Consider the following 52,670-nt stretch of genomic DNA (forward strand, 5'->3'; position numbering starts at 1 on the left):
AGATGGTGGCTCTCGTTCCGTGAACATGGCTCTATTTTCCCGTGAAGGTGGCTCTATTTTTCCGATAAAGTGGCTCTTTCACGCCGAAATACTCACGTAGTGGCGCGCGGCCTGTTCCAGCGCTTCGTAGCTACGCTGGTCATCGCTGCGGAACTGTGTGATCGCTCGCATCACGGACAGATAGTCACAGTCGGCCCCATGGATCATCAGGCAGTACGAACTGTTAGCATATTCAAGAACCACCTGATCTTTTAATCGGGCGAAAACAGAACGGATCTTATGTATGGACGCTTGTAAGATGGCGATGGCCTTTTTTATTTCGTATCCCGGCCAAAGATGTTCGATGATCGTATTTTTATGAACACGGGTTCCCTGGTGCATCAAGAGGTAGGCGAAAACTTCCTCCGCTTTCATCCGTTCCCACTTGACGGGGATATCGTCGATCCATGCGGCAAAGTGGCCAAAGCACTGAATCCGCAGCGTCGTTGCCGGTTTGACCAGTTTGGCACAAACCGATTGCAGCTTTGTGAGCATTTTGCCAAAGCGTTCCGGGTTGATCGGCTTGAGCAAGTAATCGACGGCATTTAAGTCGAAGGCGCGCACGGCGTATTGGCTGTAGGCAGTGATAAAGACCAGATGAATTAACGGATTGGCTTCGAGCAGTTTTTCCGCTAACGTCATGCCATCCATCGCAGGCATCTCTACGTCGATAAAAGCTACATGCGGCGCCGTTGCAGCGATTTCATGGAAGGCCTCAAGAGGATTTTCATACTCCTTAACGACTTGAATCCAGCCGGTTTGGGCCAAGCGTTCACGGATATATTCCAATGTAAACCATTCATCATCAACAACGATCGCTCGAATCATGCGGACTTACCTCCATAGGGTTGTTGATCGCGTAGTAGGGCAATTGCCCAATCCTATTTTACGTTACGGTTTGGGGGGGCCGAGCATCAAGACTGGTAAATTCCTTTCTATTCCAACAACTGCTGCAAGGCAATGATCACTTGCTCGTGACTTTGTTGAAGCTGGGCAAACAAACGGTCCGTATCATCAAGACGATTCGTTCGGCCTGCATATTCCAACTGGTGGCAATATTTAGAAAAGTTGATGGCACCAATACCGGCGCTGCAGGATTTTAAGGCATGGCTTGATTGTTCGATCATTTGGGGATTATTTTGTTGTACGGCATCACCCAGTTTTTTCATTAAGCTCCTTGATTCCTGGATGTACGATGTGATCAACGTACCTAGGAACAGGGGATCATCGTCGCCGGCTAAGTCCGCAAGTTCGGCAAGGACACTTGTGGTGAGAATGGTCGCATCCATGCTGGCCGGATCCGTACTACCCAGAGGGGCGGAGCCGGTGACAGCGGTCGGATCTTTTACCAACCAGCGCTGAAGCACGGTAATTAACTCTCCTCGGTGTAAGGGCTTGCTGAGATAATCATCCATACCGGCTTCCAGACAGCGTTCGCGGTCGCCCTGCATGGCCAAGGCCGTCATGGCGATGATCGGTACACGCTGGCCCAAGCCGATTTCGGCATCGCGAATAATCTGCGTGGTTTGAAAACCATCGAGTTCGGGCATCTGACAATCCATAAAAATCAGATCGTACGCAAAATCCCAGCGGGCTTCGACGGCTTCGAGACCGTTATCGACTGTATGAACAGTAAGACCAATCTTTTGCAGAAGCACTTGTGCTAATTTTTGGTTTACCACATTATCCTCGACAAGTAACACTGTGCCGGTAAAGTGTTCTGGGGGAGGGGGAAGTGGAGCGGCAGCGATAACCTTTGGTTCCGTTGGCGTGGCAGGCTCGTGACGTGCAGGTGCGACGATGGAAAAGGGAAGGGAGAACCAGAAGGTCGAGCCCTTGCCAATCTCACTGGTAACGCCAATATCCCCACCCATGAGGTGGACCAGTTTTTTCGAAATGGCCAACCCCAGTCCGGTTCCGCCGAACAAGCGGGAGGTGGAGGTATCAGCTTGAATAAAGGGTGTAAAGAGGTGCTTGAGCAAATCGCTTGGAATCCCAATGCCCGTATCGATTACAGCAAAATTAATCCAAAGGATATGGTCTCGGCGAGACTTGAAATCGGCACGAATCGTAACCTGACCGGTAGAGGTAAATTTAATCGCGTTGCCGACGAGGTTAAATAAGATTTGTCGCAACCGTGTGGGATCGCCTTGCAGGACTTGATCAATCTCCGGCGAGATTGCCACCGACAAGGTGAGCCCTTTTTGGGTAGCTGTACTGGTAAGCAAGTTCGCTACACCGTTAACGACCGAATGGAGGTTAAAATGGATCTGTTCTAACTCCAGTTTTCCCGATTCCACTTTCGAGAAGTCTAAAATATCATTAATGACATTGAGTAACACGTTGGCAGATTCATGAATCAAAGCAGCATATTCTTGCTGCTCCGGCGTTAACTTGGTTTCCAGCATTAGACTATTCATGCCGATAATGCCGTTCATCGGTGTACGAATCTCGTGGCTCATGACGGCGAGAAAATCACTTTTCGCGCGGTTGGCTGCTTCGGCTTTATGCACAGCATGCTTTTTCTTGGTCATATCACTGATTAAAATCACTTTCCCGACCTGGCGCCCGTGATTGATAACTGGTGACAAGCGAGTAGACAGCACATAGGTTTTGGATTCCTGCGTAACTGCAATTTCCTGCTCCATTATGGACAAGTTGATCTGTTCGACCAGCGCAGGGTAATCGGCGAGAACGGTAGTTACGTTCTCGCCGATGGCGGACGAATGCATGCAGGGCAGAAACGAAGCGGCCATCGGGTTATAGTTAACAATTCCATCCCTATCATCAAGAATGATGACGCCATCGCGGATATTTTCAAAAATGTTTTCATGGGCCACGGCGAAATTAAAAAAGCCGCCATGGAAAAGAGCTGCCAATTGCATCATCCCGGTCAAACAAAAGAGGATCGGCGCAAGGTCAAGGCCCATCGGACTGTTGCCGGTGATATAGATCACATCACCGAACAAGGGCAGAAGCACACTGGCGATCAGGTAGGCAATGCGGCGGCGGTAGTGGGGGGCAACTTGATTGCGCAAGCGGATCAGCAAGACGATACCGGTAAAGAAGCATAAATAGATATAGCCGATATTGATCCAAAACCAAGGACCTGGCAAGGTCATTACCACGGGGGGAAAGTGTTCAATGCCGGCAGGAAGGGTTGTATAGTATAAATGGTGCCATTCGTTCGTATAGAAAACCAAATAGGTGAGCAAAGGCATGATAAACAGACCCAGCAACGTTTTCCGATTAAGAAACTGCTTGGCCTGACAATAGTACAAGACCATGATCAACCAAAATGCAGAAATCACCGGTATGGCCGCATATTCAATACGCAGCCAAAAAAGCGCTTCTTCGATGGAAGAACTGGTTAATTCGAAAGCATAACCAAAAGCGTAAAGACCGGTCGCGATATTTAAACCGACATATGCTTTGATGCAAGGATTATTTTGCATATATACATACGCACAAACCGCCAATAAAAAGGCGCTTGCACTGGATAAAAGCGCAATATTTTTAAACATGATTACCGTTGGAATATCCACGCAAACACCGCCTCAAATCGTGGAAGAATCCTGTTGGAGAAAAATAGGACAAAGGAATATATCAATAATTCGATTTAAGAGAAGACTTTCCTGTTGATTTTATGGAGCCCAATAAAAAAAGGCTTGCATGACTGCAAACCTTTTGTATCCTGTATTGACGGCTATAAGGTGAACGTAGTCTGTGCTTCGTCTGGTGATCAGGGATCTTCGGCGCTCTGCGCCGTAAAGGTCAAGCCGAAGGCTTTGGCCCCTTTGACGACGTAGCGCTTGTCCCGCATCACCATATCGGTCTTCATGTTGGCAAAGTCAAAGCTGTCCGACAGCAAGCTTAGGCCGCGGTAGATCTCTTTGTATTCGCTTTCAGTCAAGTCCGGATTGGTGGCTTTGGTGACGATTTTAATGCCGGCTTCGTAGGTTTCATCCATGACGCCGATGAGGGAGACGTTGCGCAAGAAGCCGTTGGTCTTATTAACGGCGGCAATCAATTCCAGTTTCTCACCCAGCGGGTATTTGATCACGTTTTGGACAGCGCCGTCTTCCACGACCATGTTGTCGATACGGAGCTTGTATTGCTCTTTTTCACTGATGGCGTTGAAACGGCTCTTAAATTCATCAGGGGTGATCCCGAGATTCGGCACAGGTTTACTGGCGGCAGGTGGAGCGGTAGGTGCCGGTGATGTAGTGGTAGACGGTGTGTTGCAACCAACAAGCATAACACAAAGGGCCATCGCCGTCGTCACGGTCAAGAGACGCAAGGCTTTGTGGAGGGCCATAGAAGTTCCCCTTTCATTGATGAAAATATGAAGCATACCTTGCTATATTACCATGATCAAGGAGAAATCGAAAGATGCCGAGGCAAGCGCCGCTTCCCCGGCCAATAGGCCGGTGCAACTGATAAAAAAGCATAGGCATGAGGGGGAAACGGCTTCGTTAGGGACGAAACCGTTCAAAAAAGCCGCGCCGGCGATGAGACGATCGCCAAGGTGCGGCTCTTTTTTGTTTGTGGCAGGCGCAATCTGCCGGTCAACCACATAATATGCAAGACCAGTGAGGTGCGAAAGAGGTGAGACGGTGATGGGTGATTCGCTGATTTTGACGCTGGGGTTACTGGCTGTGCTGGCGCTGGTATCGCTGGCCACATGGACGGTACGGCTTTATGGCCCGGTACTTGCCCGGTATCTGCATATTCATGCGTCCATTGCCGAGCGACAGCAGATCTACTGGTGGGCCAAGGCGGCTGTTGTTTATGGCCGCCGGCACTGGGCGGACTGCTCTGCGGAAGAACAACGGCAACGCATGGGCTTGTGGTTGGCGGAACGACTGGCGGATCAAGGTATCGTCGAGGGCGACGAAGCGCGTCAAGGCATGTTGGCACTGGCGCTGGAACAAGCGGAGCACCAACAGTCCCTGCGCATGGCGGGAATCGGCCGGAAAAAGCTTAACGGGGATTGAGATGAGCCGGTATCATATCGATAATCAGTTCTACCAGACGGTTGGCTTTGTGTACTTGATGAAAAACATCTTTGGTGATTAAATCGCCTTTGGAGATCAGGATGCGCCCTTGCTCATCAAGTAGATCGGCGCCGGCGCGGTTGCCTAAGATGTAGCGCATCTGCTGCTCGGCCAAGGATGACGGAAGTGGTTCTTCTGGGGCTGGTTCCGGTGCAGGCTCCGGTTCCGGGGCGAGGAAACGCGAGGGAAGCAATTCAAAGGTGGACGGTTCGGCGGCAGCGACCGGTGGCGATGGGGGAAACTCCAACAAGGAAATGGGCTCATCGTCCTTAGGTAATAAGGAAGCGGGCTCATCGTTCACGGGTAGCAGGGAAGTGGGTACATCGTCCACGGGCGATAAGGAAGTTGGCTCATCGTCCACGGCTAATAAGGCATCCAGATTAAGACGCATGCCAACCAGCGGTTCTGATGCTGATGGTCCTTTTACCGGAGAAGCATCGGCTTCAGGTTCTGGTGCCGTGGTTTTGTCAGGGAGCGCAGGGGCGGTTGCCGAAACTTCCTCGGTCCATCGCGAAAAGGGTGCTGGCAAAAAGGAATCATCCGTTACCCAATCGATCAGGGGAATTCGTTCCTTTTCGGAAAGCCAATCAAGCTCAGGAACAAGGCTAGTTTTCGGTTCCGGCTCAAGCTCGGGAACAAGGTTGGTTTTCGGTTCCGGCTCAAGCTCAGGAACAAGGCTAGTTTTCAGTTCCGGCTCAAGCTCGGGAACAAGGTTGGTTTTCGGTTCCGGCTCAAGCTCGGGAACAAGGTTGGTTTCCGGCTCCGGCTCAAGCTCGGGAACAAGGTTGATTTCCGGTTCCGGCTCAAGCTCGGGAACAAGGTTGGTTTCCGGCTCTGGCTTAAGCTCGGGAACGAGGTCGGTTCCCGGCGTCCAATCCAGCATAGGAACCGGCTTGGTTTCCGGTGTCCAGTCGAGCATGGGCAGCGAGCGTGGTTCCGGTGCAAGTTCAATGACAGGGACTGCGGTCACGCTGGGCTTGGACAAGGCCGGTGAAGGTACCGGTTTGGGCTTCGGCTCTAGCGGCAGGGCCAGCGCTTCTTGAAGTACCTGCGCAAAAGCCAGGGACCATTCAGCGGTTTCTTTTTCAATGGCTGCAGCTTCGGCTTCCAGTTCTCGGACGCGCTTTTGGGCGGCTTCCCGCCATGTACGTGCCGCCGCTTCGGCCGCCTGTTCCAGTTCCTGGGCGGTGTGTTTCGCAATCGACTGTGCTTCGTTCAGTAAGCCCAGCGATCCGTAGGGTGTACTTGAAACAGATCGGAGCTCAGCCAGCGTCCTTTGAAGTTCCTGCAGTTCTGCTTGCAGATCGGCCCATTCGTCTTGCGCCTCCTGCCACTGATCGAGGCAATCGGCCGTGACGCGCTCAATCAGATCATGAACTTCAGGTTTTTGCCAACCAAACAATTGAGAGCGCAAAGGGGATCACCTGCTTTACTTAATTTCAAAACCAGAAGCGAACCGGCCGAAGTCAACATCATCGTCCAGAAAGCCGGCGCCGACGCGGCGTGAGCGTGCCCCCCGTTTACCCGATACATTTTCGATGCGCGGGATAACGTCATCGCGTGATTCCAACAATTCGGGCTTTGCCGTGGTGGTGATTTTCACAGGCAACACTTGTTGATAATGACGAATTAAACTTTGAAAATCGCGAACAAACTGTTCGTGCTGTTTTTTCAGACGGTTTAATTCGGCCCGTTTTTGATCGACCAAAGCCTGTGCTTCCGCAATCAGCCGATCGGCTTCTTGCTTCGCTTGTGCTTCCATGGCCCGTTTTTTCTCTTGGGCTTGGATCAGAATCAAAGCGATTTGCGATTCCCGATGCTGCAGATCCTGTTGCTGTTGCTGCAATGCGTCAATTTCTTTAGTCAAGCGCTCACGTTGCAACAATCCTTCGTCAATCATGGCATGCTGCGCTTTTAACTTGCTGGCATATTCATTTTGAATACGCTCGACTTCCGTCATCACATCGTCGGGCCGAAAGCCCAAAAGCGTCTTGCGCAAATTCCATTGCTTGGTTGCGTCACCCATGAATTCATCCTCCTTGACGGTAGCACTGACCAAAATTCAGAGAAACGGCTACAGAATTCGACATGAAATACGATCTAAGTACTTCGCGAAGGTGACGCATAAATCCTGTTACACAAACATTTTATTCATATACATAGCATTCCAATTTAAATAATGCCAAGTATAAATCATGCCAAGATGAATCCGGAAGAATCGCTGATTACTGATCAGCAGGGGAAAAAAGTGCCAGGACTTCGCCCACCTTATGGCGGTTCTGACCGTCACGGCTGATAAAACGCTGTACATGGATCGTTTCGATCTGGGCACCGGCATAGAGCTGGCGGGCCAGGGGCGTATCATGGTTCGAAAGCAACACGGGAATTCCTCGGGCGGCCAGGCGACGGGCCAGGTGAGCCAAACGTTCCTGTTCGGCCAGGGAAAAGCCATCGGTTGCATAGCCGGTAAAATTGGATGTCGAAGAGAGCGGCAGGTACGGCGGATCCATATAACAGACATCGCCCGGCTCGACGATGGCTTCGATATCTTCAAAATCAAGGACGCGAAAGTCGGCCTGGGCAAAGCGCTCCACAAAGGTATGTAACTCTTTGGCCGGAAAATAGGGACGGCTATAGCGGCCAAAGGGGACGTTGAACTTTCCCTTGCGATTAAAACGGACAAGGCCGTTGTAGCCATGGCGATTCAAATAGATTAAAAGCAGCGCTCTTTCATAGGCATCGGTCGATTGATTGAAGCGATCGCGCAGTTCATAGTAACGGGCGGCATCGTTATTGGCAGGACCAAAAAGCGCCTGTGCATCGCCGATCACTTGATCGGGCTGGCGGATCAGCGTCCGGTACAAGCCGATCAAGACCGGGTTGATATCGCCGATCACATGGCGATCAAAAGGCGCGTTGAGCGATACGGCGCAAGAGCCGGCAAAAGGCTCAATCAGCCGGCGTCCCAGCGGTAACTTGGTCAAAATCGGTAGCAAAATATGATATTTATTTCCTGGCCATTTCATAAAGGGTCGTAGCAATTCGCCCATAAGCGCATCTCCTTATGCATCGCGGCTAAGGGCATTGTAACAATGGCAGGTGCGTTGTTCAACCGTAAGGGATGGGTTTTTTCGACGCCTTAGACGCAGCGCACAGAGAGGTAGCGCAGTTGACCACAGCGCGGGGATGGCAGAGGCAAGAGGAAATTATACACCTTGGCGCTTGAAGGGATTTTTCGCAAAACGTACAATGAAGGGAATAAAAAGCCTGCTCAAACGCAGCTAAAACAGGGCGGAACGTGAAGACAGGCTCCGGCAATGCGTGAAGTGCGGGCCAACAGGGCTCGATGTTGCAGGAATGAAATGAGGAACCTCATGAGAAGTACAGAAACGATGAAAAGAACGGAAACGATCCATCCATCACCGCCGCCGTTGATGTTAGAAAAACTCGTCGCCCCGGAAGCGCCGCTGGCCGAGACGCTGACCTCGCGTCAACTTGTGCCGGACAGTGACCCGGACGGTGCCTATTTTCGCGCCTTGGAGCAAGCGGGGATGCACTTGAATCGTCATCAAATCGCTGCTGTTCGCCACGGTAAAGGACCGCTCTTGCTCCTGGCCGGTGCCGGAACAGGCAAAACCACCACCGTAGTGGCCCGCGTCGGCTATTTGCTTTGGCAAGGTGTGCCGGCGAAACGCATTCTCTTACTTACCTTTACCCGCAAGGCGGCCGAAGAAATGCAAAGCCGCATCGCCCGCATTCCCGGCATTGCGCCGGCGTTGGCGCGGGGCGTTGTGGCCGGCACCTATCACTCGATTTTCCTGCGCCTCCTGCAGTCACGGGGCTATAACCAGCGCATTTTGAGCAGTGACGCTTTTCGCGAAACGATCATCAAGCGTATCCTCCGCCAGATGAAGCTGCAAGACAGTTACCCGGCTGAAACGCTGCTGGCTTTGTTTGGCTACTACAAAAACAATTTGATGACCTATCAGGATTATGGCGGTCAGGGTCAGGAAGAACTGGATCAAGAGATCCGCACGATCTGGATGGCCTATGAACAGTTCAAGACGGAAAATCACTACATTGACTTTGACGACATGATGATCGAGATGCGTCAACTGCTGTTGCGCGATGCCGCATTACTGCAAACGTTGCGGGATCGCTTTGATTTTATCTTTGTGGACGAGTACCAGGACACGACGCCGACGCAAGACAGCATCGTCAAGATGATCGCGACGCCCAAGAACAACCTTTGTGTGGTCGGTGATGATCAGCAGTCGATCTACGGTTTTCGCGGTGCCGCTGCCAGCATCATTCAGGACTTTGCCAAGGAGTTTCCCCGGGCGGCGCTCATCCCCTTGACGATCAATTATCGCTCGACGAGTCAGATCGTGGGGCTGACGGATAAGGTGATTTTGCACAATCGTAGCCGCATTGCCAAAGTCATGGAAGCGACTGTGCAGGGCAAACGGCCACCGTTGTTTTTGCGCCCCCGCGACAGCGAAGATGAAGCGGAGCAGTTGATCGCGATCATGGCGCGCGGCGTTCGTGAGCTTAATTACCGCTGGGCGCATTTTGTGATTCTCTATCGCACCACGGCCTACTGCCGGGCCATGCTGGAAAAGCTGACGGAGCGTCATATTCCCTTCGTCTATCATGGCGGCCAAGAAAGTTTCTATGAACAGCGTACGGTCAAGCCGGTGCTCGATTACCTGCGGTTGGCCCTGCGTTCTGATGATTTGGCAGCGGTGGAAGGCATTTTGCCTTCGTTATACTTGAACCGGGAAGATACGATGCGCTATCTGGAGGCGCAGATGGCCGCTTGTCCTGCCATGGCGCCGCTGGGATTGCTGCTGACACTGCCGGGGCTCAAGGAGTTTCAAGTCAAGCAGATCAAGGAGCGCATTGACCTGATCGGCCGGTTGGCGGCATTGACGCCGAGGGCGGCCATTCGCTTGGTGCGCCAGCAGTATGATAAGTATATGGAAGCGGATCAACGAAGTACCTTGACGGTGCACCGGGAAGCGATCCGGGAAGCCTTGGACGAGCTGGAAACAGCGGCGCAAAAGCATCGCACTGTGGCGGCTTTTTTGGCTTTTGTCGAACAGATGATTGCTGAGAGCAAGGGGCGGGAGCGGCAGGCGGAAGACGGTGATGCCGTGCAGCTTATGTCGATCCACAAAGCCAAGGGGCTGGAGTTTCACACGGTTTTTGTGATCGGTCTCATCGAAGGGGTGATCCCGCACAGTGCGGCTCTCGGCGCTGATCAGTGCAGCGACCGGATCAGCAAGACAGCGGGCAAAAGCAAGGTGCGCGAAGCGATCGAAGAAGAGTGCCGCATCTGCTATGTGGCGCTGACGCGGGCAAAGCGGCAATTGTTTATCAGTGCGCCAGAAATGTATCGGGGTAAGGATACGAAGGTGTCGCGGTTTGTCGAGGATATGATCAAGCGGGGCGGGAAGAAGGGGAGGCGATACTAGTAACTCCTTTTGGTGAATGATTAGCGTCCGTCTAGGAACGTAATGAAAACAAGTAGGGGATCATTTGAACTAATTTTTGAAGATCGCGTTTGGAGGGGGGGAGCCTGCATGAAGAAGATAACTTCAGTGATCATTGCATTTGCCTTACTGTTCTTATCCGGTGCAGCCTATTCCGCTGAGGGTTATACGTATACGGCGGAAGCACAGAAGCTTAATGACTTGGGCTTGTATAAAGGCATCAGCACAACGACGTTTGACCCGGATCTAGGCACTGTGCTTAATCGGGAAACCGGTGTGGTTATGCTTTTACGAATATTTGGTTTGGAAGCTGACGCGCAAGCGATTACCGATGCTGATGTGACACTTGCAAAATTTGTGGATGCTGCAACGATCTCCAGTTGGGCCAAAAATTCGGTTGCCTATGCCGTTAAAAATGGGCTAGTTCAGGGATATCCGGACGGAACTTTTGGACCGAAAGTCGCCTTGAATGGAAAAGCCTACTGCACACTTATTTTGAGGCAGTTGGGATACACTCCCGATTACAGCAATGCACCGGCGGAACTGGCTGAGAAGGGAGGCCTTACTCCTGCGGAGGCGACGAAGTTTGCCGATAACGAGTTAATTAAGGATAACTTAGTGGGGATTTCGTTTGGCGCGTTAAGTGCAGCCGATAAAGATGGTAAAACGGTAATTGAAAACCTGGTTGCGAAAAAAGTGATTGATGAAGCTGCAGCAGTAGATGCTGGCCTTTTTGTACCGGCGTCTCCGAGTACAACGAATCCACTACCCGTTTCCGGTAGAGTTTCATCCGGTAGAAGCGGTAGTAGCCATCATCATGACGATAATGACGACAATCGCGAGCAGTCAAGTGTTGGAACATTCCAATTTGCTCCGAGCACGGTGACTGCTTCGGAAACGGATGGAACAGCAACGATTATCATAATCAGAACTGGCGGAAGCTCCGGAGCAGCCACGCTGAACTATTCTGTTACCGGCACTGCTACCGAATCTTTGGATTACATGGTTACTCCCACGATTGTGGGTACGGATGGTACGATTCGCTTTGCTGACGGAGAAACAAGCAAAACGATACAAATAACCTTGTTGGATGATGGCACAGTTGAGGGCGATGAAACCGTTATCGTAACCTTGACGCATACAACAGCAGGTATTTTAGGTACGGATAAAACGGCAGTGCTGACCATCATGAGTGAAGATAAGCCGATTGTTCCGTTAGAAAGCCCGAAAAATCTATGCGTTGATGGAACCACAGTCTATTGGGACGCGGTAGAGCATGCGGAAAGCTATACCGTCGATGTCGTCAATGCGGTATACGCCGTAGTAAAAGACAATGTGGCGGTCGTTGATCCCTCCATCGACATAGCGGCGGATCTCATCGCACCTTTACCTGACGGTAAGTACACGGTGAAAGTCACGGCGATTGGGGATGGGATCACCTATAGCAACTCAGATGAATCAATGGCTTCTTCGCCAGTGACCATTGATACTACACCACCGATATTGAGTGAAACAGGAGCAAGTAACGTAACCGATACTTCGGCTACATTAAACTTCACTTCTGATGAAGCGGGCATCTATTACTACCTGCTTTATGCAGTGGAAGATGGACCGCCGGATACGGCCACAATTAAAGCGCAAGGAACATCAGGCATTGCGGAAGCGTCAGCAAACATAGCTAACATAAGTGATCTAACCGTAGGAACTAACTACATGGCATATGTGATTGTAGAGGATTCGGCCACAAATCTATCCAAGGTATCACCGATAGGATTCTCAACAACTACAGCCGCGGCAGAAGCGGCGGTATCAGCATATGAAATGGCACCGATCCGTACGTTGGTAGGAGTGGAAGACGCTGAAAAATTGAAAGCGGCAGCGGTTAGTGCAGCAGAAGTAGTGGGCGATAGTCAGGTCAAAGCAGCGTTTGAGGTGAGAATCGCCGATCAAGCAACATTGATCTCGAATGCAAGAAGTCGGATTGAAGGGGAGTTTGAACGGCTGGGAAATATTGCATCCCGAATGAATCTTTTGGCACTTAATGCAGCTATCGAAGCAGCCAGAGCCGGAGAACAGGGAAAGGGATTTGCGGTTATCGCCAATGAAATAAGAACACTTGCTGGAGAGACAACTCAAATATTAGAAGAAGCTAAAACAACCGGAATAGAAACGGAAAAGAATGAACTCGAAAAAATTGCAGAGCAGTTGAATCTTTTGGCACTTAAGGCAGCAGAAGAAGCAGACAGGGTCGGAGAACAGGGAAGGGGATTTGCGGTTGTCGCCAGTGAATTTAGAAAACTTGCTGAAGATATGACAGGCGAATTATCTAAAGCTGAGCTTGTTAAGTAGCCTACTCCATTCCGAAGAGGGTGGATTATCAGGATATATGGACGTTGCTGGGGATGCTGAAGTGATAAGGGAATGGTGGGGACGTAAAAAGACCAGGGCAAAATTGCTCTGGTCTTTGATTATTCGGTGAATATACGTAATGACTCTGCTTCAACAGCAGCAGATTAACCGGAAGTATAAAAAATTTCGTGTAAAGAAGCTTTTTATCGCGCACGCCGAAGTTCCTTGAGTTGGGCTTCCGTATCAACTGAGCGAAAGGCAAGCTCACCGACCACACGCTCTATTTGTTGTATGGGTTGAACTAAGCCGTCCATGCGTTGGTCCAAGCCATCCATACGGTTTTCCAGTTTATTCATTCGTTGATCTAATCCGTCCATGCGTTGGTCCAAGCTATCCATGCGGTTTTCCAGTTTATCCATTCGTTGATCTAATCCGTCAAACTTTTGACGCATTTCCTCTCTTGTTTCCTCGAGAAGAGAATTTGTATTGCCGACAATGCGAATTAGGTCACCCATCATTGTTTCTAAGCGATTGAGACGGTCACTCAATATAGGCACCTCCTGCATAAGGTTGTGAATTCACACTATGGGTTGCAAGCATCAATAGACTATACTTATTATAAACTTATGGTGTGTAAATTTCAATAAAAATTAAACATATTATGGGATTTGGGGATCGTCTTCAAATTGAAATCGGCTAACAATCATCTCATTGAGTTGACGGTTGGAATTGACGATTTTCAAATTAGCTTTGATGTAGTCAAAAGAAAAATCATTGAGCAATGGAATCAAAGCAGAGTTGATAAAAGAAGAAGTAACTGCACTAATTCCTGAAAATGATAGAACGACTTGAAAGCCTGCTTGAAAAGCCGAGTGGATTTGTTTATAGATGATATCCCCGTCCTGGTTCGAATAGCATTGATCAACATGATCCAGAACATTGATTGTTACCAATTCAAATCTACCCCCTCATCAAAAATATAATCTAATTTATCGGTTTTTAGTCGGATATCAAGCAGTGTACCTGGGTAATAGCCATGGTTCTCTTGTGCAAATAGCTATAGACCATGGGTTTGGGTGCGTAAGGGTCTACGCTACGCATCCCCGCACTCCGTGGAGAAAATAGCACAAGCAGGATGAAAGAGGGAATCTTGCCGATTTTGTCGAATAGAAAAACCAAAAAATCAAAACAAACGCGACAGGAGCAATAACCATGCTAACAGGCGAAGTACGCAACAAAATCGATAAAATCTGGTCCGACCTCTGGGCCGGTGGCATCACCAATCCCATCACCGTCATCGAACAGCTTACCTATCTCATGTTCATCCGCTCCCTCGATGAAAAAGACCTGGAAACGGAGCGCTTTGAAGCGGTAAGCGGCGAAACGTTGCCGAAAATCTTCCCGACCGATGATGCCGGTCAAGCCATGCGCTGGAGCAAGTTCAAAACCAAAGACGCCCGCGACATTTTTGCCATTGTCAGCGACAAAGTCTTTCCCTTCATCAAAACGATGAACGGCGAAAATACATCGGCCTTCACCCGCTACATGCAAGATGCGCTGTTTTTGATTCCTACACCGCAAGTTTTGCAAAAGATCATCACCGGCTTAGATGAGCTTTATGAACACGATATTCACGATCTGGACATGCAAGGCGACCTCTACGAGTACATGCTCGGCAAACTGGCCACGGCCGGACAAAACGGTCAGTTCCGCACGCCCAAACATATCCGCGATATGATGGTGCGCCTGCTAGCGCCGACGCCGGACGATCGGATCTGCGACCCCGCTTGCGGTACAGCGGGCTTTCTCGTTTCGTCTGCCGAGTATATCCGTGACAACTATGAGCCCACCATGACCGCCGAGCAGTGGGACCATTTTGCCGGAGAGATGTTCACCGGTTTTGACATGGATCGGACTATGCTGCGCCTGTCCACGATGAACTTGATGCTCCACTCGATTACCCATCCCCATATCGACTATGTAGACAGCGTGTCCAAACAAAACAGCATCACCGCGGCTTACGATCTGATCCTGGCGAACCCGCCTTTTACCGGCACCGTCGATGCCGAAAGCATTCACGATAACTTGAAGGCCGTCACCGATACCAAAAAAACGGAGCTACTGTTTGTGGCGCTTTTCTTGCGCATGCTGCGTAAGGGCGGGCGCTGCGCTTGCATTGTGCCCGATGGAGTACTGTTTGGCTCGACAAAGGCGCATAAAGCACTGCGCAAGGAACTCGTCGAAAATCACCAGTTGCAAGCGGTGATCTCCATGCCCAGCGGCGTTTTTAAGCCATATGCTGGTGTGAGCACAGCTGTGCTGGTCTTTGCCAAAACCGGGGCTGGCGGTACCGACAAAGTTTGGTTTTATGACATGAAGGCCGACGGTTTTTCCCTGGATGATAAACGTTCGCCGATTGAAGCCAATGATATTCCCGATCTGCTGGCCCGTTTCCATAACCTACAAGGCGAAGCCGATCGCCAGCCCACGGAGCAGAGCTTTTTGGTGGACAAGGCGGCGATTGAAGCCAACGGTTATGATTTATCGATCAACCGCTATAAAGAAGTCGAGTATGAAAAAGTGGTGTATGATCCGCCGGCAGTGATTATGGATCGTCTCGATAAGCAGAACCTGGAGATTGCAGCAAAGATGGAGGAATTGAGGGGGCTTATCGGTGAGTAAGTGGGAAAAGGTTAAGTTGGGTAGCGTTGGCCAGTTTAAAAGCGGAGGTACCCCTTCAAGAAGCAAAAATGAATACTTTGAAGGAAACATACCGTGGATTACGACGGTTGCTTTAAAGAAAACATATATTGATGAAAATGATGCCATGGCATTCATTTCAGCAGAGGCTATTGAAAATAGTGCTACAAAGATAATTGCAGCAAATTCTATCATGGTTGGAACTAGGGTCGGTATTGGCAAAGTATCAATTAATAAAGTTCCTATGTGCACCAGTCAGGATATTATCTCAATAGAGAATATTGATGAAAAACAACTAGATAAGCAATATTTGGTTCATTGTATCAAAAGTTATAATTGTTTTTTTGATACACAAAAGCGGGGAGCAACAATTCAGGGAATCAGTAGCGATGTTTTAAAATCAATTGATATTCCTATTCCTCCTCTGAAAATTCAAAGAGAAATTGCCAACACCCTAGATACTGCCACATCAGTTCTTGTCATGCGCAAACAGCAGCTTGCAGATCTAGACAAACTTACTCAATCCATCTTTTACAATATGTTCGGTGATCCTGTTATCAATGAAAATAGATGGGATACGGGCATAATTAAAGATCTGGCTGAAAAAATTCAATATGGAACAAGCGAGAAAGCTTCTGTAGATAAATTAACATATCCGATAGTAAGAATGAACAACATAACATATCAAGGTAATATGGATTTTTCGGATATGAAATTTATTGATTTAAGTGAAAGTGACAAAAAGAAATATCTTGTATATAAAGGGGATTTGCTGTTTAACAGGACTAATAGTAAGGAACTTGTGGGGAAAACTGCTGTTTACAGACAAGAAACACCTATGGCTTTTGCTGGATATTTAATTCGATTAGTGCCGAACGAAAAGGCAAATAGCGAATTTATATCTGCATATCTTAATTCATCATATGGGAAAAAGCTGCTTTTCAAAATGGCCAAAAACATTGTAGGTATGGCGAATATCAATGCGCAAGAGTTAAGCAATATAAAAATATATATTCCTCCAATTGCCCTCCAAAACCAATTCGCCACCATCGTCACCAAAATCGAAGAACAAAAAGCTCTCGTCAAACAAGCCATCGACGAAACGCGGTACCTCTTTGACAGCTTAATGAGCGAGTATTTTGAATAACCTGTAACGAGGTGAACTCAATGCCTGCAAATTTTGATTTCTTACAAGAAAAACCGGAATATGCCTTATTCGCTACCGCTTGCATCGAAGCGGAGCGCGTGCTGGCCACCTCGCCGGCCATGTCGGCCATCGGCAGCCGCAAGGCTTTTGAGCTAGCCGTCAAATGGGTCTACGCTGCCGACAACACCCTTCGTGCGCCTTATAAGAACAATTTGCAGTCATTGATTCACGAACCATCCTTCAAATTCGCCGTCGATCAGCGCACCTGGAGTAAACTGCCCTACATCATCAAGCTCGGCAACCTGGCCGTCCATACGGAAAAAGCCATCAGTTCGGGAGAAGCCATCGGGGCGCTCGCGGCATTGTTTGAATTCGTCCAGTGGATCGATTATTGCTACGGCGCGACCTATGACGATCGCCGTTTTGACGAAGCGCTGCTGCCCGCGGCCAAAGTCATCCTGGACGAAGGGGCGATCAAAGCCGGGGAAAGCCTGCTGGAACAAAAGGAAGCTGAAATCGAAGCGCTCCGTGCCCGGATTGCCGCCATGAGCGATCAACTTACGGCCGGCAAAGAAGAACATCAGGAAGAACGCCACTTCACACCGGAAGACCTTTCGGAGTTCCACACGCGCAAAAAATACATCGACGTGGACTTAAAGCTGCTGGGTTGGAAGTTCGGTGATGATGTCAAGGAAGAAGTAGAACTTCCGGGCATGCCTAATGCCCAAGGCGTCGGCCGCGCCGATTATGTGCTTTACGGCAAAGACAACCTGCCTCTTGCCGTGATCGAAGCGAAGCGTACCTCCAAAGACCCGCGGCAAGGCAGCCAGCAGGCCAAGCTCTACGCCGACTGCCTGGAGCGCATGACCGGGCGGCGACCGATGATTTTCACCACCAACGGTTTTGAAACCTATTTCTCCGACGGCACAGCGCCGGAACGCCAGGTCAGCGGCATTTTCGCCAAAAGGGATCTGGAAAAGCTGCTTCACCGTCGCGGCCAAGGCAAAGGCAGAGCGCTTCGTGATATCACCATCAGCGACAAGATCACCGATCGCTACTATCAAAAGGAAGCGATCCGCGCTGTTGGTGATCACATCACCCAGGGGCACCGCAAAGCCTTGCTCGTCATGGCTACCGGCACCGGCAAAACCCGCACGGCCGCCAGTTTGACTGATGTGCTGTCCCGTGGCGGCTATGTGACCAATGTGTTGTTTTTGGCTGACCGGACGGCGCTGGTCAAACAAGCCAAGGACGATTTCAAGCGGCATCTGCCCGATATGTCGCTTTGCAATCTCGTCAGCAACAAAGATGATCGCAACGCCCGCATCGTCTTTTCCACCTATCCCACCATGCTCAACGCCATCGACAGCATCAAAAACGATGACGGCAAGCTTTTATTTACGCCGGCTCATTTTGATTTGATCATCATTGATGAAGCCCATCGCAGCATCTTCAAAAAATACCGTGTGATCTTTGAATACTTTGATGCGATCATTGTCGGGTTGACGGCCACGCCCAAGACGGATGTTGATCGCAATACCTACGATTTTTTTGAGATGGAAAAAGGCGTACCGACCTATGCTTATCCCTACGAAACGGCCGTCGAGCACGATCATGTGCTGGTGCCTTACTACAATATTGAAGTCAAAACTAAATTCCTGGAGCAGGGCATCCGTTATGACGAGCTTTCCGACGAAGACAAAGCCCGCTATGAAGAAGATTTCACTGATGAAGACGGTGCCATGCCCGACTTCATCCCTTCGCCGGAATTAAATGAATACATTTTCAACCATGGGACGATCGACATGGTCTTGCAAGATCTGATGACGCAAGGCCTGAAAGTGGCCGGCGGCGACCGGCTGGGCAAAACGATCATCTTTGCCCAGCGCAAAGAGCATGCGCAAGTGATCGTGGATCGCTTTGCCAAGCTGTACCCGCAGTACGGTGGTGCCTTTGCCAAGCGTGTGGTCTGTGACGATAACTATGCCCAGACGATCATTGACGATTTTAAGCAAGCGGAAAAAGCGCCCCATATTGCTGTGTCTGTGGATATGATGGATACGGGCATCGATGTGCCCGAAGTGGTCAACCTGGTTTTTTTCAAGCGCGTGCGCTCCAAGACCAAGTTCTGGCAGATGATCGGCCGCGGTACACGGCTTTGTAAAAACCTTTTTGGCGACGGCCAAGATAAAAAGCATTTTGTCATCTTTGACTATCTCGGCAACTTTGAATTTTTCCGTCAGCATCAAGAAGGCTTGCCTGGCAACGAAACCGAGAGCCTTTCTGAAGCGATCTTCGCTAAGCGGGTGCGCTTGATTCATCATCTTCAGCAGGCTGCTTTTATCGATGAACCCTTTCAGGCGCTGCGCGCGGAATGGATCGCCATCGTCGTGGGGCAGATTCAAGCGTTAAATACGGAACTGGTCGCCGTCAAGTTGCAGCGGCGCTTTGTGGAGCGATACAAAGAGACCGCCGCTTTTGCTTGCTTGAGCGATACTGATAAAAGTGATTTGATCAAGTACCTGGCACCGCTGGTTTATATGGAAGATACCGATGAGTTTGCCAAGCGCTTTGACAACTTTATGTACGGCATGATGCTGGCTCAGATCGAAGGCACGGCGCAGTTTAAGAAGGGCAGGAAGCAACTGCTCACCATCTGCACGGAACTTTCCCGGCGGGCGGTGATTCCGCAGATCAAAGCCAAACTGGATCTGATCAACACCATCGGTACCGAGGAATTCTGGAAGAACGTCAATCTGCTCTGTTTAGAGCATGTCCGGGCGGAACTGCGCAGTTTGATCCAATTCATCGTCGATGAAGGCAAAGGCGGCCTTATCTATACGAATCTGGCTGATCAGGTGCTGGAAGTTAAAGAAGGGGAAGCTCTTTATCAAGCCTATGACTTTGAAGATTATAAGCTCAAAGTTAACCGCTATATTGAAAATCACCGTGACCATGTGGCGATTCACAAGCTGCGCAACAATATGCCCCTTACGGCGCTGGACTATCGGAGCTTGGAGCAGATCTTTACGGGGGAACTGGGTACGGCCGACGATTACCGGCGGGAGTTTCACGATACGCCTTTTGGCTTGCTTGTGCGTAAGATTGCTAAGTTGGAATATGAAGCAGCTTCTGCTGCCTTTTCGGAATTTATCAATGATCAGTCGCTGACGCAGGCGCAGATCGTCTTTGTCAAGAAGGTGATCGATTATGTGGTGCAAAATGGTTACATTGAAGATGTGAAGGAGTTGTTAAAGACGCCTTTTGATAAGCCCCAAACGTTTACCCGGCTTTTTGACGAGACGAAGCAGAAGAAGATCATGGATCTGGTGAAGCATATTAAGGAGAATGCTGTGAAGGTTGTGGGGTAAGTAATCATGCCTAAGAAAACGCTACTTTGTTGAAACGCGCTTATTATGGATATAATCGGATCATGGGCTGGAATATACCGCGATGAGATGCAGAAAGGGTTAGAAATGATGGCAAGAGCAGATCTATTAAAAAAAATATTTCGCGGGTATATGCTGGGTGACCGTCAGATGTTTACGGAAGCAGCCAACGATATCATTGATGAAGAACGCAAAAAAGCCCATGTGATTTTAGCCAATGAACTCACGCGTATTCTGGAAAACGGTAAGCCGCTTACGACCGGTGGTGCCTTTTATCCGCTGGAGCCGTTACCGAAAGATGTGGATCGTGGAACGGAATTATTGGAAGTCCGGCAACCGGATCGTTACTTGGATGATTTGATTTTGCTTCCGGAACAGCGAGAGTGTTTGGAGGAAGTGGCCCATGAGTTTCGAGGATGGGACATCTTAGAAGCCAATGGGCTGCGGCCACGGCATAAGCTGTTGTTTTGTGGCCCGCCCGGCTGTGGTAAGACGGCATCGGCGGAAGCCTTATCAAGCGAATTAGGGATTCCTTTGCTGTATGTACGTTTTGATGCGGTTGTGTCGAGCTTGCTTGGGGAAACGTCAGCTAATCTGCGGAAGGTTTTTGAATATGCCGCACGGGGTTCTTGGGTGCTTTTTTTTGATGAGTTTGATGCGATCGGCCGTTCCCGCGATGATGAGTCTGAACATGGTGAATTAAAGCGGGTGGTCAATTCCTTCTTGCAGATGCTGGATCGGTTTGCCGGGCGCTCGCTGGTGATTGCGGCGACGAACTTTGAACAATCGCTTGACCCGGCACTTTGGCGCCGATTCGACGAAATCATCCGCTTTGATAAGCCGGGGATTGAGCAAATTGCGCAATTGTTACGCAAAAAGCTGGCATCGAAAGGCCGCGCCGATATTTCATTGGACACGTTTGCTGGGCGGTTGAGTGGGATGAGTCATGCGGAAATCGAACGGATTTGTTTTGATGTTCTGCGGATGACGGTGTTACAAGGTGCATCAAGTTATTCGCTTGACGACCTGATGAAAGTGATCAAAAAGCAAGAGGGTCGTAAACAGCTATTAAAGAGTATTGTTGATGGGGAGAAACCGCATATCGCCAAGGAGTGAGTGATATATGGCCGTACCACCGGGACATTTTGATCACATTCGCTGGCAACGCTTACCGGAAGTAGCACCAAGGCGAACGAGGTCCGTTATGCCGCCAGGGCCACCTTTACAGGAGGATTTTGCTCGCCATGGTCGGCGTATTTTGTACAAAGTTCAAAATACGATTCAAGAAGAAATCGGCAAGCGCGAGGACTTAGGCATCGATCCATCACGGCTATTGGTACTTCAACTTTCATTTTTACATGTGAATGAAAGACAGTTATTAGAGCGCCTTGGGCTTACGATTGTTGAAGAAATCGAAAAAAAAATTGCGCTGGAAGTACCATACTACACGTTAACGGTAGCATTTAACACAGCTAAGGCACTGGAACAGTTTTTAGACAAAACGGTATCAGGCTGTTATGGAATTAGCGATACAGAACGTATACGAGCTTCCAATGGGGATATTGATCCGTTAAAGCTTACATTGACCTTTCTTGACTTGGAAGCAGCTAAAAGGTTTGCTGATGATCAACAAATTACCACAACCTACGGGTTGGAGATCAGAAATAAGCAACCCCAAAAGAAATCCTCCCGCACTGCATACCGATTGCTTGTGCAATTTAGTGATGCCCATGTGTTGCAAAATTTTCAGCGGGAATTGGAGATGTATCGGCAAGGGCAAATGAATGCCGGTGAATTGACGGCGAATCAGCGGCGTGAGTTATTTGATGCGATGGAGGATTTTCGCGGACTGACCAGGGAAGATCGAATGGGAGAGCGTATTCGCACAGAGGGAATTAAAGGCGAAGGACCTTTCTTTTTTGATGTTGATTTATGGTTCCCTGGAAGGAGTGGTGAACATCTCCGTGAAGTTGAAAGACAATTTCGCAAAGTTGTGGAGCGAACTGGTGGACAGGTAACGGATTCTCCTAGTGTAGTCGCTGAATCAATGTTGTTAACGAAGGTGCAAGGTTCATTGGCTACGTTGGAGACCCTGCTCAATTATGATCGGGTTGCTCTTGTCGATCTTCCACCTCAATTTCCTGCTGCGCAATTTAGTATTTTTCAAGATATTGAATTACCGCAAGATACACTGGAATTACCCAGTGACGCACCTTTGGCTTGCGTTGTTGATTCAGGTGTCGTTGCCGGGCACCCGTTATTACAAGGAACCGTTGTTGATGAGCGGGATTTTGATTCCGGTGAGAACACCCCAACCGATCTTGTTGGACATGGAACTCATGTGGCAGGTAGTGTGGTATACGGTGATATTGCTCGATGTGTACAGAGCAATGTTTGGAATCCGCGAGTACGACTTCTTAGCGCAAAAGTGATGAGGAGGGGCCAGCATAACGATGTAGAATTTGCTGATGAACAACGGGTAGAGACGCAAGTACGAAAGGCGATTCTTACATTTGCCCGGGAATACGGTTGTCGAATTTTTAATCTTTCATTTGGACATGCCTTTCGTCCTTATCGAGGTGGGCGACAGTTACCTTGGGCGTTGATGCTTGATGAATTAGCTAGAGCGGAGAATATTGTGATCATCGTCTCAGCAGGTAATGTATCGAGTCCGGGCATTCCGACAAACACAAGAAACGCGGTCATAATCATGAAAATAAAGCGATTCAACCATCGTTGGTAATCCGGGGTGAGGGCCGACGAACAAGCAAAATGATGCATGTTGGTATTAAGAAAACACAATCCAAATTAGGATATAATGAGCCCACAGCTACGATCGTCTGGAAGTCAATCATTGATAGTAAAAGAAATGCAACGGATATTATTTTATGGAACATATTTCCCTTTCATCCGTATAAAGATGGGTTATTATCGAATCGAACGCCATTAGATGCGGAATTAGTAGAAGGGATAAAGTATTTGAATTTGTTACGGAATTTAGTTAAAGATGCCGTGATAATAACTATTGGCAAGAAATCGCATGAGACTTTGTTGAGTTGTGAAATAGAGCATTTTGCCGTACCGCATCCGGCAAACGGTGGGGCTAATAAGTATCGACAGGAAATAGCAAAATTGCTTAAAGTAATGGTGTCCAATAACTAAACTTCATGTTGACTATAAACAAACGGTCCTACGATCGGTAAGGAGGTATTCTTATGCGAAAAATCAGGAGAAAAATTTATTTCCTCCTGCTCGCCGCCATGCTTGCCGGTACCACACCGGCCCTAGCCACTGAACCAACTACATCAACCTTGACCGCCGAACCAACCGCACCGGCCATAGCGGCCGAACCAGCTACACCAGCCCTGACTGCCACACCAGCCACACAGGCAGTAACGGTACAACTAAACGGGGTAATCATGCCATGGCAAGGCCGCATCATCGATGATCGCACCGTTGTCCCCTTGCGTGCCTTGGCTACGACCTTGGGGCTGGCCGTCGAATGGCACGAGCGTGAACAGAAAATCATCCTCCGCGATCCCAAGACCACGATACAACTTCAGATTGGCCAGTACTTTGCCAATGTGAACGGTCACAGATCCTTGCTGACGGTACCGCCGCAAATCATTGAAGATCAAACGTACATTCCACTCCGCTTTATCACCCAAAATCTTCATACCCATGCGGTGTGGGATGCTGCCACATCAACGGTTTTCTTGACAACGGTCACCGAGAATCCGGTGACCATTGAACCGGTCACCGATGACATGGAAGGTCCGCCGGCCAAGGTGGAAATTCAATATCCCCGGCTAAGAGGCTTGGCTGATCAAGCCATCGAAGCCAAGTTAAATCAACAGATCCGTGATCGCGTCATGGAATTCAAAAAAGCCACTCTCGCTCAAGCGGAAGAAAACCGGCAAGAATTGAGCGCCTATCCGGATGCGCCGATTGATCGCTTTTACATCGGCAGCAACTATGAAATCACCTTCAATCAAGCCGACCTGCTCAGTATCCGCTTTACCGATGCAACCTACTTCGGCGGCGCCCACGGCATGCATTACCTTCGTTCCTTGACGGCTAACCTTAAAACGGGACAAATCTACCAATTGGATGACTTGTTTCGCCACAAAGATTACCAAGCCCCAATCAACCAGGCGATTATGGCACAGAACAAAGAGCGCGATTGGCCTTTCGATCCACCTTTTCTCTCCATCGATGATCAACAAGAATTTTACCTGTCACCGGACGGCATCGTGATTTACTTCCAAGTCTATCGATATACACCTTACGCTGTTGGCGCACCGGAGTTCACGATCCCGTACAAGGATCTTCACCATTTGCTGGCACTGTAGCCCTAAGCGTACAATTAGCCCCACCTTGGTAATCAAGGTGGGGAACCCGGAGCGTTATTTGGTTTGTTTCAACAAGAGATGGAGGCGACTCCGGTAAGAGTAAACTCCTTCAATCACTAATGGAAAAATAAAAAGCCGCCTTGGGCAGGCAGCTTTTTTTATTGGTTACGCTTTTTTATCGAGTAAGGCACCGACAAATTCTCTGATTCTGGCCATGGTATCAAGAAATTCGCGACTGGGGATCTCCTTCAATACGCGGTTGTCTCGCTGATCCACCACTTGCACCATCAGGCGCTCGGTTTTATCATGCCAAGCAAAGCGCAGGTCCGTATTGATGGCACTTAAAAATTGATTGGCGTCATCCATCAGCTTGGAAAGCTGATCTTTGGATAGAGTTTTTTCTGCTTCGGTTGCTTGGTTGCGCGTATTCTCCGCTACTGCTGCGTCCGGTGCCTTGGTGGCTTTTACTTCCGAAGGCACAGGGCTCGGTGCTGTAACGGGGGGATTGCCTGCAGGAGGGGATACTGCAGGGTTGGAGACAGCCCCAAATCCGCCGGTGCTGGTTACGGGGGACATGGCCATCATCATCACGCTCCATGATTAAGCTCTTAACTTATGATGAAAAATCAGAAAATAACTTCGTTATAATACTATCATAAACATTTACGCTTTACTATCAGTAAACGAAGGAGTGCAGCACTTGTCGGATATATTTTTTGAATCGATTATTACAGCGAAGTTTCTTCGGCGCCCGAACCGCTTTATTGTGGAATGTTTGCTTAATGGGGAGGAACGGCGGGCCTATTTACCTAATCCGGGGCGGCTCTGGGAACTGCTGTTTCCGGGGACGCTGTTGTATCTGACGGCCAATGGACCGGAGCAAAAAACGCCCTTTACTGTCGTTGGCGTGGACCGGGACGGACAGGTGATCATGCTGCATACCCATAAGACGAATGATGTGGTGCACCGCTTGCTGCGGGAGCGTCGGATTCCGGGTCTGGAAGAATGGACGGTGGTTCGCCCGGAGGTATCGGTAGGTAAGCATCGTTTCGATTTTTTGCTTCAGCGGCAGGGCAAGCCTTTTTATCTGGAAGTGAAATCGTGTACGCTCTTTGAAGGGGCCTTGGCGATGTTCCCCGATGCGGTGACGGAACGGGGCCGGCAGCACTTGGAAGCGCTGGCGCACATGGCTGCAGACGATGGTATCGATTGCGGTGTGCTTTTTTTGGTGCAGTGGCCGCGGGCGCAATGTTTTTTGCCGGACTATCATACGGATTATGCCTTTGCCCGCACTTTTTTGGCGGTCAAGGATCGGTTGTGGATGAGCGCAGTGGCGATATCTTGGAATCAAGAGCTACGCTTGGACGAAGGGATTGGCGCGATGACGATTCCTTGGGGGTTTCTTGATGAGGAAGTGCAGGACGGCGGTTGTTACTTGCTCCTGTTGACGCTGGATAAGGAAACGCCTGTGACGATCGGGAAGCTCGGTGAACGCACTTTGCCACCGGGGCACTATGTCTATGTGGGCAGTGCCCGGAAAAACTTGACCCAGCGGGTGGAGCGTCATCTGCGCAAGCGTAAGAATTTTCACTGGCACATTGATTACTTGCGTGATCGGGCCAGCCGGTGTACGGCGCTGGCGGTGCGGACGACGGAAGACTTGGAATGTACCCTGGCCGCTGCGGTACAGGTGCTGGCGGTTGATGAAGTGGCGGGCTTTGGCGCCTCCGATTGCCGGTGTACGAGCCATCTGTTTCGCTTTGATGCGGAGCCGGTCAGGGATCGCCGCTTTATGGCCATGGTGCAGCATTTTCGCATGGGACGGTTGGAGGAGCGGTTGTTGCACCACGATGAACGGTAGGGTTGGTTTGAAGCAGGATTTGGCCAGGGTTTGTTGAATCTTAAGCGATGGATCTGTGGTTGTGTTTCTGGTGAACGCTGTTATTTTTACGCTCGTCACCGTTGTGCACAGGGAAACGCTGTCGGGACAACATCATGTAGGAGGAAACAAACATGGACTTAAAAAACCTGATCTGGGAACAAGAGGGCCGGGTCGCGATCGTTACCTTCAGCCGGCCGAAAGCGCTCAATGCATTAAACGAAGAAACGTTCAATGAGTTGGCACGCGTGATCGATCGGGTGGAATCGGATGATACGGTTGGGGCACTGGTCTTAACGGGTGCCGGTGAAAAAGCTTTTGTTGCTGGTGCTGATATTGGTGAACTGCAAGCGCTCGAAACGTCGATGGCTTTTGTGGCCAAGGCGCGGCGGGGTCAAAACCTCTTTGCTCGGCTGGAGGATTTGAGTAAACCGGTTATCGCAGCGATCAACGGTTTTGCCCTTGGTGGCGGACTGGAACTGGCCTTGGCCTGCGATATTCGTTTTGCTGCCGATTCGGCCCGTATGGGCTTGCCGGAGATCAACCTCGGGCTGATTCCCGGTTATGGCGGGACACAGCGACTGGCGCGCCTCATCGGTGAAGGACAAGCCAAAATGTTGATTTTCAGTGGGAAACCGGTGACGGCAACACGGGCGCTGGAACTGGGAATCGTGGAAAACGTGCTCCCGGCTGGTGAACTGCTGGCGGAAGCGAAAAAGCTGGCTGCTGAGTTGGCTGAGAAAGCACCGGTGGCGCTGGCCCTGGCCAAACGAGCCATCCATGACGGCCTCGCCACGGATATGGGTACGGGATGTTCCTTGGAAGCGCACTGCTTCAGTGTGGCCGGGGGAACGGAAGACTGTAAGGAAGGCATGAAGGCTTTCTTTGAGAAACGTCCTGCTCAATTTAAGGGACGCTGATACATAACTGACTGTTTCAGGCGTTACGCCTGCGTGCAAGCAGGCGGCAATGGGGAGGTTAAACGGACTGCTGACAGCTAAATAAAAGCACAAGCCTAACAGGGAATAAAATCCACGAGCAGAAAAAGCCGCCAAGCTGTGAACCAGCTGGCGGCTTTTAATTTGTCTTCAATCTTTAAAATCACCAATATTTTGGATGGAGGGATCCTGTAACCAGGGAATCACTACGAAGTGATCGTGACTAATTTGTTGCACTTTCTCGATCCATGTTTTTTCAGCCTCTGCCCGGGTGACAAGCATGGGATTATCGGTCTCGGCCGCGGCAAGGGATTGATTGACCACCCACCATTGATTGGTAATACCAGCTCGGCGTAAATCCTCGCGCAGTCGCATCGCTTCAAAAACAGGGGTTGCTTCGGGCAAGGTAACGATGACGACTTCCGTTTGTTTTTCATCGCGCAATCGGGGCAATAATCGCTGCACCGATAGGGGTGTTTCGCCTTTGGTCCGTTGCACTTCCCGGTGATAACTGAGGGTGGCGTCGAGCAGTAACAGCGTATGGCCGGTAGGCGCCGTATCGATAATCACAACTTCATTTTCGGCTTTATCGACGATTTCGGCAAAAGCGCGGAAGACAGCGATCTCTTGGGTGCAGGGTGATCGCAAATCTTCTTCAATATAGGCAATATCGTCGTCGCTCATGGTTTCGCGGGCCTTGGCGAGTACTTCGTTTTGGTAGTTTTTTAGTTCCTGCTTTTCATCGACATGGCTAAGGGTGATATTTTCAGCTCCGGCAAACACATAACCGAGATGATCGGCGGGGTCGGTGGAAGTTAAATGCACCTGAACGCCCTTCTTCGCCAGGGCGACGGCAATGGTGGCAGCGACCGAAGTTTTGCCGACGCCGCCCTTACCCATCGTAAAAATGACTTTTTTACCTGCTGCGTATAGATCATCGACGAGAGCATTGATGGGTTTCAGGTTCGTTAGTTGGCTTTCCCCGTGGGCACTGAGATAATCATCGCTGTTCAAGAACGCCCGTATTTTATCCAAGCCCAAAATGTTATAGGAGCGCAGGGGGATCATATAAGTCTTTTGCGCTTTGAGTCCTTCCGGCATCGTGGCGATAGCTTGCTGTTGCTTTGATCGGATTTTTTGCGATAGTTCATCGGATGCTTCACTTAAGATGCCGTTGATGATCAGCAGTTGATTATGGATGCCTAAATCGCGCAATTCCCGGCTGGAACGTTCTGCTTCCAGCAGCGGCGTTTCTTCCGGCCTGGAAACGAGGATCAGGGTGGTTTTAGCTTGATCGGCAAGATTGACAACGGCATGTTTATACATATCTTTTTTATCTTCCAGACCGGCCAGTTGGCCGAGACAGGAAGCTCCATGGGTGCTTTCGGCGATGAAATTACTCCAGGCGGAAGGCAGTTGCAGCATGCGCAGGGTATGCCCGGTGGGGGCGGTGTCAAAGATGATGTAATCAAATTCTTTTTCTGTCTTTTTGTCGGTGATAAAGTGGGAAAACTGGTCAAAGGCCGCAATTTCAATGGTACAAGAGCCCGAAAGTTGTTCTTCCATACTGGCAATGACGCTGTCAGGCAGTTTTCCCCGATAGGGAGCAACAACGGATTCACGGTATTCGCGGGCGGCTTCTTCCGGATCAAGGTTGGCCACGACAAGTCCGGGAACGCCTGCGATCGGCATACCCTTGCCATGTAACGCTGTATGAAAAACGTCTTGCAAATTGGAAGCCGGGTCGGTGCTGATCAGCAGCACCTTGTTACCACGGTCGGCCAAATTGACAGCGACAGCGCAAGCGGTCGATGTTTTGCCGACGCCGCCTTTGCCGGTGAAAAACAAATACTGGGTGAGATTAATTTTATTGATGTCAAAGGATTCTAATCGGGTATTGATCATGAACAGCACCCCGTCGAACCGCAGCAACAATCGTTGGCGGCGGCAGGCGGTTTGGTGTCGAGCGTGATTTCCAGCCATTTTTCGATTTCTTCATTGGTGGGGTACTCTTTGGTCTTGGCTACGGCTCCATCGACCAGTGTTACCGGTAAGATGTGGGCGCCTTCTTTTTGGAGAAGATCACTGATCACTTGATTGGCGATAAAATCTTGCGGCTCGATGGATAAGCCGTGGCGCTTAATGATAATTCCTTTTTCTTTTAAGGCGCTAATCACCGTAGCGATGCGCAGCAGTTCCGTATCGATGGAAGGTCCGCAAACTCCTGTAGGGCAACACATGGCCGGGTCAAAAATTTCGATTTTCTTCATGATCAATTCCTCCTTATTTATCGGCAGTACGCTCTGGGCGGCTGCATGGTGTACAGATACAATCAACCTTGTCATTGGTATTGGTTATATGGTTGATAAAATGTATGGCTTCATCGGTTCGGTCTCGATTAAGTGTGTATCTCATCCAGGCTCCATCGCGAACGCCATGGACCAAGCCGCTTTCGGTCAGTATTTTCATATGGTAGCTGAGGGTTGACTGAGAAATGCTGAATCTTTCCAAGATATCGCATGCGCACATCTCACCACATGACAGCATGTCAATGATCTTCAGACGTGTTTCATCGGATAAGGCCTTAAATACGGGAACATAATCGGCGTGCGCGTTCATCGAGGGTCACCTCCTGTTATATTTATATGCCTCGATTACATCTAAATGTTTCGATATGTCTAGATGCTATCACTCATATCGATGATTGTCAATGTCGTGCACGAAGAAAGAAGCCGCCAAGCGATCACAAGCTGACGGCTTTTGGTATTCATGGGTTGTGGGACGTTCTAAACAGAGGTATACTCCCGAGTCAATCGGAGATGATTATTCAATCCTTTCGAAAAAAGTATTTGATGTACTGCAAGTCCACTATGCCGGAACGATCCGGCGCAGGATTGCAAATACATGCGCCACATCCGAATGAATCGATCGTCGTATTTTTCCCTTACCTGCTCCAGGCTTTGCTCAAAGTTTTCCGCCCAGCGATCCAAGGTCATGGCATAGTGAATGCGCAGCGATTCGACGTCCAGCAGGTGAAAATCATAGTCCGGCAACATCCAAATGGTCTCACGAAGCGTAGGGATGTAGCTCCCCGGAAAGATATATTTTTCCACCCACGGGTTGGTGGGGCCTTCGGTGGTGTAGGTAATCGTGTGCAGGAGCGATACTCCGCCCGGCGTTAACATGTCTTTGACGGCTGTCATGTAGAGCGGCATGCCGACCTGTCCTACATGCTCAAACATGCCCACGCTGACGATCCGATCAAAGTGAACTCCCGTTTTTGCCAGTTCCCGGTAATCCATCAATTTCACATCGACGAGATGCTCAAGTTGCATCTCCTCAATCCGTTGTTTGGCTTTGGCAAATTGTTCATGGCTGACGGTAATACCTGTAGCCTTTACCCCATAGTGCTGCGCGGCGCGGATAATCAGCCATCCCCAGCCACTGCCAATGTCTAAAAGCCTTTGTCCCGGTTGCAGTTGCAGTTTTTGGAGGGTATAATCGATCTTTTGCAGTTGCGCTTGCTCCAGGGAATCCTGGGGAGTCTGAAAATAGGCGCAAGAATAGCTCATTGTGGGATCGAGCCAGAGGGAAAAGAAATCATTGCCGAGGTCGTAATGGTGTTGAACGTCTTTTTTCTGTTTTTCAATGGACACTTTCCGCAACAGGGAATTAATTTTTTGCCCGGTTCTGCCCAAGGTGATTTTATCTAAAAGCCGCTTGTTTAAATAGAGCAGCCTGACGACATCATCGATCTGGCCGTCCAATTCAATCAAACCATCCGTATAAGCCTCGCCAAAAACCAAGGCTGGGTTTTTCACCAGTTTTCCGATGACCGAGCGGTCGCGGATCATCAGCTTAAAAAAAGACGGGCCTTCGCCGTATTTTTCTTCCGTTCCATCCCAAAACAACACTTCGAATGCTCCTTGTTCGATATAGCCACAGAGCGTATGAAGCATTTTCTTTTCGAGTTCTCCTGTTCTTTCGAATACATATTTACTTGCGCGGCTCATGGGGGGCGCCTCGATAAAACCGGTTGGTTCAGACGCGTCACGGTTTTCAGTGGAAACAGGCATCGATATTCGCTCCTCGTTTTAAACTTTGCATTTTATTATGTACGGAGTTGCTCCATTTAATGTAAATGCGCAGGCGGCTCAAATTCCTGGATGGACCCTTTCCGCAGGGTACATACTATTTCCAGGGTAGCATCACTGGGCAAAGGGGCATTGGCCATGCTGCTGCTTTTATTGGTATTGGTAATCGGCGGATTGATCTGGAGCGTAGGCAAAGGAGTGGACTAACTGATGGCTGCCGATCGCGTATTGGCATTCATCTTGCTGGTGGTGCTTAGTTCGGCGATCATCTATGCGCTGTATTCCTCTTGGTTTGTCACCAAAACAAAGTCCTAGAACAGTCAGCGCTGGACAAGTGGGCCGGAACAAGCTATTGTAGGAGCGAGGTGATCGATGTGGGGCAACCAACACAACCAACGCTCCAGGATGTACAAGCACAGGTGGATCGCTATATCAGTCAGTATAAAGAAGGTTATTTTGACCCACAGGTACTGATTTTGCGTTTTTGCGAAGAACTGGGTGAACTCTCACGGGAAGTCTCTCACCGGTATGGGCCTAAGAAAAAAAAGCCCAGTGAAGCGGACGGGGATATGGCGCTGGAACTGGGCGACTTGTTGTTTATTCTGGTTTGTTTTGCTAACGCCCAGGGCTATGACCTGGCCGATATTTTTGAACGGACCATGGCCAAGTACGAGACGCGTGATCGTGGCCGCTGGACGCCGAAGTAAGTCTGGTATTCTTAGCGTTGGCTTTTCAATGCTATCATCTTTTTTTCAAAAGGCTGTTGACTTTGTCCCATTGAGTAGCTATAATTATTCTTGCGCTTACGGCGTATGGTTGCCGATGTGGCTCAGGGGTAGAGCAGCTCACTCGTAATGAGCAGGTCGCCGGTTCGAATCCGGCCATCGGCTCCAGTGAAATTAAGGTCTTCGGGGTTTTCCCCGAAGGCTTTTTTCGTTTTTTAAACAGTAGTACATTGTTAATTTTTCGAGACGGGGAAGGAAAGCGATAGCATAATATCCAATTGTAATATAGCGATTCGCTACCAAGTATTCCGTGGAGCTTGGTGATTTTTTTATGTATGGTAAGGAGGAACATGTTTAAATGAACAAGAAAACTGCAATTGCTCTTTTAACGGCAGGTGTACTGGTCGTAGGCGCCACCGTTGCCGGGGCGACAGAATCAATCCGCTTGGTCGTTAACGGCAAGGAAGTTCAATCGGATGTGCCGCCGCAAATCGTCAATGATCGCGTGGTTGTGCCACTGCGTGCCGTAGGAGAGGCATTAAAAGCAGACGTAAAATGGGATGGAGAGACGTCCACCGTCACTGTCGATCTGCCGACCCAGGGTAATGAGAATAACGAGGATCGCGAGAAAATGGCCAAAATCGCCAAAGGTTTTGCCGAGTGGCAACAGCATGCCAGAACTCAAATGGAACTGATCGATGCGCGTATGGAAAAATCCACAGGCATGACCGGCAAAGAAGCTGCTAAAGAGTATGCAGCGATCCAAGCGATCCTCGAAAAAGAAATCATTCAAAAAGCCAAGGAGATTTATCCTCCGTACAAACATAGCAAAGCCCATAATGAGTTTGTCGACGGTGCCTACCGTCTGGAAGCCGGTAGCCGCCTGTTAGCGATGGCGTTAGAAGAAGAGCAAAAAGGCAATACCGAAATTGGCAATACATTGGCTGAAGCGGCCGATAGCTTTTTCAGCAATGAAAGCAAAATGGACAAATTCCTGTCCATGAACTGCGCTGAATGTCATGATAAAGGGGAGAAAAAATAAGCAACCCCCCATAAATGTAGAAACACCAACACAGGAAGCGCTTGCTGTGTTGGTGTTTTTTATGTTCTTAGCGCTTTATTCGCTTTTCCTGCTTCTTTACCTAATCCGTGGAAACCGCACGGAAAAAGTAGTCCCTTGCGAAGAGCTTTGCACTTCGATGTTGGCTTGATGACGTGCGGCGATGCTGTAGCAAATGGCGAGGCCCAATCCCGTGCCCTTATCTTTGGTCGTAAAAAAAGGCGTGCCGAGTTTTTTTAGGTGTTCCGGCGAGATGCCAGAGCCATAGTCGCTTACCTGAAGCAGCACATGGCTACGGGTGGCTGATGTGGCGATGATCAACCGGCCACCCGGTGCCATGGCTTCAAATCCGTTGTGCACCAGGTTGAGGAGCAATTGACGAATCTCTTTTTGATTGAGCAGCAGTTGGGGGATCGGTTGGCAATTGAAGATCACTTGATGGGAGAACTGCACGGCATCCGTTACCAGCAACGGTTCCATGGCTTCAAGCAATTGGTTAAGATCACAACGCTGTTGATCGCCGGGATGGGTTCGTGCGATGGAAAGAAACTCAGTGATGATGTGGTTCGCGCGATCCAGTTCTTTGATCATGAGGTCCATATGATGCGAACTGAGCGGGCTGTCAGGCTTACGTTGATAAATCTGCAGATATCCACGAACGGTAGTCATGGGATTGCGAATTTCGTGGGCGATACCGGCCGCTGTTTCTCCCAACAGATGAAGTTGATCGAGGCGGTTGATTTCGTTCCTGTATTTTTTTAGTTCAGTTATATCTTGGGCAACGGCAAAGATGCAGGGTTGATCATCCACATGGATGATGTCTGCGGATAAATAAACGGTATGCTTCTCGCCGTTTTTTGCTAAGAAAGTGATTTCAGCATTACGAACGGGGCATTGGGCAAAAAGGGCATAAAGGCGTTGCAATACTTCCTGATCAAAGGTAGGGATTTCCTCGATATGCTTGCCCAGGACTTCGGCCTTCGTGTATCCGGAGAGCTTTTGCCATGTATTGTTGACATCCAGATACCGATGGTCGCCAAGAGAGACGATCGCACCCATATTCGGGCTGGCCTCAAAAGCTTTGAGGTACCGTTCTTCGGAGAGTCGCAGGGCCCCTTCGATTTTTTTTCTTTCCGTGATATCCCGTGCCACCGTCAATACGGCCGGTTGACCGTTAAACGTAATAGGCACTGAATGAACTTCGATGTAGGTGACTTTGCCCTTGGTGCTTTGTAACATAAGCTCGCCGGGAGGAAGCGGTTGTTGCTGTTCTTTGAGAAGACGTAATCGTTCATTGGCATAGGAGAGGCTCTCCGGATGAATCAACGTAAGGGGGCTTTGCCCCAGTAAGTCGTCAGGACTGGTGAGGCCGACGAAGTTCGCACATTGTTGATTGGCGAAAAGAATACGTCCCTCTTGATGGATGAGGATCCCGTCTGGTGAATGTTCCACCAGTAACCGATAGCGAATTTCACTTTCACGTAGGGCGTGCTCAAAGCTTTTTGCGCTGATATCCAAGTAGGCCAGTGCAATGTGCTTGGTTTCGGGCAAGGGAGTAATGGTCATGACGATGGTCTTTTTCTGTCCCAAGCGGTTGATAAACTGGTACACATAGCGTGGTTGTTCTTGTTCGATGGCTTGTTGCCATGATTCTTCCGCCACTTCGAGGCGGGAGCGATCATCGGGGGCGACAAAATCTTTCCAGTTCAGTTGACGCTCCATTTCCTGCTTTGGATAGCCTGACAAGGAGATAAAGCGCTGGTTGGCATGGGTGATCGTTCCTGTGTGGTCGATAAGTACAATGGGATTGCTGTTTTGTTCAAAAAACTCTTGAAACATGGTGCGACGATCCCCTCTTTAATTTCCAAACTGATTACCTCATTGTACCAAATAAAGTGATTGTTTAACCATTGTAGAGATGTAATAAAGCCGGAGTCAAGTCCTGAATGAATTCGGTTGCGTCCAAGCCAGGTCTGCGTCCAAGCCCTAGGGCTAATCCCGTCACCCTGATGCATAGGATACTAAGGATATGGTTTGCGTACTTACGACAAGCCCTCAGACCAAAAGACAGGGGGAGCTGCGATGGATTTTTTAGGGAAACTGGAACAGTACCGACAGCGTGGTCAAGAACTCGCGTGGAGCGGGTCCTTTCGTGAGTACCTCGCCCTGGTCAAAGCGCGGCCCTACATCACTCAACTCTCCCACTCGCGCATCTACAACATGATCGTCAGCGAAGGCGTCGTAGAAAACGAAGATGTCCGCCGCTACAAGTTTTTTGAACAGGATATTTTCGGCCTGGACCGGACCCTCGAAACCCTCGTCGAAGAATACTTTCACTCTGCTGCCCGGCGCACGGAAGTGCGTAAGCGCATTTTGCTGCTCATGGGGCCTGTCTCTGGCGGGAAGTCCACCATCGTCATGATGCTTAAACGCGGCATGGAGCGCTTCAGCCGCACCGAACAAGGCGCCATCTTCGCGATTGCCGGTTGCCCCATGCACGAAGAGCCGCTCCACTTAATACCCGAGGAACTGCGCGGCGACTTTCAGCGCGAATACGGCGTGTATATCGAAGGGAGCCTTTGCCCTCATTGCCGCATGCGCATGGAAACGGAATGGCACGGGCGCATCGAAGATGTTACGGTTGAACGCATCTTTCTGTCGGAAGAAAACCGCATCGGCATCGGCACCTTCAGCCCCTCAGACCCGAAAAGCCAGGATATTGCCGATCTGACCGGTTCCATCGACTTTGCTACCATCGCCGAATACGGCTCGGAATCAGACCCGCGGGCCTACCGTTTTGACGGAGAACTCAATAAAGCCAATAGAGGTTTAATGGAATTCCAAGAAATGTTAAAAGCGGATGAAAAATTCCTTTGGCACCTTTTATCCCTTTCCCAAGAAGGCAACTTCAAAGCCGGGCGCTTCGCGTTGATCAGCGCCGACGAACTGATCGTCGCGCATACCAACGAAAACGAATACAAAAGCTTTGTCAGCAACAAAAAAAATGAAGCGCTCCTTTCCCGCATGATCGTCGTCAAAATCCCCTATAACCTCAAAGTCAGCGACGAAGTGAAAATCTACGAAAAACTGATCGGCCAATCCGATCTCCAACATATCCATATCGCACCGCACGCCTTGCACACGGCCGCTATTTTTTCCGTGCTGTCCCGGCTGAGCGAATCCAAAAAACAGGGGATGGACCTCGTCAAAAAGATGCGCCTCTACGATGGGGAGGCCGTCGAAGGCTTCAAACCCAAAGACCTTACGGAACTCCAGAATGAATCGCCTGATGAAGGCATGAGCGGTGTGGACCCCCGTTACGTGATCAACCGCATCTCCACAGCGCTGATCCGCAAAGACACGGTCTGCATCAATGCCCTCGATGTGCTGCGGGCGCTCAAAGACGGCCTCGATCAGCACCCCTCGATCAGCAAAGAAGAACGGGAGCGCCTCCTTAACTTTATCGGCGCCGCCCGCCGCGAGTTTGACGATATGGCCAAAAAAGAAGTGCAAAAAGCCTTTGTCTACGCTTACGAAGAATCAGCGAAAACCATCTTGTGCAACTATCTCGACAACGTTGAAGCCTTTTGCAACGCCAGCAAGCTCAAAGACCCAATCACCGATGAAGAGCTCGATCCCGATGAAAAATTAATGCGCTCTATCGAAGAACAAATTGGCATCAGCGAAAACGCCAAAAAAGCCTTCCGCGAAGAAATCCTGATTCGCCTTTCCACCTACGCCCGCAAAGGCAAATCCTTTGAATATACCTCCCACGAACGGCTCAAAGAAGCCATTGAGAAAAAGCTCTTTGCCGATCTGAAAGACGTCGTCAAGATCACCACGTCCACGCGCACGCCCGATGGCACGCAACTCAAGCGAATTAATGAAGTAACCGCTCGCTTAATTGAAGAACATGGGTACTGCCCGGCCTGCGCCAACGAACTTTTGCGCTACATCGGATCGCTGCTCAATCGATAGAAGGAGGGAGGCTCTTGCGATCACCGATCCCGCCCGGCGGCCCTCATCCTTCCCAGTCTGTACAACTCGCCGATGAGATTCCCCTCTCCACCCAGGGCGACTTCAGCATTTCCCGGGAAGACTGGTCGCTCCATCGGAAAGGCCAAATCGACCAGGCCCGTCATCAGACCCGCGTCAAAGAAGCCCTGCGGAAAAATCTGCACCAGATCATCGCCGAAGAAGGCATCGTTCTCAGCGACGGCAAAAAAACGATTAAAGTACCCATCCGCTCGCTGGAAGAATATCGGTTTCGTTATGATCACAACAAACAAAAGCATGCCGGCCAAGGTGACGGCGACAGTGCCGTCGGCGATGTGATCCGGCGTGATCCCGGCGGCAGCGGCGGTAAAAGTACCGGCGGTGCCGGATCGGACCCGGGCCTTGACTACTACGAAACGGAAGTCAACATCGAAGAGCTTCAGGACCTGCTTTTTACCGACCTTAGCTTACCAAACCTGGAGCGCAAGCAATCGCCGGAGTTGGAAACGGCCACTTATCAGTTTGTTGATATCCGCAAAAAAGGATTAAGCGGCAACATCGATCGCAAGCGTACGCTGCTGGAAGCGTTCAAACGCAATGCCCGTTTCGGCAAACCGGGCTTTTCACCGGTCACGCAAGACGATCTGCGCTATAAAACGTGGGAAATCCAGCCGCAATACGAATCCAACGCCGTGGTGCTGGCCATCATGGACACTTCGGGGTCCATGGGCTCCTTTGAAAAATACATTGCCCGCACCTTTTTCTTTTGGATGACCCGGTTTTTGCGTACCAAATACCGCGCCGTGCAGATCCGTTTTATCGCCCACCATACGGAAGCCAAAGAAGTGACAGAAGAAGAGTTTTTCACCAAAGGTGAATCCGGCGGTACCCGTTGTTCTTCGGCGTACCAATATGCCTTGCAGTTGATCGATGCCCACTATCCACCGAAGGATTATAATATTTATGCCTTTCACTTTTCCGACGGCGATAACCTTTCGACGGACAACGAACAATGCGTACGCTTGATTCAGCAACTCTTGGAAAAAACCAATCAGTTTGGTTACGGTGAGATCGTTCGTTCCCATTTTTCCAGCAGCTTAATGAATGCCTTACGGAAAATTCAGCATCCCCATTTTACCGCCTTAACCGTCCGCGAACGAGGCGAAGTCTATCATGCCCTTTGTACCTTTTTCAAACCAACGCCAGCGGTCCCTTGACGGGTTGGCATAGTCCCAAGGGGATGTACCATCAACAAACCATCAATAAATAGGAAGCGTCCGGCTTGAACAGCAGCGGGCGCTTTTTTTTGTTGTAAGAATCCTGTAAGTAGCCAGTGGTAGCATGGGCAATAATAAGTATGTCCATGGAAGTTATGGTTCGAGAAATCGTAATTATCGCGCTCAGTTGGGGGGGTGGGGAAAATGCCAAGAATGGCCATTACCATGAAATATCAGCAAGGACAGCGGATTGCTGAAGATGTCTATATGCAAGACGGACGCTTGGTATTTCCTAAAGGTACATTGTTGACGCAAACCATATATAACCAGATTCGCCAATGGGAAAAATCTGGTTTGTTGCTTAGTTCCGAAACCACCGACAACTATGAACAACAATATACGTCCCTGCGACGCCCTGACTATTGTGAAACGTATATTCAATCGTTGCTGGAAGGTGTCGATGATCTCTTTGAAAAGATACGCAAAGGAGACGCGATCAAAGAGAATCAACTGCGTGATTTGGCGAAAGATATCTATATCAATGTACATGCGGACGAGCGGCTCAGCATGCGCGTGCCGCGGGGGTGGACGCCGGAAAACTACATCGTTCATCACTCCGTCGATGTTTGCTTGCTAAGCGCTGTGATTGCTTTGCATCTGGGGTTACCGGAAGCGGAAACCGTCGAATTGATTACCGGGGCGCTGCTCCATGATCTCGGTATGTATGATATGCCCCAGTATCTCATGAAGAAAAAAGGCAAATTATCACCGCCGGAATTGGCCAGTTTGCATCAACATCCGACCCGGGGTATTGAAAAAATCGAAAAAAGCGGCATCAAACTAACGCCGAATGAACGTGCTTGTATCCTTTCCCATCATGAGCGCACGAATGGGCAAGGGTACCCGCAGGGCTTACCTTATGCGTTGATCCCCCTAGGCGCGCGCATCGTCGCCGTGGCGGACAGCTTCTCCGCAATGACTGCCCAACGGGCCTATCGGAACCGTATGGATTATTACCGGGCCATTTATGAGATCAGTGATGGCGACGGGGGACATCTGGATCGCCACGTAGTTCACGTTTTATCGGGCCAATTGCGCCATCTTATCCTCAATACACGGGTTCGGCTCTCCACCGGTGAGATCGGTTACGTTGTCGAATTTCATGAGAACAATCCCTTGCAACCATCGGTGCTGATTACGGAAGACGCGCAAGGCCAGCCGGTAGTCAGTCGGTATTTGCGTAATCTTCAAGAAAAGCAAACCGTGTTTATCCAAGCAGTGATGGATGCACATGAAACTTGAAATTCTTTTTACAAAATCGTCAAAAACCGTTGACAAAATCACAGGGCAGGCGTAGGATATAACCAAGAGGAACAGCCAGAGGGGCTGGCCCCAACGTCTAGAAATAGACGGTGGGCAGAGGACAGCGGAACGCATGGCTGAGCCTCATCATAACCCGGTCAGCCAGACCGGAAGAGGGACGTACCTTAAGAAAGGTAGGTCCCTCGCTATTTTATGGCAGAAAAAAAGGGGAATCCCTCGCTTCGCTTGCATAGACATAAGCAGAGGAGGGATGCCTATGGCACAGGACCCAACCCAAGCGACCATGCAGCGCATGGCCGTCTCAATTCCCCAGATCATGGCCATCGCGCGCAATTTTGGTCTTGACTTTTATGATATGCGCTTTGAGATTTGTCCCGCCGAAGTGATTTATACCTTAGGCGCATACGGTATGCCGACGCGCTTTAATCATTGGTCCTTCGGCAAAACCTTTCATAAGATGAAGATGGCCTACGACTTTAACCTGTCGCGCATTTATGAACTGGTCATTAACTCCAATCCCTGCTACGCTTTTTTGCTGGAAGGCAACACGGCCATTCAAAATGAATTGATTGTTGCCCATGTTCTTGCTCATTGTGATTTTTTCAAGCACAACTGTGCTTTTGCCGGTACGGCTCGGTACATGGTGGATTCCATGGCCGCATCGGCGGACCGGATTCGCAACTACGAGTTCCAGTACGGATTGGACAATGTGGAAAAGTTCCTCGATGCAGCGATGGCCATTCAAGAACATATCGATCCTCACTATCGAACGATCAAGCAGCCTGCTCCAACGAAGCTTGGCCCAAGCCCGGCCCAAGCCGCCAGTGATCCGGCCGAATCACCGGCCGTATTAAGCCCAAGCCCGGCTGGGGCCAGTAAAGACGCAGCCGATGCAGGCAAAAAAGCTGCAGAATCCGGCAAAGATCCCGTGAAACCACGTAGACCGGCGCAACCTCAAAAAGATCTTCTCCTGTTTATCATGGAGCACGGTCATTTTCTCACCGAATGGCAGCAAGACATTCTTTCAATTATACGCAGTGAAATGTGCTATTTTTGGCCGCAGATGCGTACCAAAGTGATGAATGAGGGGTGGGCCACTTTTTGGCATTTAAGGATCATGCGGGAAATGGACGTCAGTCCTGCCGATGATTGGGAATGGGCCAAAATGCACGCTCAGGTGGTGCAACCGTCGAGGCAATCGCTGAATCCCTACCATCTGGGATTACGTATCTTTGAAGATATTGAACGACGGTGGGGGCGGGAGAAGATCTTCGAAGTTCGTGAGATGGAAACCGATACGGCCTTCCTGCGCAATTACCTTACTCGTGAACTGGTTGACGAACTGGATTTGTACCTGTACAAAAAGGTCGGCAATCAGTGGCAGATCGTGGAGAAAAACTGGGAAGCCATTCGCGATGAGTTGGTCCATCGCTTGACCAACGCCGGCTTCCCGACGATCTATGTGGAAGACGGTGACGAAAACCGTGCCGGTGAACTGCGGCTTCGTCATGCTTTCGAAGGCGTCGAGTTGGATATCCCCTATCTGGAACGAACATTGCCTCACGTCTATACGCTGTGGGGACGGACGGTTCATTTTGAAACGGTATTGGAAGGGAAGAAAGTGCTCTTCTCTTATAATGGGGAAAAGGTACAACGCAAGTACATTTAGGCGTGGGCCACTCCGCTGCAAAGAGGCAACAGGCCTTTTTAAGGCGCATCACAAGACCCATCCCAAGGAGCACTCAGTCGCAAGATGGGGTGCTCCTTGGCTTTTCTGGAAAACCAAGTACAAGATCATATCGACAAGGATTTTTTAGAGTTTTGTAGAAAAAAAGAAATACATCGCTTGAGGAGGAGGCTGTTCATGTTCACGAAGTGGGTCAAGAAAGTCGTCCTCGTTTGCGCTGTCTCCTTGCTTGGTACACTTGCTATCGGATGTGGTGGCAGCGGAACGCCCGCGTCTACTTCCGGCGGCAGTGCGGCAACCCCGAGTACGGCAACCTCGGCGAGTAGCGACATGCTCAAAACGATCCAAGACCGGGGCTACCTCATTGCCGGCGTCAAACACGATGTGCCCGCGATGGGCCAACTCAGACCGGGGGGACTAGAACCCGAAGGTTTTGAAATTGATTTGATGAAAGCATTAGCCAAAAAGATCTTCGGCGATGAAAACAAAATCAAATTGGAAAAAGTGGAGTCTAAGACGCGCATCTCCATGCTACAAAACGGTCAGGTTGACATCGTTGCCGGCACAACGACGATTACCGAAGAGCGCAAGCAACAAGTGGACTTCTCTGACGTTTATTTTCTGGCCGGTCAATCGTTGCTGGCCCAAAAAGGTGGCTCGGTCCAGAGCGTGAATGACTTGAAAGGCAAAGTCGTCGCGACGGTCCAAGGTTCTACCAGTGCCATGAACATTCGCCAAATGGCACCGGATGCGCAAGTTTTGGAATTTCCAACGTACACGGAAGCCTTCCTTGCCCTCAAGCAAGGCCGAACTGACGCGATGACCACCGATAACTCGATCCTCATGGGCTTTGCGGCCAATGAACCGGACTATGAACTGATGGGCGGCCCCTTTTCCCAAGAACCCTATGGACTGGCCTTTCAAAAGGGCCACCCGGAATGGGTCAAATATTGCAATGACTTTTTGAAAGAAATGAAAGACAGCGGCAAGTACGCTGAACTGTATAAGAAATGGTTCAAAGCCGAACCGCCGAAATAATCGAGTTATGTTATATCGAAGCCAAAAGGGAGTGGACAGCCGATTCACTCCCTTTTATGTATCGTCGTCGCTTAAATGATAGGGATTTTTTTTGCTATAAGAAGGAATCTAATCGTTGATCTAGAATAATGTTCACGTTATTGCTTATACAAATTATCAACATACCGTAGACAATGGCCGAGCCGATCGGGTACCACTCGGAGAGCATCGCTGGATGATACTCAAGGATTTGAGGTAAAGAAGGTGGAGACATGCAAATTAATGAAGTACCGGAGGTATCCCAAGATCTTTGGGTCTTAGTTATCGGTGCTTCGGCCGGCGGTTTGCGGGCAATTCAAGAAGTACTTAATCGGTTAACACCGGATGAGAATTTAGCCGTTTTTGTGGTGCAGCATTTATCCCCACGGTATCCTTCCCACTTAACATCGATCTTAAAACGAACGGCATCGATGGAAGTGAAAGAAGCCGTTCACCAAGAGATGATCAAAGGCGGCACGATTTATGTAGCGACGCCGAATCATCATTTGGTGCTTCATGATCAACGGATCCTTCTCGATGGGGAATCGGAGAAAGTCAAATTTGCCCGGCCATCCATTGATGTGCTTTTTGAATCGGCAGCGCAAGTCTACGGATCCAAAACGATCGGCTTAATTCTCTCCGGTACGGGATCGGACGGCAGCAATGGGATTATCAGCATCAAAGAGCATGGCGGATTTACCATCGCGCAGGAGTCGTCCAACTCTTGTTATAACGCGATGCCGCAAAATGCGATTAATACGGGAGCCATCGATTTTGTTCTTCCCCTCAATGAAATCCCGCGAATCATCTCCCAGATTATTAAAGATACTGATTCGGTCAACGACGAGTTAAAGCTCGATGAACACTTGGCGATCATCGAGTTATTGCGCCGCAACTTGAATGTAGATGTATTGAATTATCGGCGATCGACCTTCAAGCGGCGCGTGCGCAAGCGCATGACCCAATTACATATGGATACGATCCAAGAGTACATCGATTATCTGCGTTCCCACCCGGAAGAGGCGGAAGAACTGCATGATGATCTCCTGATCAACGTGACCCACTTTTTGCGCGATGAAGGTGCCTTCGATTCGCTGCGCGATAATATTCTTAGCCCGCTCATTGAAAAGATTGGCAATGGTGAAACCTTGCGAATCTGGTCCGTCGGGTGCTCCACCGGAGAAGAACCGTACTCCATCGCCTTTATCGTGGCGGATCTGCTGGAGCAGGCCCGTAAAAATATCGAAGTGAAGATCTATGCCACCGATCTCGATGAACCGGCTATCCTGGAAGCACGGCGCGGCATTTACAACGAAAGCAAAGTACGATCGATGCCGGAAGGATACAAAGACAAATACATGATCGCTTCCGGAGAATTCTATAAAGTTAAAAAACAAATTCGCTCCTGGGTGATCTTCGGCGTACAGGACATTACGCACTCAGCCCCCATCGCCAAGGTCGATGTGATCGTTTGTCGCAATATGTTGATTTACTTTGAAAAAGAGCTCCAGAAAAAGATTCTCACCATGTTCCATTATGCGCTCAACCCCGGGGGCTATCTGTTCTTAGGTAAATCGGAAACCACCTCGATCTTGCCGGAGCACTTTGAAGCGATTGATCGCCGGTGGAAACTGTATAAATCGCGACCGGTGTTAGGGCACCGCATTCCCTTTATACGCAATCGCAATACCTGGCTGGAACAAGCGCCAAATGAACCGCAACTGAACATGCGCAAGGTCAGCGAGATCGTCGTGGAAAATATTCCTTCGCCGATCCTCGTGTTTAATGAAACGCTGGAATTGATCCTCTATAATCGCCGCGGCCAAGATATGCTGCAAGGCATGGGCCTTTTTGATGAAACCGGCGCGGTCCGGGCCGAGCATGTGGCACTGGAGATTTTTAATACTGCTATCCAATCGGAGATCAAAGAAACAATCACAACGGGGATCAACATGGCCCCGCGGGAAATTACTTTGCCTCATAAAGACATCCAGCGCAACTATCTGCTCAGCATCATGCTGGATAACGACGAGGGCCGCCGTGCAGTGCTGATTGCGCTTTTTATGCCGCTTTCACGGCGCTCTCATACCATAAACTATGTCATCAATCACCCGATGGATAACATCGAAAAGGAACTGGAAGATGCCATTACCTTGGCCGAGGAGTTACAAGCGGCCAATGAAGAGCTCGAAACTACCAATGAAGAACTGCAAGCCGCCAACGAGGAACTGGAAACAACCAATGAAGAGCTCGAGGCATCGAACGAGGAACTAGAGACGACCAACGAAGAACTGGAAGCGGCGAATGAAGAGTTAGAGACGATCAACGAAGAACTGGAAGTACGAACCTTAGAACTGCAATCAGTCTCGGGACTTAAGAATTCGGTGTTGTCGAGTATCAATGTAGCCGTCATCGCCGTGGATATGGAAGGCAGCATTCTGGAGTGGAATCCGGCGGCGTCGCAGCTTTTTGATGTGCCTAATTACAAAGCGCTGCAGCGCAATCTTTTCAGCATGCCTTTACCACCGGAATTTGGCGATATGAAGCTGTATCTTGAGCGGTTGGCCGCCGGCCATGCCGAAGCGCTTAATCACATTGTAACGACGTGGCACAAAAAAACGCTCCATGTGGATTACGTACCGCTGCACAATGAAGAGCTCGATGTGGCTGGTTTGCTGATTGTCGCTTATGATATTACAGAACAACATGCACTGCAATTAAAAATTGAAGCGGCCCTCAGCACCGAACGGCGATTAGGCGAAGAACTGATGCTGGCCAAAGCCGATGCTGAACGGGCCAATCACATGAAGACGGAGTTTATCGCGGAGTTATCTCATGACCTGCGCAGTTCCTTGAATGTTGTGCTGGGAATGAGCCAGATGGGGCAAGAGCGAGTTCGGGAAAACAGAAGCGACGACGAAGAGTTCAGTAAAGACGTGGATGAGTATTTCGTGATCACCCAACGAGCGGCAGAGAATCTGTATAATCTCCTGGCGCAGGTACTTGAACTTTCGTCGATCGAACTGGGCAAAAAAACAATTGAAAACAAAGTATTTTCCGCGAACCAGCTGATCGATCAGATTAGTTCCGTCATTGCCTACAAAGCCCGGCGTGCCCAACTGCAATACTTCGTGCAAAATGACATTGAGCCTCGGTATATGATGGAAGCGGATTTTGCCAAGCTTTGTCAGGTGCTGATCAACATGCTGGATAATGCCATTAAGTACTCACAGCCCGAGGGCACGGTGCGGTTTCAACTGATCCGTGAAGGCGATTTTTGTGTGATTACTGTTGCTGACCAGGGGATGGGGATGACGCCGGAAACGTTGAAACGTGTCTTTGATCCCTTTTATCGCGGGAAGGAAGTCAAAGCGGTGGCGGGTACCGGTCTGGGAATGGCCATCACGCATAAACTGGTCAGTGTGTTAGGTGGGGAAATTCGTGTGAGTTCGGTGCTCAACGAAGGAACCCAAGTGGTGGTGCGCGTTCCGGTCCGGTTTGTCCAAGTGCCGCAAGATCCTGTTGCACCGGGCGGGTCGATGGCCGCCAGTTTGCGTGAAAAGTTAAGGGATCGTCATGTACTGATCATCGACAGTGACAACATATCGCAGATCATCTTGCGCCGAGCCATGACGGCACTTGGGATGCATGTCATGGCAGCTATGACAATTGAAGATGCCCTTGTCCAAGCTACCCAACAGCTGCCCGACCTCGTGTTGATGGAGAAAGAATGCGATGACGGCGAAGGAAGCGATTTTGTCGATCAGTGGCTAGCCCGCCATGGCAAGCGGCCACCGGTGTTGTTGGTCACGAGTGATATTTTCCATGTAGGCCTTAACGACGAATGGCGTCAGTATGCCGACGAATTGCTCGGTAAACCCTTGACGCTGGATGAATTACACAAACGCCTGTGGTATATTTTTCAAAAAGAACAAGAGGGATAAACCCCTATAAAGAAAAATGCGCTCCCTGCGTGAACGATGGGCCTTACAGGTCATCGCTTATGCAGGGAGCGCTGTTTTGGGGTGAAGACAGGGGATGTGCAGCACGGGCCGAAAAGTGAGGATTGCGAATCATGAGGATTGCGTATCATAGGGATTTGTTTTTTTGAGCTATGGCCCGTTGTTTGGCAAAAACGTATTGAACGATGCGATCTTGATCGTGGTGTAGGATGTCAAGAAACTCGACACCGGCAACATAGGAGGAGCTTTGCTCCACACGCCGGATTTCTCCCCAGAGGCGCAAGATATCTTGCTCCAGGGGGACATCGATGACGATTTGCTGTCCTATTTCCAACTGAGTTTCACAGGAGAGGCAAACGCCACCACCGGATAAGTTACGCAAATAGGATGGTTCCCACTGCCATTCATTCATCGGTTTGTCTTCTTCGACTTTGGCAAACTGAGTTTGCACACTGAGGGGCAAACGATAAAAATTGCGCCGTTGCAATTTCTCAACTTTCAGCGGCAGTTTTACGGTCATGAGCGGGAGCGGCGATCCTTGTCGTTGGATAATGGTCCCGCGGTAAAGCCAAATGGCGCTGTCAGTGATCTTGCAAAACTCGACCTTCTCACCGATATGCAATGGGATGATTTCGCCTTCTTTGAGGGGCAAGCTAAGAACAATCCCCTCGTCGGTAAAATCTTCGACATGGCTATAATATCTTCCAGCATAGAGACTTTCGTCACTGATCATGATTTGAATCTGATCGTTGATTTTTAATGTTTGATCACTCAATTGTAATGCCTCCCGTTATTCGATTATTCACATCATAAGTTATAAAGAAGCATGACTGTAAAGGGTTGAGTTATATCCTTTTATCTGTTAAATTGTAAACAATAGAAAGTCGAAATACTGTTATTTTATCATGGACGATATCCGAATATAAGTCAATAAAAAAATAATGTTATGTTATAGAAGTTGGTAATGAACGGATCTCATCTTCGGTTAAAATTTTAGTTACAAATACAGTGAGAGCTTTCATCAAATTGACCTCATATTTCTTCGGGATGATCATCCCGCTTTGATCAATGAAGCAGCGCACCACCGGGCGTGTTGGATAGGCTTTGGGCACATCGATGATAACACCAATTTCGCCGGTACTGAGCGAAACGGTGCTGCCGATCGGATAGATGGCGATATTCTGTAAAAAGAGCCCCGTGATTTCCGGATCCAGTTCGCTGGTGCTGATCGCCATGACTTTTTCATAGGCTTCATAGGGAAAAAGACCGCGATGATAAACACGATCCGAGACAAGTGCATCATAAATATCGGCAATCATCACGATGCGGGCATATTCATGAATGGCCGAGCCTTTTAAGCCGCGGGGATAACCGGTACCGTCAAAGCGTTCATGATGTTGAAACGCCACATGGGCGGAAAGGAGGGAAACCTCGATGCGCTGTTTGCGCAAGATGGAAAAACCGTGCTCGGCATGCTTTTGGATTGCAAGGCGCTCTTCCGCGGAATATAAGCCGGGCTTATTGAGCAACTCAATGGGGATCAGCATCTTGCCAATATCGTGGAGCAATGCACCGCAGGCCAGATCGTGCAATTGCAGTTCATTATAGCCCATGGTAATTCCGGTCATGAGGGCAAGAATGGCGACATTGACGGAGTGACCGAAGGTATAGGAGTCAAAGGAGCGAATATCGGCAGCATGGTAAAGCATATTAGGATTGGCGAGCACTTCATCGATGATATCGCAAACGACTTTTTTAATTTGTTTTGGCTCAAAGGCGGGATTTTGGGTAAGTTGGATCTTTTGAAAGCTCTTGCGAATTTGATCGTCTGCGTTGCGACGAATTTGTTCGCTGACTACTTCGGGGATTTCAAGGTCATTTGTCCAAGCAGATTTCACATAAATTGCGGGGATTCCAAATTCATGCAGTCGGTGAATAAAATTGGGTGTGAGTGTTACACCGGCACTGAGAAGAATGCGCCCATCGGAACTGTAGATATTGCGAGCAAGAACAACGCCAGGCTCGGCAAAATCGAGTGAGATTTTGTGCATGTTGCTACACCTGCGCTTTCTGGATACCAACTAATACAAGTGTACGATGTCCATTTCTTTTTGCCTAGGGGATTTCCCTACCGGTAGGGTAAAATAAGCCAATAGTCTAAAAAAAGATTATTCTGAATTTTTAAAAAACGGTATTGACAGAGAGGTGGTGAGACGATAGAATTTCATTACGTCGTACAGCAGTACAGACAGCACGCTCAGAACAGATAATTATCCAAATTATCTGAAGATTGGGCCAATAATGGGAAAGGAGTTGTGTCTAATGAGTGAAACAAAAGCGGTTCCTGTAGGGGATGCTCGTTGGGCGCACCCCACGAAGGCGCAGGGGCCGAATGAGATGGAATCTCAATGGAAGGAAATCAGTGAAAGTCCAGAGTTCAAAGGATTGATGTCGGCGAAGGCTAAATTTCTGATTCCCGCGATTCTTTTTTCTTTCGCTTACTATTTTATGTTGCCCATCAGCGTCGGGTATTTCCCACAAATCATGAACAAGAAGATTATTGGACCGATTAACCTTGCTTATCTGTTTGCGTTGTCTCAATTTTTTGTCGCTTGGGCCGTTGCTTTTGTCTACGCACATGTGGCCGGCAATCATTTTGATGTTACCGTCGATGCGATCAAAGCAAAATATCGGGGGAGGAGCGCACGATGAAATTAATCACCTATGGGTTGTTTGGATTAATTGTTGCCATCACTTTAGGAATCACCTACTGGGCAGCACGGCGTACCAATTCGACTTCGGAATTTTATGCGGCCGGCGGTAACTTAAACGGTGTGCAAAACGGTTTTGCCATTGCCGGCGATTATATGAGTGCGGCATCCTTTCTCGGGATTGCCGGTTTGATTGCCTTGAATGGTTATGATGGTTTTCTTTACTCTGTCGGTTGGCTGGTTGCTTATATCTCCGTGTTGCTGATTGTAGCCGAGCCGTTGCGTAACTCCGGAAAATACACGATGGCCGATGTGCTGGCTTATCGTCTCAAGCCGAAGCCGGTGCGGACGGCAGCAGCCCTGAGTACATTAACCATTTCCACGGTGTACTTGATCGCCCAAATGGTCGGTGCCGGTAGCCTGATTCAATTACTTATGGGGATTCCTTATGAATGGGCCATTATTATTGTCGGCACGATGATGGTGTTATATGTAGCTTTTGGTGGTATGCTGGCGACCACGTGGGTACAAATCGTCAAAGCTGGCCTTTTAATGACCGGTGCCACGATGATGGGGATCATGGTCATGTGGAAGTTCAACTTTAATGTCGTTGATTTCTTCCAAGTGATTTCGAATAAATACGGTCAAGACTTCCTTGAGCCGGGTAAACTGTACAAAAACCCGATTGAAACGATTTCGCTGGGCCTGGCGCTTGTACTGGGTACGGCAGGTATGCCGCACATCTTGATGCGCTTTTACACGGTGCCGACGGCCAAAGTAGCGCGGCAATCGGTGATCTGGGCGATGGTGTTGATCGGTGCGTTCTACATCCTGACGACCTTCCTCGGTTTTGGCGCAGCCGCTTTCATGACGCCGGAGTTTATCAAGTCCTTTGATAAAGGCGGTAACATGGCAGCGCCGTTGCTGGCCCAGTTCCTCGGCGGTGGCGCCGGTACCGTCGGTGGGGAAGCGATGCTTTCGTTCATCGTCGCGGTGGCTTTTGCAACGATCTTGGCCGTTGTGGCTGGTTTGACCTTGGCCGCTTCCAGTGCCTTTGCTCATGACTTCTACGTCAACGTGCTCAAAGGCGGACGCGTCGATGAAGCATCGCAATTGAAAGTGGCCCGTATGGCGACTTTCGGTGTTGGTGCTGCAGCTATTGCGTTGGGGCTCTTATCGAAAGGGCAAAACGTGGCGCACTTGGTGGCTCTGGCCTTCGCTGTTGCTTCGGCAGCCAATGTGCCGGTTGTCGTTTTCTCGGTCTTCTGGAAAAAGTTCAACACGGCCGGTGCGGTTACGGGGATCATCGTCGGCTTAGTGTCCTCGATTGGTCTCGTGGCTGTCAGCCCCAACTACTTCCCGCCAGAGCAAGCCTTATTCCCGCTGAAAAACCCGGGCATCGTCAGCATTCCGCTGGGCTTCCTCGCTGCTTATGTCGGTGCGTTGCTTTTCCCGGATAAGGAAGCGGAAAGCAAATTCGACGAGCTTTATGTACGGGCCAATACGGGGATCGGTGCTGAAAACTAACCAGCCGTAAACATGATATGGAATTTTTTTCGGTCCCCTGATGACTAGCAGGAAAAAGCAGCGTTGATGAAGAAGCTTAGTCCGTGGTATCAAGGGGATAACCAAATAGTGCACCGCTGGGGGAGCTCGGGTCGGACCGGGCTGAGAGGGAACAGTTGGCGATTGTTCCGACCCTTTTAACCTGATCTGGAAAATACCAGCGTAGGAAAGCGGGAAAGAGCTCATCGTATGAACAAACATGTATATGAGGCCCTTCCTGTCTTATGCAGGAAGGGCCTTTTGCATGGAGCAAATGAAGGAGGAGCAGTCGATGGCGAAGCGGCAGTGGGGCGAGACGTTATACGTGCTTGCCCAAAAAGGTGTAATGACGGAAGAAATGCAACAGGTCGCTGAAAAAGAAGGGGTTTCCCCTGAATATGTGATGAGTGAAGTGGCGGCCGGGCGCGTCGTCATTCCGGTCAATATTGTCCGTCCCCGGGCGCAGTATGACGGGATCGGCAAAGGCTTAACGACTAAAGTCAATGCGAATATCGGTACGTCGTTGGGGACGTCCGGCGTGGAACGGGAGATTCACAAGCTGCAACTGGCGGTGGAGTGTGGTGCTCACGCGGTGATGGATCTCAGTACGGGACCGGATATCGACGGTGTACGGCAAGCGTTGATCAAAGATTGCCCGGTCGCTTTCGGTACGGTGCCGATCTATCAAGCTACGGTGGAGGCCTTGGAAGCATCGGGTGCTTTTATTCACATGACGCCGGAGCAGATGATGGATGCGGTACGTAAGCAAGCGGAAGACGGCGTTGACTTTATGACGATTCACTGCGGATTGACCCGAGAAGCGATCGAGCGCTTGCGTAGCCACCCACGGATTGCCGATATTGTATCGCGGGGCGGATCGTTCTTGACGGGATGGATGCTGCAGCATGACAAAGAAAACCCGTTCTTTGAGCGATTTGATGAGATCTTGGAGATTGCGCGGCGCTATGATATTACGTTAAGCCTCGGTGATGCGTTGCGTCCCGGTTGTGTGGCCGATGCGACTGATCGTGGCCAGATTCAGGAGTTGATCATTTTAGGTGAACTGGTTGATCGCTGCCGTCAAGCCGGCGTGCAGGTAATGGTCGAAGGCCCAGGCCACATGGCACTGCATCAGATCGAGATGAACATCAAATTGCAAAAACGACTTTGTGAGGATGCACCTTTTTATGTGCTTGGACCGCTCGTTACGGATATTGCACCGGGTTATGATCACATCACGTCGGCCATCGGCGGGGCCATTGCGGCATCGGCCGGTGCGGATTTCCTTTGTTATGTCACACCGGCAGAGCATTTGAGTCTGCCGAACGACGAAGATGTGCGTATGGGTGTCATTGCCTCGCGGATCGCCGGGCATGCAGCCGACTTGGCCAAAGGAATTCCTTCGGCTGTTCAACGGGATCGCGCTATGGGGATGGCCCGTAAAGCCCTTAACTGGACGAAACAGCGCGAATTAGCCATCGATCCTCGGCCCTTTGAGGCGCATCCTCATACCCGTACTGAGGAAGGCTGCTCTATGTGCGGCCCCTACTGCGCCATGCGTATCGTCAGTGATCATTTAGGAAAACCGATGACGCATTGTTAGTGAATGTGGAGTAGTTTAATCATCTAAAAACTGTATTAAGAAAAAGATTGACGGCGGTGAGGAGACGTGTTAAGATACTCCTCGCCGCCGAAAACGGTGGTAGCAACTTGGTTCGAATGCCGCTTCTAAAGAGAGGATAAAAAAACCTCTTGCGTAGCACGAATGAGTATGCTAGAATCTATAAATGTCGCCGCGAGTTGAAACAACACGAACGAAGTCGGCACAACTTGGTCCTTGAAAATCAAACAGTTGAAAAAGCGTGATAACCTTTAATTCATTTATTCCAGTTAGTAAGTAAACGAGCTTGACTCGAACACTTCATATTTTATGGAGAGTTTGATCCTGG

The 52,670-nt window shown here is 49.7% G+C and carries 39 protein-coding genes, 1 tRNA gene and 1 riboswitch; of the genes, 24 read left to right on the forward strand and 16 right to left on the reverse strand.

Annotated features, from left to right (window positions below):
* Positions 1–78: 78 nt before the first annotated feature.
* The 3 genes from EDD73_RS11095 to EDD73_RS11105 form a co-directional block, all read right to left on the reverse strand.
* Positions 79–867 (reverse strand): response regulator, encoded by a 789-nt coding sequence (locus EDD73_RS11095; protein WP_131919899.1) that lies wholly within the window; start codon positions 865–867, stop codon positions 79–81.
* Positions 868–974: 107 nt separating this feature from the next.
* A complete protein-coding gene (locus EDD73_RS11100) occupies positions 975–3,584 on the reverse strand; it encodes a histidine kinase N-terminal 7TM domain-containing protein (protein ID WP_131919901.1) in 2,610 nt (869 codons plus the stop codon).
* A 197-nt stretch (positions 3,585–3,781) separates the two neighbouring features.
* Positions 3,782–4,357, reverse strand: a complete 576-nt coding sequence (locus EDD73_RS11105) for a hypothetical protein (protein WP_131919903.1) — start codon at positions 4,355–4,357, stop codon at positions 3,782–3,784.
* 298 nt (positions 4,358–4,655) lie between these two features.
* Here EDD73_RS11105 and EDD73_RS11110 point away from each other — a divergent pair, with 298 nt between their 5' ends.
* On the forward strand, positions 4,656–5,036 hold the full coding sequence (locus EDD73_RS11110; protein ID WP_131919905.1) for a hypothetical protein: 381 nt from the start codon (positions 4,656–4,658) through the stop codon (positions 5,034–5,036).
* Here EDD73_RS11110 and EDD73_RS15125 read toward each other — a convergent pair.
* The 3 genes from EDD73_RS15125 to EDD73_RS11125 all read right to left on the reverse strand — a co-directional run bounded on the left by EDD73_RS15125 (position 5,023) and on the right by EDD73_RS11125 (position 8,146).
* On the reverse strand, positions 5,023–6,510 hold the full coding sequence (locus EDD73_RS15125) for a hypothetical protein (RefSeq protein WP_131919907.1): 1,488 nt from the start codon (positions 6,508–6,510) through the stop codon (positions 5,023–5,025). The two genes, EDD73_RS11110 and EDD73_RS15125, sit on opposite strands and share 14 nt — an antisense overlap.
* A 15-nt stretch (positions 6,511–6,525) precedes the next feature.
* Positions 6,526–7,122: a hypothetical protein gene (locus tag EDD73_RS11120; RefSeq protein WP_131919910.1), complete on the reverse strand. Its 597-nt coding sequence runs from the start codon at positions 7,120–7,122 to the stop codon at positions 6,526–6,528.
* Positions 7,123–7,321: 199 nt separating this feature from the next.
* Positions 7,322–8,146, reverse strand: a complete 825-nt coding sequence (locus tag EDD73_RS11125; RefSeq protein WP_131919912.1) for a Dam family site-specific DNA-(adenine-N6)-methyltransferase — start codon at positions 8,144–8,146, stop codon at positions 7,322–7,324.
* 324 nt (positions 8,147–8,470) lie between these two features.
* Between EDD73_RS11125 and EDD73_RS11130 the strand changes: the two genes are divergently transcribed.
* A complete protein-coding gene (locus EDD73_RS11130; protein WP_165876472.1) occupies positions 8,471–10,573 on the forward strand; it encodes an ATP-dependent helicase in 2,103 nt (700 codons plus the stop codon).
* Positions 10,574–10,681: 108 nt separating this feature from the next.
* Positions 10,682–12,940: a methyl-accepting chemotaxis protein gene (locus EDD73_RS15675; RefSeq protein ID WP_165876473.1), complete on the forward strand. Its 2,259-nt coding sequence runs from the start codon at positions 10,682–10,684 to the stop codon at positions 12,938–12,940.
* Between the two features lie 203 nt (positions 12,941–13,143).
* Here EDD73_RS15675 and EDD73_RS11140 read toward each other — a convergent pair whose 3' ends face one another.
* On the reverse strand, positions 13,144–13,488 hold the full coding sequence (locus EDD73_RS11140; protein ID WP_131919919.1) for a hypothetical protein: 345 nt from the start codon (positions 13,486–13,488) through the stop codon (positions 13,144–13,146).
* 111 nt (positions 13,489–13,599) lie between these two features.
* Complete coding sequence (locus tag EDD73_RS11145; protein WP_131919921.1) at positions 13,600–13,893, reverse strand: STAS-like domain-containing protein; 294 nt, start codon at positions 13,891–13,893, stop codon at positions 13,600–13,602.
* Positions 13,894–14,152: 259 nt separating this feature from the next.
* Here EDD73_RS11145 and EDD73_RS11150 point away from each other — a divergent pair, with 259 nt between their 5' ends.
* The 7 genes from EDD73_RS11150 (at position 14,153) to EDD73_RS11180 (ending at position 24,528) form a co-directional block, all read left to right on the forward strand.
* A complete protein-coding gene (locus EDD73_RS11150) occupies positions 14,153–15,622 on the forward strand; it encodes a type I restriction-modification system subunit M (protein WP_131919923.1) in 1,470 nt (489 codons plus the stop codon).
* Positions 15,615–16,787, forward strand: coding sequence for a restriction endonuclease subunit S (locus EDD73_RS11155; RefSeq protein ID WP_131919925.1), 1,173 nt, complete (start codon positions 15,615–15,617; stop codon positions 16,785–16,787). Before EDD73_RS11150 ends, EDD73_RS11155 begins: the two co-directional genes overlap by 8 nt.
* A gap of 20 nt (positions 16,788–16,807) precedes the next feature.
* On the forward strand, positions 16,808–20,158 hold the full coding sequence (locus EDD73_RS11160) for a DEAD/DEAH box helicase family protein (protein ID WP_131919927.1): 3,351 nt from the start codon (positions 16,808–16,810) through the stop codon (positions 20,156–20,158).
* A gap of 108 nt (positions 20,159–20,266) precedes the next feature.
* The gene (locus tag EDD73_RS11165) at positions 20,267–21,292 is read left to right on the forward strand and encodes an AAA family ATPase (RefSeq protein ID WP_131919929.1); all 1,026 of its coding nucleotides are present in this window, start codon (positions 20,267–20,269) and stop codon (positions 21,290–21,292) included.
* A 7-nt stretch (positions 21,293–21,299) separates the two neighbouring features.
* The gene (locus EDD73_RS11170) at positions 21,300–22,919 is read left to right on the forward strand and encodes a S8 family serine peptidase (protein ID WP_131919931.1); all 1,620 of its coding nucleotides are present in this window, start codon (positions 21,300–21,302) and stop codon (positions 22,917–22,919) included.
* A 29-nt stretch (positions 22,920–22,948) separates the two neighbouring features.
* A complete protein-coding gene (locus tag EDD73_RS11175) occupies positions 22,949–23,338 on the forward strand; it encodes a uracil-DNA glycosylase (RefSeq protein ID WP_131919933.1) in 390 nt (129 codons plus the stop codon).
* 53 nt (positions 23,339–23,391) lie between these two features.
* The gene (locus EDD73_RS11180; protein WP_131919935.1) at positions 23,392–24,528 is read left to right on the forward strand and encodes a stalk domain-containing protein; all 1,137 of its coding nucleotides are present in this window, start codon (positions 23,392–23,394) and stop codon (positions 24,526–24,528) included.
* Between the two features lie 165 nt (positions 24,529–24,693).
* Here EDD73_RS11180 and EDD73_RS11185 read toward each other — a convergent pair whose 3' ends face one another.
* A complete protein-coding gene (locus EDD73_RS11185) occupies positions 24,694–25,110 on the reverse strand; it encodes a flagellar protein FlaG (protein WP_165876474.1) in 417 nt (138 codons plus the stop codon).
* Between the two features lie 118 nt (positions 25,111–25,228).
* Between EDD73_RS11185 and sfsA the strand changes: the two genes are divergently transcribed.
* Positions 25,229–26,389: a DNA/RNA nuclease SfsA gene (gene sfsA / locus EDD73_RS11190; RefSeq protein ID WP_131919939.1), complete on the forward strand. Its 1,161-nt coding sequence runs from the start codon at positions 25,229–25,231 to the stop codon at positions 26,387–26,389.
* A gap of 152 nt (positions 26,390–26,541) precedes the next feature.
* Positions 26,542–27,327 (forward strand): enoyl-CoA hydratase/isomerase family protein, encoded by a 786-nt coding sequence (locus tag EDD73_RS11195; protein ID WP_131919941.1) that lies wholly within the window; start codon positions 26,542–26,544, stop codon positions 27,325–27,327.
* A gap of 168 nt (positions 27,328–27,495) precedes the next feature.
* Here the strand turns inward: EDD73_RS11195 and arsA are convergent, their stop codons facing one another.
* The 4 genes from arsA to EDD73_RS11215 form a co-directional block, all read right to left on the reverse strand.
* Entirely contained in the window at positions 27,496–29,250 is a 1,755-nt protein-coding gene (arsA, locus tag EDD73_RS11200) for an arsenical pump-driving ATPase (RefSeq protein ID WP_131919943.1), read from the reverse strand.
* Positions 29,247–29,615 (reverse strand): arsenite efflux transporter metallochaperone ArsD, encoded by a 369-nt coding sequence (gene arsD, locus EDD73_RS11205; RefSeq protein WP_131919945.1) that lies wholly within the window; start codon positions 29,613–29,615, stop codon positions 29,247–29,249. Before arsD ends, arsA begins: the two co-directional genes overlap by 4 nt.
* Before the next feature lie 13 nt (positions 29,616–29,628).
* Positions 29,629–29,964, reverse strand: coding sequence for an ArsR/SmtB family transcription factor (locus EDD73_RS11210; RefSeq protein WP_131919947.1), 336 nt, complete (start codon positions 29,962–29,964; stop codon positions 29,629–29,631).
* A gap of 167 nt (positions 29,965–30,131) precedes the next feature.
* Positions 30,132–31,304 (reverse strand): SAM-dependent methyltransferase, encoded by a 1,173-nt coding sequence (locus EDD73_RS11215; RefSeq protein WP_131919969.1) that lies wholly within the window; start codon positions 31,302–31,304, stop codon positions 30,132–30,134.
* A gap of 509 nt (positions 31,305–31,813) precedes the next feature.
* Here EDD73_RS11215 and EDD73_RS11220 point away from each other — a divergent pair.
* The 3 genes from EDD73_RS11220 (at position 31,814) to EDD73_RS11230 (ending at position 33,206) form a co-directional block, all read left to right on the forward strand.
* Positions 31,814–32,146 carry a nucleotide pyrophosphohydrolase gene (locus EDD73_RS11220; protein ID WP_131919949.1) on the forward strand — a complete coding sequence of 111 codons (333 nt, stop codon included), beginning with the start codon at positions 31,814–31,816 and terminating at the stop codon, positions 32,144–32,146.
* Positions 32,147–32,257: 111 nt separating this feature from the next.
* Positions 32,258–32,332 (forward strand) — tRNA-Thr (locus EDD73_RS11225).
* Between the two features lie 190 nt (positions 32,333–32,522).
* Positions 32,523–33,206 (forward strand): copper amine oxidase N-terminal domain-containing protein, encoded by a 684-nt coding sequence (locus EDD73_RS11230; protein WP_131919950.1) that lies wholly within the window; start codon positions 32,523–32,525, stop codon positions 33,204–33,206.
* Positions 33,207–33,302: 96 nt separating this feature from the next.
* On the opposite strand, the gene EDD73_RS11235 is transcribed toward EDD73_RS11230, so the two are convergent.
* Positions 33,303–35,063, reverse strand: a complete 1,761-nt coding sequence (locus EDD73_RS11235; protein ID WP_131919951.1) for a PAS domain S-box protein — start codon at positions 35,061–35,063, stop codon at positions 33,303–33,305.
* Between the two features lie 243 nt (positions 35,064–35,306).
* Here EDD73_RS11235 and EDD73_RS11240 point away from each other — a divergent pair, with 243 nt between their 5' ends.
* The 6 genes from EDD73_RS11240 (at position 35,307) to EDD73_RS11265 (ending at position 46,447) form a co-directional block, all read left to right on the forward strand.
* Entirely contained in the window at positions 35,307–37,202 is a 1,896-nt protein-coding gene (locus EDD73_RS11240) for a PrkA family serine protein kinase (RefSeq protein ID WP_131919952.1), read from the forward strand.
* A 77-nt stretch (positions 37,203–37,279) separates the two neighbouring features.
* The gene (gene yhbH / locus EDD73_RS11245; RefSeq protein WP_131919971.1) at positions 37,280–38,437 is read left to right on the forward strand and encodes a sporulation protein YhbH; all 1,158 of its coding nucleotides are present in this window, start codon (positions 37,280–37,282) and stop codon (positions 38,435–38,437) included.
* A 204-nt stretch (positions 38,438–38,641) separates the two neighbouring features.
* Complete coding sequence (locus EDD73_RS11250; RefSeq protein ID WP_131919953.1) at positions 38,642–39,739, forward strand: HD-GYP domain-containing protein; 1,098 nt, start codon at positions 38,642–38,644, stop codon at positions 39,737–39,739.
* A 277-nt stretch (positions 39,740–40,016) separates the two neighbouring features.
* Complete coding sequence (locus EDD73_RS11255) at positions 40,017–41,429, forward strand: SpoVR family protein (RefSeq protein ID WP_131919955.1); 1,413 nt, start codon at positions 40,017–40,019, stop codon at positions 41,427–41,429.
* 195 nt (positions 41,430–41,624) lie between these two features.
* Positions 41,625–42,485, forward strand: coding sequence for an ABC transporter substrate-binding protein (locus EDD73_RS11260; protein WP_131919957.1), 861 nt, complete (start codon positions 41,625–41,627; stop codon positions 42,483–42,485).
* Between the two features lie 251 nt (positions 42,486–42,736).
* Entirely contained in the window at positions 42,737–46,447 is a 3,711-nt protein-coding gene (locus EDD73_RS11265) for a CheR family methyltransferase (protein ID WP_131919959.1), read from the forward strand.
* Between the two features lie 145 nt (positions 46,448–46,592).
* Here EDD73_RS11265 and EDD73_RS11270 read toward each other — a convergent pair whose 3' ends face one another.
* Positions 46,593–47,240 carry a flagellar brake protein gene (locus EDD73_RS11270; protein WP_131919961.1) on the reverse strand — a complete coding sequence of 216 codons (648 nt, stop codon included), beginning with the start codon at positions 47,238–47,240 and terminating at the stop codon, positions 46,593–46,595.
* A gap of 169 nt (positions 47,241–47,409) precedes the next feature.
* Positions 47,410–48,516 (reverse strand): HD-GYP domain-containing protein, encoded by a 1,107-nt coding sequence (locus tag EDD73_RS11275; protein ID WP_131919963.1) that lies wholly within the window; start codon positions 48,514–48,516, stop codon positions 47,410–47,412.
* A 271-nt stretch (positions 48,517–48,787) separates the two neighbouring features.
* On the opposite strand from EDD73_RS11275, the gene EDD73_RS11280 reads away from it, so the two are divergent.
* From EDD73_RS11280 to thiC, 3 genes are all read left to right on the forward strand, one after another.
* Positions 48,788–49,177, forward strand: a complete 390-nt coding sequence (locus tag EDD73_RS11280) for a DUF485 domain-containing protein (RefSeq protein ID WP_207668874.1) — start codon at positions 48,788–48,790, stop codon at positions 49,175–49,177.
* Positions 49,174–50,703 carry a solute symporter family protein gene (locus tag EDD73_RS11285; RefSeq protein WP_131919965.1) on the forward strand — a complete coding sequence of 510 codons (1,530 nt, stop codon included), beginning with the start codon at positions 49,174–49,176 and terminating at the stop codon, positions 50,701–50,703. The genes EDD73_RS11280 and EDD73_RS11285 overlap by 4 nt, the downstream gene beginning before the upstream one ends.
* Positions 50,704–50,811: 108 nt before the next feature.
* Positions 50,812–50,928, forward strand: a riboswitch (TPP riboswitch).
* Positions 50,929–51,013: 85 nt separating this feature from the next.
* Entirely contained in the window at positions 51,014–52,324 is a 1,311-nt protein-coding gene (thiC, locus tag EDD73_RS11290; RefSeq protein ID WP_131919967.1) for a phosphomethylpyrimidine synthase ThiC, read from the forward strand.
* The last annotated feature ends 346 nt before the right edge of the window (positions 52,325–52,670 follow it).

Origin of the sequence: Heliophilum fasciatum (assembly GCF_004341395.1) — a bacterium.
Taxonomy (GTDB): Bacteria; Bacillota; Desulfitobacteriia; order Heliobacteriales; family Heliobacteriaceae; genus Heliophilum; species Heliophilum fasciatum.

Excerpts from the sequence above, each read along its gene's own strand:
- EDD73_RS11095 (WP_131919899.1), bottom strand. The coding sequence starts at position 867 with ATGATTCGAGCGATCGTTGTTGATGATGAATGGTTTACATTGGAATAT.
- EDD73_RS11105 (WP_131919903.1), bottom strand. The coding sequence starts at position 4,357 with ATGGCCCTCCACAAAGCCTTGCGTCTCTTGACCGTGACGACGGCGATG.
- EDD73_RS11120 (WP_131919910.1), bottom strand. The coding sequence starts at position 7,122 with ATGGGTGACGCAACCAAGCAATGGAATTTGCGCAAGACGCTTTTGGGC.
- EDD73_RS11125 (WP_131919912.1), bottom strand. The coding sequence starts at position 8,146 with ATGGGCGAATTGCTACGACCCTTTATGAAATGGCCAGGAAATAAATAT.
- EDD73_RS11130 (WP_165876472.1), top strand. The coding sequence starts at position 8,471 with ATGAGAAGTACAGAAACGATGAAAAGAACGGAAACGATCCATCCATCA.
- EDD73_RS15675 (WP_165876473.1), top strand. The coding sequence starts at position 10,682 with ATGAAGAAGATAACTTCAGTGATCATTGCATTTGCCTTACTGTTCTTA.
- EDD73_RS11150 (WP_131919923.1), top strand. The coding sequence starts at position 14,153 with ATGCTAACAGGCGAAGTACGCAACAAAATCGATAAAATCTGGTCCGAC.
- EDD73_RS11160 (WP_131919927.1), top strand. The coding sequence starts at position 16,808 with ATGCCTGCAAATTTTGATTTCTTACAAGAAAAACCGGAATATGCCTTA.
- EDD73_RS11165 (WP_131919929.1), top strand. The coding sequence starts at position 20,267 with ATGGCAAGAGCAGATCTATTAAAAAAAATATTTCGCGGGTATATGCTG.
- EDD73_RS11170 (WP_131919931.1), top strand. The coding sequence starts at position 21,300 with ATGGCCGTACCACCGGGACATTTTGATCACATTCGCTGGCAACGCTTA.
- EDD73_RS11175 (WP_131919933.1), top strand. The coding sequence starts at position 22,949 with ATGATGCATGTTGGTATTAAGAAAACACAATCCAAATTAGGATATAAT.
- EDD73_RS11180 (WP_131919935.1), top strand. The coding sequence starts at position 23,392 with ATGCGAAAAATCAGGAGAAAAATTTATTTCCTCCTGCTCGCCGCCATG.
- EDD73_RS11185 (WP_165876474.1), bottom strand. The coding sequence starts at position 25,110 with ATGGCCATGTCCCCCGTAACCAGCACCGGCGGATTTGGGGCTGTCTCC.
- EDD73_RS11195 (WP_131919941.1), top strand. The coding sequence starts at position 26,542 with ATGGACTTAAAAAACCTGATCTGGGAACAAGAGGGCCGGGTCGCGATC.
- arsA (WP_131919943.1), bottom strand. The coding sequence starts at position 29,250 with ATGATCAATACCCGATTAGAATCCTTTGACATCAATAAAATTAATCTC.
- arsD (WP_131919945.1), bottom strand. The coding sequence starts at position 29,615 with ATGAAGAAAATCGAAATTTTTGACCCGGCCATGTGTTGCCCTACAGGA.
- EDD73_RS11210 (WP_131919947.1), bottom strand. The coding sequence starts at position 29,964 with ATGAACGCGCACGCCGATTATGTTCCCGTATTTAAGGCCTTATCCGAT.
- EDD73_RS11215 (WP_131919969.1), bottom strand. The coding sequence starts at position 31,304 with ATGCTTCATACGCTCTGTGGCTATATCGAACAAGGAGCATTCGAAGTG.
- EDD73_RS11230 (WP_131919950.1), top strand. The coding sequence starts at position 32,523 with ATGAACAAGAAAACTGCAATTGCTCTTTTAACGGCAGGTGTACTGGTC.
- EDD73_RS11235 (WP_131919951.1), bottom strand. The coding sequence starts at position 35,063 with ATGTTTCAAGAGTTTTTTGAACAAAACAGCAATCCCATTGTACTTATC.
- EDD73_RS11240 (WP_131919952.1), top strand. The coding sequence starts at position 35,307 with ATGGATTTTTTAGGGAAACTGGAACAGTACCGACAGCGTGGTCAAGAA.
- EDD73_RS11250 (WP_131919953.1), top strand. The coding sequence starts at position 38,642 with ATGCCAAGAATGGCCATTACCATGAAATATCAGCAAGGACAGCGGATT.
- EDD73_RS11255 (WP_131919955.1), top strand. The coding sequence starts at position 40,017 with ATGGCACAGGACCCAACCCAAGCGACCATGCAGCGCATGGCCGTCTCA.
- EDD73_RS11260 (WP_131919957.1), top strand. The coding sequence starts at position 41,625 with ATGTTCACGAAGTGGGTCAAGAAAGTCGTCCTCGTTTGCGCTGTCTCC.
- EDD73_RS11265 (WP_131919959.1), top strand. The coding sequence starts at position 42,737 with ATGCAAATTAATGAAGTACCGGAGGTATCCCAAGATCTTTGGGTCTTA.
- EDD73_RS11275 (WP_131919963.1), bottom strand. The coding sequence starts at position 48,516 with ATGCACAAAATCTCACTCGATTTTGCCGAGCCTGGCGTTGTTCTTGCT.
- EDD73_RS11280 (WP_207668874.1), top strand. The coding sequence starts at position 48,788 with ATGAGTGAAACAAAAGCGGTTCCTGTAGGGGATGCTCGTTGGGCGCAC.
- EDD73_RS11285 (WP_131919965.1), top strand. The coding sequence starts at position 49,174 with ATGAAATTAATCACCTATGGGTTGTTTGGATTAATTGTTGCCATCACT.
- thiC (WP_131919967.1), top strand. The coding sequence starts at position 51,014 with ATGGCGAAGCGGCAGTGGGGCGAGACGTTATACGTGCTTGCCCAAAAA.